44 protein-coding genes and 6 pseudogenes are annotated in these 46,268 nt (G+C 60.4%); 26 read left to right on the top strand and 24 right to left on the bottom strand.

Annotated elements, in window-relative coordinates; translation table 11 throughout:
• Positions 1-290: 290 nt before the first annotated feature.
• The 4 genes and pseudogenes from VSR34_RS32900 to VSR34_RS32915 form a co-directional block, all read right to left on the bottom strand.
• Positions 291-444: pseudogene (locus VSR34_RS32900) on the bottom strand (IS6 family transposase); the annotation flags it as partial.
• A 71-nt stretch (positions 445-515) separates the two neighbouring features.
• Entirely contained in the window at positions 516-1,244 is a 729-nt protein-coding gene (locus VSR34_RS32905) for an OmpW family outer membrane protein (RefSeq protein ID WP_342964581.1), read from the bottom strand.
• An 891-nt stretch (positions 1,245-2,135) separates the two neighbouring features.
• On the bottom strand, positions 2,136-2,390 hold the full coding sequence (locus tag VSR34_RS32910; RefSeq protein ID WP_342964582.1) for a hypothetical protein: 255 nt from the start codon (positions 2,388-2,390) through the stop codon (positions 2,136-2,138).
• Between the two features lie 127 nt (positions 2,391-2,517).
• Positions 2,518-3,192 (bottom strand): winged helix-turn-helix transcriptional regulator, encoded by a 675-nt coding sequence (locus VSR34_RS32915; RefSeq protein WP_342964583.1) that lies wholly within the window; start codon positions 3,190-3,192, stop codon positions 2,518-2,520.
• Between the two features lie 839 nt (positions 3,193-4,031).
• Between VSR34_RS32915 and VSR34_RS32920 the strand changes: the two genes are divergently transcribed.
• The 3 genes from VSR34_RS32920 to VSR34_RS32930 are packed head-to-tail and all read left to right on the top strand — an operon-like array spanning position 4,032 to position 7,957.
• Entirely contained in the window at positions 4,032-5,687 is a 1,656-nt protein-coding gene (locus VSR34_RS32920) for a GMC family oxidoreductase (RefSeq protein WP_342964584.1), read from the top strand.
• The gene (locus tag VSR34_RS32925) at positions 5,662-6,927 is read left to right on the top strand and encodes an NADH:flavin oxidoreductase/NADH oxidase family protein (RefSeq protein WP_342964585.1); all 1,266 of its coding nucleotides are present in this window, start codon (positions 5,662-5,664) and stop codon (positions 6,925-6,927) included. The genes VSR34_RS32920 and VSR34_RS32925 overlap by 26 nt, the downstream gene beginning before the upstream one ends.
• Before the next feature lie 40 nt (positions 6,928-6,967).
• Positions 6,968-7,957: an alpha/beta hydrolase gene (locus VSR34_RS32930; protein WP_342964586.1), complete on the top strand. Its 990-nt coding sequence runs from the start codon at positions 6,968-6,970 to the stop codon at positions 7,955-7,957.
• Positions 7,958-8,538: 581 nt separating this feature from the next.
• Here the strand turns inward: VSR34_RS32930 and VSR34_RS32935 are convergent.
• On the bottom strand, positions 8,539-9,156 hold the full coding sequence (locus VSR34_RS32935; protein ID WP_342964587.1) for a TetR family transcriptional regulator: 618 nt from the start codon (positions 9,154-9,156) through the stop codon (positions 8,539-8,541).
• Between the two features lie 129 nt (positions 9,157-9,285).
• Here VSR34_RS32935 and VSR34_RS32940 point away from each other — a divergent pair, with 129 nt between their 5' ends.
• The 9 genes and pseudogenes from VSR34_RS32940 (at position 9,286) to VSR34_RS32980 (ending at position 17,169) form a co-directional block, all read left to right on the top strand.
• Positions 9,286-10,368: an alkene reductase gene (locus VSR34_RS32940; protein ID WP_342964588.1), complete on the top strand. Its 1,083-nt coding sequence runs from the start codon at positions 9,286-9,288 to the stop codon at positions 10,366-10,368.
• 53 nt (positions 10,369-10,421) lie between these two features.
• The gene (locus tag VSR34_RS32945) at positions 10,422-11,210 is read left to right on the top strand and encodes an SDR family oxidoreductase (RefSeq protein ID WP_342964589.1); all 789 of its coding nucleotides are present in this window, start codon (positions 10,422-10,424) and stop codon (positions 11,208-11,210) included.
• Positions 11,211-11,442: 232 nt separating this feature from the next.
• Positions 11,443-12,288: an alpha/beta hydrolase gene (locus VSR34_RS32950; protein ID WP_342964590.1), complete on the top strand. Its 846-nt coding sequence runs from the start codon at positions 11,443-11,445 to the stop codon at positions 12,286-12,288.
• Positions 12,289-12,346: 58 nt separating this feature from the next.
• On the top strand, positions 12,347-12,745 hold the full coding sequence (locus VSR34_RS32955; RefSeq protein WP_342964591.1) for a helicase: 399 nt from the start codon (positions 12,347-12,349) through the stop codon (positions 12,743-12,745).
• Positions 12,746-12,878: 133 nt separating this feature from the next.
• Positions 12,879-13,049 (top strand): annotated as a pseudogene (locus VSR34_RS32960) (TetR/AcrR family transcriptional regulator); the annotation flags it as partial.
• Positions 13,050-13,138: 89 nt separating this feature from the next.
• On the top strand, positions 13,139-14,125 hold the full coding sequence (locus tag VSR34_RS32965) for an MDR family oxidoreductase (RefSeq protein ID WP_342964592.1): 987 nt from the start codon (positions 13,139-13,141) through the stop codon (positions 14,123-14,125).
• Between the two features lie 23 nt (positions 14,126-14,148).
• A complete protein-coding gene (locus tag VSR34_RS32970) occupies positions 14,149-15,012 on the top strand; it encodes an alpha/beta hydrolase (RefSeq protein WP_342964622.1) in 864 nt (287 codons plus the stop codon).
• A 49-nt stretch (positions 15,013-15,061) separates the two neighbouring features.
• Positions 15,062-16,111, top strand: a complete 1,050-nt coding sequence (locus VSR34_RS32975) for an NADPH:quinone oxidoreductase family protein (protein WP_342964593.1) — start codon at positions 15,062-15,064, stop codon at positions 16,109-16,111.
• A gap of 56 nt (positions 16,112-16,167) precedes the next feature.
• On the top strand, positions 16,168-17,169 hold the full coding sequence (locus VSR34_RS32980) for an NADP-dependent oxidoreductase (RefSeq protein ID WP_342964594.1): 1,002 nt from the start codon (positions 16,168-16,170) through the stop codon (positions 17,167-17,169).
• A 58-nt stretch (positions 17,170-17,227) separates the two neighbouring features.
• Here VSR34_RS32980 and VSR34_RS32985 read toward each other — a convergent pair.
• Positions 17,228-17,718: pseudogene (locus VSR34_RS32985) on the bottom strand (acetyl-CoA C-acyltransferase); the annotation flags it as partial.
• 149 nt (positions 17,719-17,867) lie between these two features.
• Between VSR34_RS32985 and VSR34_RS32990 the strand changes: the two are divergent.
• Positions 17,868-18,116, top strand: coding sequence for a hypothetical protein (locus VSR34_RS32990; protein ID WP_342964595.1), 249 nt, complete (start codon positions 17,868-17,870; stop codon positions 18,114-18,116).
• A 62-nt stretch (positions 18,117-18,178) separates the two neighbouring features.
• On the opposite strand, the gene VSR34_RS32995 is transcribed toward VSR34_RS32990, so the two are convergent.
• Complete coding sequence (locus VSR34_RS32995; protein WP_342964596.1) at positions 18,179-18,478, bottom strand: hypothetical protein; 300 nt, start codon at positions 18,476-18,478, stop codon at positions 18,179-18,181.
• 2 nt (positions 18,479-18,480) lie between these two features.
• Here VSR34_RS32995 and VSR34_RS33000 point away from each other — a divergent pair, with 2 nt between their 5' ends.
• The 6 genes and pseudogenes from VSR34_RS33000 (at position 18,481) to VSR34_RS33025 (ending at position 23,990) form a co-directional block, all read left to right on the top strand.
• Positions 18,481-18,993 carry a response regulator gene (locus tag VSR34_RS33000; RefSeq protein WP_342964597.1) on the top strand — a complete coding sequence of 171 codons (513 nt, stop codon included), beginning with the start codon at positions 18,481-18,483 and terminating at the stop codon, positions 18,991-18,993.
• A gap of 87 nt (positions 18,994-19,080) precedes the next feature.
• A pseudogene (locus tag VSR34_RS33005) lies at positions 19,081-19,308 on the top strand (PAS domain-containing protein); the annotation flags it as partial.
• Between the two features lie 875 nt (positions 19,309-20,183).
• The gene (locus VSR34_RS33010) at positions 20,184-20,480 is read left to right on the top strand and encodes a type II toxin-antitoxin system RelE/ParE family toxin (protein ID WP_342964598.1); all 297 of its coding nucleotides are present in this window, start codon (positions 20,184-20,186) and stop codon (positions 20,478-20,480) included.
• A 1-nt stretch (position 20,481) separates the two neighbouring features.
• Positions 20,482-20,757, top strand: a pseudogene (locus VSR34_RS33015) (addiction module antidote protein); the annotation flags it as partial.
• A gap of 370 nt (positions 20,758-21,127) precedes the next feature.
• Positions 21,128-23,194, top strand: coding sequence for an elongation factor G (fusA, locus tag VSR34_RS33020; protein ID WP_342964623.1), 2,067 nt, complete (start codon positions 21,128-21,130; stop codon positions 23,192-23,194).
• 496 nt (positions 23,195-23,690) lie between these two features.
• On the top strand, positions 23,691-23,990 hold the full coding sequence (locus tag VSR34_RS33025) for a hypothetical protein (protein ID WP_342964599.1): 300 nt from the start codon (positions 23,691-23,693) through the stop codon (positions 23,988-23,990).
• Between the two features lie 404 nt (positions 23,991-24,394).
• Here VSR34_RS33025 and VSR34_RS33030 read toward each other — a convergent pair whose 3' ends face one another.
• Positions 24,395-24,553 (bottom strand): hypothetical protein, encoded by a 159-nt coding sequence (locus VSR34_RS33030; RefSeq protein WP_342964600.1) that lies wholly within the window; start codon positions 24,551-24,553, stop codon positions 24,395-24,397.
• Between the two features lie 882 nt (positions 24,554-25,435).
• Between VSR34_RS33030 and VSR34_RS33035 the strand changes: the two genes are divergently transcribed.
• The 3 genes and pseudogenes from VSR34_RS33035 to VSR34_RS33045 all read left to right on the top strand — a co-directional run.
• The gene (locus tag VSR34_RS33035; protein WP_342964601.1) at positions 25,436-26,383 is read left to right on the top strand and encodes a hypothetical protein; all 948 of its coding nucleotides are present in this window, start codon (positions 25,436-25,438) and stop codon (positions 26,381-26,383) included.
• The gene (locus VSR34_RS33040; protein WP_342964602.1) at positions 26,377-26,784 is read left to right on the top strand and encodes a hypothetical protein; all 408 of its coding nucleotides are present in this window, start codon (positions 26,377-26,379) and stop codon (positions 26,782-26,784) included. Before VSR34_RS33035 ends, VSR34_RS33040 begins: the two co-directional genes overlap by 7 nt.
• A 491-nt stretch (positions 26,785-27,275) precedes the next feature.
• Positions 27,276-27,683: pseudogene (locus VSR34_RS33045) on the top strand (DDE-type integrase/transposase/recombinase); the annotation flags it as partial.
• Positions 27,684-27,885: 202 nt separating this feature from the next.
• Here the strand turns inward: VSR34_RS33045 and VSR34_RS33050 are convergent.
• The 13 genes from VSR34_RS33050 to VSR34_RS33110 form a co-directional block, all read right to left on the bottom strand.
• The gene (locus VSR34_RS33050; RefSeq protein ID WP_342964603.1) at positions 27,886-28,107 is read right to left on the bottom strand and encodes a hypothetical protein; all 222 of its coding nucleotides are present in this window, start codon (positions 28,105-28,107) and stop codon (positions 27,886-27,888) included.
• A gap of 270 nt (positions 28,108-28,377) precedes the next feature.
• Complete coding sequence (locus tag VSR34_RS33055; RefSeq protein WP_342964604.1) at positions 28,378-28,848, bottom strand: YbhB/YbcL family Raf kinase inhibitor-like protein; 471 nt, start codon at positions 28,846-28,848, stop codon at positions 28,378-28,380.
• Positions 28,849-29,008: 160 nt separating this feature from the next.
• Positions 29,009-29,215 carry a hypothetical protein gene (locus VSR34_RS33060; protein ID WP_342964605.1) on the bottom strand — a complete coding sequence of 69 codons (207 nt, stop codon included), beginning with the start codon at positions 29,213-29,215 and terminating at the stop codon, positions 29,009-29,011.
• Positions 29,216-30,942: 1,727 nt separating this feature from the next.
• A complete protein-coding gene (locus VSR34_RS33065) occupies positions 30,943-31,146 on the bottom strand; it encodes a hypothetical protein (RefSeq protein ID WP_342964606.1) in 204 nt (67 codons plus the stop codon).
• Between the two features lie 232 nt (positions 31,147-31,378).
• A complete protein-coding gene (locus tag VSR34_RS33070; protein WP_342964607.1) occupies positions 31,379-32,623 on the bottom strand; it encodes a condensation domain-containing protein in 1,245 nt (414 codons plus the stop codon).
• A gap of 335 nt (positions 32,624-32,958) precedes the next feature.
• A complete protein-coding gene (locus VSR34_RS33075) occupies positions 32,959-33,165 on the bottom strand; it encodes a hypothetical protein (RefSeq protein WP_342964608.1) in 207 nt (68 codons plus the stop codon).
• Positions 33,162-34,028: an MBL fold metallo-hydrolase gene (locus VSR34_RS33080; RefSeq protein WP_342964609.1), complete on the bottom strand. Its 867-nt coding sequence runs from the start codon at positions 34,026-34,028 to the stop codon at positions 33,162-33,164. Before VSR34_RS33080 ends, VSR34_RS33075 begins: the two co-directional genes overlap by 4 nt.
• A 19-nt stretch (positions 34,029-34,047) precedes the next feature.
• Complete coding sequence (locus VSR34_RS33085; protein WP_342964610.1) at positions 34,048-34,740, bottom strand: class I SAM-dependent methyltransferase; 693 nt, start codon at positions 34,738-34,740, stop codon at positions 34,048-34,050.
• Complete coding sequence (locus tag VSR34_RS33090) at positions 34,721-36,247, bottom strand: sodium:solute symporter (RefSeq protein WP_342964611.1); 1,527 nt, start codon at positions 36,245-36,247, stop codon at positions 34,721-34,723. The genes VSR34_RS33085 and VSR34_RS33090 overlap by 20 nt, the downstream gene beginning before the upstream one ends.
• Positions 36,244-36,468, bottom strand: a complete 225-nt coding sequence (locus tag VSR34_RS33095; protein WP_342964612.1) for a DUF3311 domain-containing protein — start codon at positions 36,466-36,468, stop codon at positions 36,244-36,246. Before VSR34_RS33095 ends, VSR34_RS33090 begins: the two co-directional genes overlap by 4 nt.
• Complete coding sequence (locus VSR34_RS33100; RefSeq protein ID WP_342964613.1) at positions 36,465-37,700, bottom strand: PLP-dependent aminotransferase family protein; 1,236 nt, start codon at positions 37,698-37,700, stop codon at positions 36,465-36,467. Before VSR34_RS33100 ends, VSR34_RS33095 begins: the two co-directional genes overlap by 4 nt.
• 161 nt (positions 37,701-37,861) lie before the next feature.
• Positions 37,862-38,764, bottom strand: a complete 903-nt coding sequence (locus tag VSR34_RS33105; RefSeq protein ID WP_342964614.1) for a LysR substrate-binding domain-containing protein — start codon at positions 38,762-38,764, stop codon at positions 37,862-37,864.
• A gap of 118 nt (positions 38,765-38,882) precedes the next feature.
• A complete protein-coding gene (locus VSR34_RS33110; protein WP_342964615.1) occupies positions 38,883-39,677 on the bottom strand; it encodes an SDR family oxidoreductase in 795 nt (264 codons plus the stop codon).
• Positions 39,678-39,731: 54 nt separating this feature from the next.
• On the opposite strand from VSR34_RS33110, the gene VSR34_RS33115 reads away from it, so the two are divergent.
• A complete protein-coding gene (locus VSR34_RS33115) occupies positions 39,732-40,682 on the top strand; it encodes a LysR family transcriptional regulator (RefSeq protein WP_342964616.1) in 951 nt (316 codons plus the stop codon).
• Between the two features lie 137 nt (positions 40,683-40,819).
• Here the strand turns inward: VSR34_RS33115 and VSR34_RS33120 are convergent, their stop codons facing one another.
• Positions 40,820-41,752: a LysR substrate-binding domain-containing protein gene (locus tag VSR34_RS33120; protein ID WP_342964617.1), complete on the bottom strand. Its 933-nt coding sequence runs from the start codon at positions 41,750-41,752 to the stop codon at positions 40,820-40,822.
• A 288-nt stretch (positions 41,753-42,040) separates the two neighbouring features.
• Here VSR34_RS33120 and VSR34_RS33125 point away from each other — a divergent pair, with 288 nt between their 5' ends.
• Positions 42,041-43,141: a putative sulfate exporter family transporter gene (locus VSR34_RS33125; RefSeq protein WP_342964618.1), complete on the top strand. Its 1,101-nt coding sequence runs from the start codon at positions 42,041-42,043 to the stop codon at positions 43,139-43,141.
• A 305-nt stretch (positions 43,142-43,446) separates the two neighbouring features.
• Positions 43,447-44,037, top strand: coding sequence for an MBL fold metallo-hydrolase (locus tag VSR34_RS33130; RefSeq protein WP_342964619.1), 591 nt, complete (start codon positions 43,447-43,449; stop codon positions 44,035-44,037).
• Between the two features lie 82 nt (positions 44,038-44,119).
• Here VSR34_RS33130 and VSR34_RS33135 read toward each other — a convergent pair whose 3' ends face one another.
• On the bottom strand, positions 44,120-45,169 hold the full coding sequence (locus VSR34_RS33135; protein ID WP_342964620.1) for a medium chain dehydrogenase/reductase family protein: 1,050 nt from the start codon (positions 45,167-45,169) through the stop codon (positions 44,120-44,122).
• A 202-nt stretch (positions 45,170-45,371) separates the two neighbouring features.
• Between VSR34_RS33135 and VSR34_RS33140 the strand changes: the two genes are divergently transcribed.
• On the top strand, positions 45,372-45,824 hold the full coding sequence (locus VSR34_RS33140; protein ID WP_176125026.1) for a VOC family protein: 453 nt from the start codon (positions 45,372-45,374) through the stop codon (positions 45,822-45,824).
• 258 nt (positions 45,825-46,082) lie between these two features.
• On the opposite strand, the gene VSR34_RS33145 is transcribed toward VSR34_RS33140, so the two are convergent.
• A partial coding sequence (locus VSR34_RS33145; RefSeq protein WP_342964621.1) for a hypothetical protein occupies positions 46,083-46,268 on the bottom strand: 186 nt, incomplete at its 5' end.

Raw genomic sequence — 46,268 nt, forward strand, 5'->3', positions numbered from 1 at the left:
TTTGAACACTACAATGAGCGCCACCCGCACAAAGCCCTGAAATACCGCTCGCCTCGCGAGTTCAGGCGTCATGCGGTGTCATCAACCTAACGGTGTCCAAGTGTCCTGAGTTACAGGGGCAACTCCAATTGGCCTCATCAGCGAGCACGCACGCGATGAGACAGCCGCGGGGCCGTTCGTGATCGTAGAAGAGGTGAACAATTGCCTCGGTGAAGAACGATGGATCGAGTCGTTTCCCGTCCGTCTCGTTGGGAAGTCGCAGAGGTGAATACAGTGCGGTTGCGCTCACGCTCTGGAAAGCCCCGCATGCGTCGCTCACGTCCACATGTAGGCTGATGACTGTTTTCGGCCCGATTGTTTAGGCGGCCCGCCGCCTTTACGAACACAGGCCCTGACGTTAGCCAGTCCGGGGATATCCTCTTTTGCGGCTGGGCAGAAATTTCTTGCTAGTCGGCGCCGACGCACAGGTATGAGGCGTGGGATCGATCTCACGCCCCATACGCATTGGACGAGTGCTAAAACTTGTATCCGATGGATACAAACGAAATGATGGGATTAACCTTGAGCTTCGCACTGCTGGTCACGGTACCCAGCTTCGACTGCGTTGTCAGCGTTGCCCGGACGGACAGCCACATGTACGAAAGCGAGGCATCAACCGACCAATGTTGGCTGATGTTGTAGGTCAAGCCTGCGTTGATCACAGGTGCAAACGAGTGGCTCAGCTTGACGGTAGTCGGCCCCTCGAGAGCGGTCCCAAGGGTTGGCGAATATAAAAGCGCACCGCTGGCCGCAGCCGGCTCAAGTTTCGCGCCACTAAACCAGACGTAAGCCGCTCCCGCAGCAAGATATGGTCGAAGGTTGCTCGTAGCATCGTTGAAGTAGTACTTCAGCAATATTGTCGGACTCCACTCATATGCCGAGCCCGCCCGCCCAAGAGAGCTGAGCGCGCCGGTGCCTGTTAGCCGAAACTTGGGCGGAATGCCACCTACCGCCGCGGTGGCGATGTGATCGGTAATAAAGTATGTGGCGGCGAACCCGACCGTATCGGCATTGTCGACCGACGTGCCGGTGCCCGCCGCAGTGACGCTGCTGCCGAGTGCGTTTATTGTGAGTGGTTCGCTCGAGTCCTGTGGCGCGAAATGGAACCAACCTAAGTTCGCGACGATATCTCCTGCTCTTTGCGCCTGGGCTGCCGTGCACGTGAGCAGTGCGGTGGCAACGGCAAAAACTCCCTTTTGCAACATCCTGTCTCCTCCGGTTTTACCTTTATGGTGATGAGGTGAAACGGCAAAGCAACTGCGAGGCGGGACGCGAGGGCGCTACCGGAGGCGCTCTGTCACGTCGCAAACGTCCTCGATAAAGCGGCCCCGAGTCGAGCCCGCGGCAATTCGACTACCTTCTGTGATGAAGCCTTCTCCCAAGGTGCCAAATTGCCCGCGATAACACTCGATAGCCTCATCCAGTGATTCGCACCCAGGCGGATCGTAGTGACGCACAATGCGGCGTGATTCGGTCGTGCGGTACACGGTGATCTGGTGATAGCTGCCCGCTGCGATCGCTTGCGCGATAGAGCGTCCTTCCTGGACCATCATTGCCTCCCGTTTGGCGTTCAACGCCGATGATTGTCGAAGGTGCCCAGCGTCTGTTTCACGCCTTTGCGAGCGCGGTTCGGAGTACGCCGTCGTTCGGCAGGCGCAGAGGCTGAATCAACGAAACCATGTCCTGCGAGTAGGATTTGCTCATGGCGCATACTCGGAAGCGTCGAGGAAGGGTGGGGGCACCTACCTGCCGGTGGTGTCGGAAACACCGGGCGGGCGCGTTTGCACGTGCATATTTATAAATCCGATACCGAGGATAGTTCGGTATCGCTATACAAAGCGTATAGTACGCAAACTATATTAAATGTATAGTAAGTGAAAACCACAGCCGACTGCCGCAGGGCGAGCCTGTCTGAGCGCGGCATGCCGATCCGGCTCAGTAGATTACGGCCGGGCGTTGTGATCCGGTGAGCCAGGAAGAATGCCAGAATGCTCGGCGAGCCTTCGCTCGATCCCTGGCGTTATTGAATTTCTGAACGAGACGGGCACGACGTCGCGGGGGCGGATCCCTTGCGACTCTCCGGTCAGATTGTGGGCTTAGGTGAAGTTACGCGCAGGACTGTGGGGCAGCAGCTTTTGCCGGAACGGGTCGACATGCGCGATGCCGGCATTGCTTGCCGGCAGATGGAGCCTTTTGGCATTGCGCCTGCCAATCAACCTGAAAGCGCCTTCGAGCGATGCACCATCGCTAATGTCCAGCGTCGACGAAGTCGTCGGCCTAGGCCAGCGTTCCGCTTCGAGTGCGTTCAGTGTGGCCGGCTGAATATACGGCTGATCGTAATTCGGCAACATGCAGCGGCAACACCGTCTGTTGTCGCCTGCTTGATGCATTCTCTCGCACTGTCGACAGGACAAGACTCGCTCACGCGCACCACGTCCGATCCGCAGTGCGCGGATGCACGCAGGGCGGCCCGACGCATCAGGGCTTGTATTCGAGAACCTTGAATACCTGCGTGAACGCTTGTCGGCTTCCTTGTAAGAGGGTTGCGCGCCCTTCGCGGAGCGCATGTGCAGGTGTGACCTGGCGCAGCGCCAGCGCCATGAACGTTTCCATGTCGCACTGTACCGTAAGGTCGGTGGGCTCTGCGCTCGGACCGGAGCGGACCAGCACCTTCCCGTCGTTCACCGGGACATGGAAAACTTCCGCCCCCACATGGAACTCGTACACGGCTCGCAAACCGGCGCTTGACGCCGGATCGCTTGAGCCCGTCAAGCACAGTGCGATGAGTTCCGCACGCGCACTTGACGGATCGATGCGCTCGTCGACCGGCAGGCGCAGACCCCAGAGTCCAAGCGCGATCACCGGCTTGCGCAATTGTTCGCCCAACTCCGTCAGTTCGTAAGCTGGCGCTGCGGCGGGCGCTGGCAACGTGGTCGGTTGGAGGACATCGCTCTCCACCAGCATTGCCAGGCGCTCGGACAGCCGGTTTGCGCCCATGGCAGGCATGATCGCCAGCAGATCCTTGAACCGCTTCGGACCCAGCAGGAGTTCGCGGATCACGAGTAGCGTCCAACGATCGCCGAGGACGTCTAATGCCCGGGCCATTGGGCAAAGTTGGCCGTAGGTTTTGTTTGGCATGTCAATATTGTACAAGCCCCTGCTCAAGCGAAGACGGGTGGAACTCGACAGTCGAGGACCAAACGGGAAATCCGCGTCGCAAACCCGATCGTAATCAGATGTTGCGGCGCCGCCTTCGTGGTTGCCTGCATCAGTAGCACACGTCAAGTTCCGTGAAGAGTCGCGCCCAGCCATCGCGGATCAGCGGCCGGGCGTCTGCTCGCCTAGCCATGATCGAAGACTTCGCAGCGGGCCCCCTGCACGGTGCATGCGCCGGTCCGTCCCGGAATAGGTTGACGAGCCGCGCTATCGCCGCCGCGACGAGATAAACATTCATCGCCGCGGCTACCCAGGAAGAGACGCCATACCCAGCGCCAGCCCACCCGAACGGCAGACGTGCCTCGGATTCCTGCGATGTCAATGTCGTAACCGGGCCCACGTTTTTGGCCCCGATTTGATGCTCGTAGTGCATCTCACCCATGTCACTATATCATTTGTATAGTCACAGCGCTATACAAATGATATAGTGACATGGGTGGGCGTAGCTTGGCTTTGTGCATCTTTAGCCTTTGACTCGGACGGTTCCGTCTGACGTTGCTACCCGGCAAGCACGGTGTGGTAGCGGGCCCGACTGTATGAGGCCTTCGCATTAAGTCTATGGAGACCCGATTATCCAACTTGTGGACGTACATCCGAAATCGACTGTGGGAAAGATCCTTCGGCGGGAGCTTCGCAACATCGCATGAGCGCCAGGTGGCGCGATAGTTGGACTATGAATTACGTGACCACTAAAACCAACGGAGACAAACCATGAACATCTTGCACGCTGAAGCCGACGTCGAAGACGCCACCGGTGCCGCATCGGGGTGCCTGCAATGAGCGCTTCCTACGATTTCGATTACATCGTCATCGGATCCGGTTTCGGCGGTAGCGTGTCCGCCTGCCGGTTGACTGAAAAGGGCTATTCGGTAGGCGTGATGGAGATGGGTCGCCGTTGGACGGCTGAGGACTTTCCGAAGACCAATTGGGACGCGCGGCGCTGGATGTGGCGGCCAGGGCTCAAAATGTTCGGCTTCTACAACATGCGCATCTTCCGCCACGTGATGGTTCTGACGGGCAACGCGGTCGGTGGCGGTTCTATCACCTACGCGAATGCGTTACTGGTGCCCTCTGACAAGGTGTGGGACGAGGGCTCGTGGGCCGGCCTGAACGACTGGAAGGGCATCATGCCGCAGTACTACGCCATGGCGGAAAGAATGCTGGGTGTAACAGAGAACAAGATGCTGGGCGAGGCGGATCTGCGGCTCAGGAAGATGGCGGACTTGCAAGGCGTAGGCAACACGTTCCACAACGGCCGCGTAGCAACCTTCTTTGCGCCAAAAGGCGAGGCCGGCGGCAAAAGCTATCCGGATCCTTACTTTGGCGGCGAAGGTCCAGAGCGCGGGACTTGCGTAGGTTGCGGCGGCTGCATGGTGGGTTGCAAGCACAACGCCAAGAACACGCTCGACAAGAATTATCTCTACTTCGCGGAAAAACGTGGCGCGCAGGTCTTTGCCGAAACCAGGGTGGTCGACGTGCGCCCGCTCAACGGCAAGGAAGACGGCAGCGACGGCTACGAGGTGTTCACCGAACGCTCAACTGCGTGGTTCGACAAGCAGCGGCGCAGCTTCCGCTGCCGCGGCGTCGTATTTTCCGCTTCTTCATTGGGCACGATGGAACTGTTGTTCCGCCTTAAGGAGAGCGGCTCCCTGCCGCGCATCAGCGACGACCTTGGCAAACGTGTGCGCACCAATGCTGAGTCCCTCGTCGGTGTGCGCTTTCCAGCGAAAGACAAGAGCATGTCGCCCGGCGTGGCGGGCGGCGCTGGCGTCTACATTGACGAGCATACACATATAGGCGCGGTGCGTTACCCGGAAGGTTCGGACGCGACCGGTCTGATGATGACGTTGCTGTCTGGTGGTCGTGCCGGGTGGTCGCGGATTTTTACCTGGCTATGGACGCTGCTAACTCATCCGCTGAAAGCGATGCGCGTGCACAACCCTTTCGGGTTTGCGCGCCAGACAGTCCTGTTCGTTGTGATGCAGACTGTGGACGCAATCATCAACATGCAGTTCAAGCGCCGCTGGTATTGGCCGTTTGCAAAACAGCTGTGCAGTCAGGGCGGTCCGATTCCCACCTTCATCCCTGAGGCCAATACCTTTGTGGAAAAGGGCGCAAAGGCTTTAGGCGGCATCCCTATGACCTTGCTCACTGAGATCCTGTTCAACATCCCCACGACGGCGCATTGCATGGGCGGGTGCGCGATGGCGGACTCTCCCGAGCGCGGCGTGATGGATGTGCAGAACCGCGTCTTCGGTTATCAGAATCTGCTGGTCTGCGACGGCTCGATGCTCAGCTCCAACCTTGGCGTGAACCCCAGCCTGACCATTACTGCGCTGACCGAGCACGCGATGTCCCACATTCCGGCGAAATTGCCCCCTGCAACTATTCTTCCGAGTACTCCCCATGGCCACCAATCCGTCACCATCTAGCTCGAGCCTGCTGAACCAGCCGTTGCGCCTGCCTAATGGCAGCGTGCTCCGCAACCGTCTCGCCAAGTCGTCCATGAGCGAGACGCTGGGCACTTACGACAACCATGCGACACCCAGACTCGTCGAGTTGTACCGGCGCTGGGCCGCTTCCGGCCTTGGCCTGCTCCTGACCGGTAACGTGATGATTGACCGCCGCGCGTTGGGCGAGCCGGGCAACGTCGTGATCGAGGACGAATCAGACATGCTCGTCCTGAAACAATGGGCCCGCGCGGCAACCGAGCAGGGTGCGGCCCTGTGGGTCCAACTCAACCATCCCGGCAAACAGTCGCCCAAGGGCCTGAACGCCAGCAATCTCTCGCCATCGGCAATTCCGTTTCGCGAAGACATGGCCGCATTCTTTGAGACCCCACGGGAGGCCACCGTTGCCGAGATTCGCGACATCATCCAGCGCTTTGGGCGCAGCGCTGCCATCTGCAAGAGAGCCGGCTTCAGCGGCGTGCAGATCCACGGCGCCCACGGCTATCTGATCAGTCAGTTCCTGTCACCTCACCACAACCATCGCTCTGATGAATGGGGCGGTAGCCCCGAGAACCGGCGTCGCTTCCTGATGGCTGTCTACGCCGAGATTCGCCGCCAGGTGGGCACCGATTTCCCGGTGGGCATCAAGCTAAATTCAGCCGACTTTCAGCGGGGCGGTTTCACCGAAGAGGAGTCGATGGCGACCATCCAGGCGCTTGTCGAGGCCGGCATCGATCTCATTGAGGTCTCCGGCGGAACCTACGAAGCGCCGGCCATGAGCGGAGCCTACCAGAAGCCAGGAAAGGCCTCCACAGCAGCTCGCGAAGCGTACTTTCTGGAGTTCGCGGAAAAAGTGCGCAAAAGGATCCAGGTACCGCTAATGGTCACCGGGGGCTTCCGCACTGCCGACGGCATGAACGCTGCACTGCGTTCCGGGGCACTGGACGTTGTTGGCCTGGCACGACTGCTCGCGATCGACCCCGATGCGCCTGCAGCTTTGCTGCAAGGTCGAGACAGCCCGCAGCGCGTACGGCCGATCACCACGGGGATTAAACCTGTGGACCGCATGGGGATCATGGAAGTCCTGTGGTACACGCGACAACTCAAACGCATTGCCGGGGGAGGCAATCCCCGCCCCAGCGAAAGCGGCCTGATGGCCTTCCTCAAAAGCATGGCGGATAGCAGTTGGGGCAAATATCGCACCAAACGCATGCGGGCTTGATTGCTGACACGACCTTTCCACTATCACCTTCATCAAAATAATGATCATGGAGATCAATGCAATGCGTCATTCACTGAAGGCGAGCATCCTGGGGCTCGCCCTGGCAGCAACTATCATCTCATCGACAGTGCGCGCGGCCGAGGTTTCACCAGATAGCGCGATGATGAGTTCGTCGCCACTCCAGCAGGAACTCGGGGTCAGCTGGAAAGACGTGCCAACGCAGACCATCAGGGCAGGGGAAGTGGACTTCGCGTATCGGGAACTTGGGAAAAACCATGGCGGCACGCCGGTAATCCTCCTTATCCACCTGGCTGCCGTGCTGGATAATTTGGACCCGCGGGTGGTGGACGGCATTGCGGCGGAGCATCATGTGGTCACGTTCGACAATCGAGGCGTCGGCGCTACCAGTGGCTCACCGTCGAATTCGATTGAGCAGATGGCTGACGACGCCATCGCCTTCATCAAGACTATGGGGTTCAAGCAGGTAGATCTTTTTGGTTTTTCGATGGGCGGCATGGTCGCCCAGGAAATCGTGCTCAAGGAGCCGCAACTTGTCCGCAAGATTATTCTCGCGGGGACTGGTCCCGCTGGTGGCGAAGGCATCAGTGCCGTGACCGGCGTAACCTTCTACGATATGCTCCGAGGCTTCTTCACCGGCCAGGATCCGAAGCAGTATCTGTTCTTCGCCCATACGCCCACCGGTATCGATGCTGGCAAAGCGTTCCTGGCTCGTTTGAACGAGCGCTCGGAGAACCGTGACAAGAAAATCTCCGTGGCCGCGTTTCTGGCGCAATTGGAGGCGATTCGCGCCTGGGGCCGGAAAGAGCCAGAGAACCTGTCGTTGGTGCAGAACCCGGTGTTCGTTGTCAACGGCGATAGCGATCGGATGGTCCCAAGCAAGAACTCGGAAGACTTGGTGCGGCGCCTGCCGAACAGCAAGCTCCTCATCTACCCTGATTCCGGCCACGGCGCGGTGTTTCAGTTCTACGCGGACTTTGTGCCCAAGGCGTTAGAGTTCCTTGCTCAATAAGCTTTGAAGAAAGCGCCCACCCGGGCGCGCGATCGCCGCATGCAGCGTGCCGGACGGGCGAAGAGCACGTTTGAAGTTTTGATGCAATAGCCTTCTTGTTCGGCTGCTCGCGCCGAACAATAGGAATTTCATACTCATACTTGGCAATCTAATACGGAGCCTAACAGAGTTCCTGAGGCCGGAAACGGAGAAACGACTTTCGTAAGAGAATACTGAAGTGTGCCAATCTGGGTAGTCCTAATATTCTGGATATTTGTTGTGGAAATGCCGCCTAACGTTCCTAATGAGGTGATTGATGGAGGAAATTCTGCTGAATAAAACGGAAAGTCGTTGCCTCGTATATTCCGGGGGGCAGGCCAATATTTTTGAAAAGTGGGTTCACTATTTCGGGGCGACCGACCCGAATGAACTCGATCTTGGAATGCTAATGGCTATCCACGATTGGGTCATGGACCGTTTGGAGCCGAGAGCCAGAGGTCAACGGCAAGAACGATAATCGGTTCCGCAGGGGGCTCGTTGGCTTTCTGATGGTTTGTGCTCCATGAGTCCCAGCGACTTCCAGTCGGCCGTTTGTGTCCGTATCACTTCGGCTGGGCGGAGTTGTCGTTACTGTGATTGGGCGCTGTCGCGGGCGAACTCAGTGACGCGAGAATTTTGTCGCGGCAAACCGCGAGGATTTCGTCGGCCAGCGGCGAGTCGTCCGGACAGGCCCGTGACATGACGATGGCGCCCACCGCGTGCGCCAGTATGTCAAGGGACTGGGCTCGCGCCCGTCCCGCATCCACGCCGTCCGACGCAGTGCCCTCGGGGGACAGCGCCGCCAGCAGGCTTTCAATGCCCGCCGCAAACGTGGCGCGAACCGCTTCCGGCTGACGCGCGGCATCCCCGCCGAGTGCGGCCATCGTGCAGCCGGTCGCGCGGGTGTCGCGGTGCTCGCGGGAAAGGTAATACCGCACGAACTCCGGCGCGTTGACACCCGCGCTCAGCGCCACGGTCTGCGCGATGCCGCAGGCCGCCGATTCCCCCATCAGGTCGGCCTTGGAGCGGAACTGCTTGTAAAAGCCGCCGTGGGTGAAGCCGGCGGCGGCCATCAGATCGGCAACGCCAATCCCGTCGTAGCCGCGCTCCCGAAACAGCCTGGACGCCGTCTCGACAACGTGCTCCCGGTTGGCCTGCGCCTGTGCCTTGGTGATCTTCATGGTCTGGCCACGATGGGTTCATGTGTGAAGGCTTCATTATACATTGATGACGATCATAATCAAAACATTGACAGTTTTGATTATGATCGTCATTATTGATCCTGTTTCCAACCTCGAACCTGACGCAACATGACCGATAAGACGCTTTTCGAGCCCTACGCCTTGGGCCGCCTGACCCTCGCCAATCGCTTTGTCATGGCGCCGCTGACCCGCAACCGCGCGGGCGCGGGGCTGGTGCCCAGTGAACTGGCTGCGACCTATTACGCGCAGCGTGCCTCGGCCGGCCTGATCATCACGGAGGCCACTCAGGTGTCGGCACAAGCCCAGGGCTATCAGGACACCCCCGGCTTGTACACACTCGAGCAGATCGCTGGCTGGCGCACGGTCACCGAGGCTGTGCATGCCAAGGGTGGGCGCATCTTCGCGCAACTCTGGCACGTCGGCCGTGTTGCGCACGTCGATCTGCAGCCGGGCGGCGCTGCGCCGGTCGCACCGTCGGCCATCCGTGCAGCGACCAAGACCTTCGTGAACAACGGATTTGCCGACGTCTCCGAACCGCGGGCTCTGGAACTCGCCGAACTGCCGGGCATCGTGAACGACTTCCGCCAGGCTGCGGCGAACGCCATTGCAGCCGGCTTCGACGGCGTAGAGATCCACGGCGCCAACGGCTATCTGCTGGAGCAGTTCATCAAAGACGGGGCCAACCAGCGCACTGACGCCTACGGCGGCTCGATCGAGAATCGCGCGCGCCTGTTGCTGGAAGTCGTCGCCGCCGTGGTGGAAGAAATCGGCGCTGAGCGCACCGGGGTGCGCATCTCGCCCGTGTCGCCCGCAAACGGCATGTCGAGCAGCGATCCTCAGCCGCAGTACGACTACATCGCCGGGCAGCTTAGCGCGCTGGGCATCGTCTACCTGCATGTGGTCGAGGGTGCTACCGGCGGCCCGCGCGACGTCGCACCATTCGACTACGGCGCGCTGCGCGGCCGGTTCAAGCAAACCTACCTGGCCAACAACGGCTACGACCTGGAACTTGCTACGGCCAGCCTCAACGAGGGCAAGGCAGACCTGTTCGCCTTCGGCCGTCCTTTTATCAGCAACCCCGATCTGGTCGAGCGCCTGAAGACCGGCGCACCGCTGGCGCAGCCCGACTTCGCCACGCTCTATGGTGGCGGCGCTGCTGGCTACACCGACTACCCGACCATCGCCGCCTGAGGCGCGCGCTGCTTGCACCCCCGCCAGAGCGACCCTGGCAAAGCAAATAACCCATGACCACACTTCCGACTGTTCTTATCACCGGCGCCTCTTCTGGCATCGGCGCGATCTACGCCGAGCGCTTCGCCGGTCGCGGCCACGACCTCGTGCTGGTTGCACGCGACAAGGCGCGCCTCGATGCGCTGGCCGCGCGCCTGCGTGAACAAAGCGGTGTGGCCGTCCAGGTGCTGCAGGCCGACCTCACCCAGCCCGCCGACCTGGCTGCGGTCGAGACTCGCCTGCGCGACGACACTCGCATAGGCATCCTGATTAACAACGCCGGCATGGCCCAGTCAGGCGGCTTCGTCCAGCAGACGGCCGAGGGCATCGAGCGCCTGATCGCGCTCAACACCACGGCGCTCACGCGGCTCGCAGCCGCGGTCGCTCCGCGCTTTGTGCAGTCTGGTACTGGCGCGATCGTCAACATTGGCTCGGTGGTGGGTTTCGCGCCCGAATTCGGCATGTCGATCTACGGCGCCACCAAGGCCTTCGTGCTGTTCCTGTCGCAGGGACTGAACCTGGAGTTGTTGCCCAAGGGCGTCTACGTACAGGCGGTGTTGCCGGCGGCGACCCGCACGGAGATCTGGGAGCGTGCCGGCATCGACGTCAATGCGCTTACCGAGGTGATGGAAGTCGGCGAACTGGTCGATGCGGCACTGGTCGGCTACGATCGCCGCGAACCGGTCACCATCCCCCCGCTGCATGTGGCCGGCCGCTGGGAGGCGCTGGACGGCGCGCGTCAAGGACTCGTGTCGGACATTCGACAAGCGCATGCGGCTGAGCGCTATCGGCCAGAAGCCTGACCACGGCGGATTCTGTCTGACTCGAAAGCCAGGCCATGCCTCGTCGACCGATAACCATTGTTTTCCTCCTTGAACTGTCCGCGGCGCTTGTTTCACCGTTCGCTGCGGCCAGCGGGGCGAAGCCCCGTTAGGGCTTCGTGCGCAGAGCGCTGGCATCTCTGGCGCAGTAAACCTGGGAAGGTCCCGCAACCAGACCAGCACCGTGGCTCTCAGCCTCTCAAATGGTAACCACATGACTGATACTCACATCACCACGCCCACCCGCTTCGTAGAGGTCGACGGTACTCGATTCGCCTACCGCCGCTGGGGTAACACCGCCTCCTCACAGCCGCCTGTGCTGTTTCTGCAGCACTTCCGCGGCGGCATGGACCACTGGGACCCATTGATAACGGACGGTCTCGCAGAAGGTCGCGAAGTCATCCTCTACAACGGCCGCGGCATCGCTTCGTCCGGCGGTCAACCACGCACACGCATTGAGGACATGGCCGATGACGCAGCCGCCTTCGTTCGCGTGCTGGGCTTGCAGCAGGTCGACGTTCTAGGCTTTTCGCTGGGTGGCTTCCAGGCGCTGGATCTGACCCGGCGCCATCCTGAACTGGTGCGCAAACTGATGCTTCTGGGCACCGGCCCTCGAGGCGGCGACCCCGACATGGAACCGCGCGTGCTGAGCACGGCCGTCAACCCTGTCCCAGTCTTCGAAGACTTTCTCTACCTGTTCTTCGGCCGATCGGCGCAAGCTGAGCAGGCAGCGCGCGAGTTCTGGGAACGGCGTCATCAGCGCGCCGACCAGGACCCCCCGTCTTCCGCGGAGGTCGCGAAAGCGCAGATCGAGGCCAACATGCTGTATCTGCCAAGACTCTCGGAAGACGATCCATTCGCCTACCTGCGCGGCATTCAGCAGCCCACGTTCATCCTCAACGGCGTAAACGACGTGATGATCCCGACGGTCAACTCGTTCTATATGGTCCGCAACCTGCCGAACGCCCAGTTGTTCATCTACGCGGACTCGGGGCACGCTGCACAGTTTCAGCACCCGCAGCGCTTCCTATATCACGTTGAGCAGTTTCTTGCCGAGTGACGGCGACGGCAGTGTTCGCCCGAACTCGCATTTACATCATGTTTCCAGGTTGGCCGCCATGTTCAAGTTCAAATTTCTGCTGTGGGCGTTTGCCCAGATCCTGAAGCGACAGATCAAAAACAATCCCAACTGTGCGCGTTACGTCGCGGGCAAGACCTTGGTGTTTCAGATTCGCACGGTTTCCGGCGTCGGTCGTCATTACGTCATCCGCGATGGCGTTATCCGATCTTTTGCGGGACTGACGGCGAACCCCCAGTTCACTCTCAGCTTCAAGAGTGCCGCGAAAGGCTTCGAGATCCTGTCGGCCAAGGACAGCCAGGCGGCCTTCATCCGGAGCCTCGGCAGCAAGGACTTGACCATCAGCGGCGACTTCCACGAAGTGATGTGGTTTCAGGGCCTGACGGCATTCCTGCAGCCCCCGAAAGTCGTCTCGCCATACGACCGCACCGTTTTCTGAGTCGTCCGTGACCCCGGCTCTGCTGAACCTTCCGTTGTCAGCGTTCCTGAGGTCTTCTGTCAACAGCGACAGGAAAGCCTTTCGGGCTCCCGCGGGCGCGCAATTGAGCGCGAGGGCTCGTGATCAGAATCTCATCGCTGACGAACGTCATAAGAAACGATCCACAATCCGATCGAAGGAAGCCACACACGAGCGCATCGTGGAAGCTGGCGCGCACGCGATCCGCCGATGCGGTTATGACGGCATCGGCATTGCGAAAATCATGAGAGAGGCCGGCCTCACTCACGGTGGGTTCTACGCGCACCCAGCAGCGGATTGAGTTTCACCTGCTTTTTTTACCCTTCAGCATGATGCTTGACATATGAAACGCGTGCCCCAAACGGAGAATTGACCATGACATTCAAGGCGCTGCTGGCCACCAAAACTGGCGATGTGATTTCCACTGCCCTGGTCGACTTCGATGAAGCCGATCTGATGCCAGGCGACGTCACTGTCGCGATCGACTATTCGACGGTGAACTACAAGGACGCGATGGCGGTCAGCGGCCGCGCGCCAGTGATCCGTCAGTTCCCACTGATTCCGGGCATCGACTTTTCAGGCATCGTGGAGGCGTCATCGCACGCAGGGTTCGCGGTGGGCGACCGCGTTGTCGCCAATGGTTGGGGCCTGAGTCAAACCCACCATGGCGGTTTCGCGCAGAAGGCGCGCGTCAGCGGCAAGTGGCTAGTCAAGCTGCCGGACGTCTTTTCGACGCGCGAGGCCATGTCGATCGGCACGGCGGGGTACACCGCGATGCTGTCCGTGCTCGCGCTGGAGCATGCAGGAGTGACGCCGGACAAAGGCGATGTGCTTGTGACCGGGGCCGGCGGCGGGGCCGGGTCCATCGCCATCGCTTTGCTATCCCGGCTGGGGTATCGGGTGGTCGCTTCGACCGGACGGCTGGAGGAAACGGTCTACCTGCGCGAACTGGGTGCGGTTGAGGTCATCGATCGCAGCACGCTTTCCGGGCCGGGCGCATCGATCGCCAGGGAACGCTGGGCAGGAGCGATCGACTCGGTGGGTAGCCACACACTGGCCAACGTGCTGGCGCAGACCTGCTACCGCGGCGCGGTGGCAGCCTTCGGGCTCGCGCAGGGCGCGGACCTGCCCGGCTCGGTGTTGCCCTTCATCCTGCGCAACGTGACCCTGGCCGGCATCGACTCGGTCAACGCGCCGCAGGACGTGCGGCTGGAAGCGTGGGCACGTCTGGCCACCGACCTGGACCCCGGAAAGCTCGCACGCGCTACCCAGGTGGTTGGCCTGGCCGAAGTGCCTGGCGTTGCAGATGCGGTACTTCAGGGCCAGGTGCGTGGCCGCACCGTCGTTGACGTCAACGCGTGAAGGTCGAACCCAAGGAATCGAAGATGACTGGTTTCAACCAGGATACTCAAGTGGCAACGTCCTTTGCCCAGGCACAGAATAGGCTGGTGAAGGCAGCTGGAACAACCTTCGCTTACCGCGAACTGGGCCAGCACGGCGGTACGCCTCTTGTCCTGCTGAACCACTGGGGTGCCGTGCTGGACAACTTCGACCCGCGCATCGTCGATGGCTTGGTTCGCAAGCATCGCATCATCGCAATCGACTACCGCGGAATCGGTTTATCTGGCGGCCTCGCGCCGGTAACCGTGGACGAGATGGCGCGCGACACAATCGCGCTGATTCGCGCGATGGGTTTCGATCAGGTCGATCTGCTCGGCTTTTCGCTCGGCGGCTTCGTGGCGCAGGACGTGGCGCTAAAGGCGCCGGACCTGGTGCACAGGCTCATCCTCACGGGTACGGGGCCCGCAGGCGGCCAAGGGATCGATCGCGTGGGGGCCATGTCCTGGCCGCTGATGCTCAAGGGCCTGGTGACGATGCGCGATCCCAAGACCTATCTGTTCTTCACCCCCTCCGCCAACGGCCGGCTGGCAGCAAGCGCATTCCTGAAGAGGCTCAAGGAACGCAAGGCGGGGCGCGACAAGGGGCCGACACTCCGCGCCTTGCTTCGCCAGCTCAAGGCGATCAAGGCCTGGGGCCGGCAGGCGCCGCAGGACCTCACCCGCCTGCACATGCCTGTCCTGATCGCCAATGGGGACAACGACATCATGGTGCCCACCGCATTGAGCCATGACATGGCCCGTCGCATTCCCAACGCGCAGCTCGTCATTTACCAGGACGCCGGGCACGGAGGCATCTTTCAGTATCACACCGACTTCGTGATCAAAGCACTGGAGTTCCTGGCGCAATGAATCCTTCGCGGTCAGCGACAGATGAAGTCCCCATGAAGCTCGGCAGAACATGAATTTTGAACAGGTTTCGTCGAAGACAGGCCTTGCCGTACTTCACCGAGATCTGGAGAAACAGATGAAAGCAGTCCGGTTTCATAAGACAGGCGGACCCGAAACGCTGGTTTATGAGGAGGTGCCCGATCCGACACTCGCCGACGATGAAGTTCTCATCCGCGTGGAAGCAGGTGGGGTAAACTTTGCCGACGTCATGCGTCGGCGCGGCGACGACTATCCTGAGCCGTCCCCTACGCCCTTCACGCTGGGTGCTGAAGTGGCCGGCACGGTCGCCGCCGTCGGGAAGGCCGTGACTTCGCTCCCAGTCGGCACGCCGGTGCTGGCGGCGCCAGGAGCAGGCGGTTATGCACAGTACGTCCGCGTGCCCGCCGCCATCGTGATGCCGCTGCCGCCCGGGCTCGACTCGGAACGCGCTTCGGCGCTGGTTGCCCATGGCCTTACCGCCGCTCTGGTCCTGCGCAAGGCCGCTCGACTGGCGCCGGGCGAAACGGTGCTGGTGGAGGCTGCGGCAGGTGGAGTGGGCTCGTTCGCAGTGCAACTTGCCAAGCTGTACGGCGCCGGCAAGGTAATTGCTGCCGCCAGCAGCCCTGCAAAGCGGGCCCTGGCCGAGCGCCTGGGGGCGGATTCGTCGGTGGACTACACCGCCCCCGATTGGGCCGAGCAAGTGCGCGCGCTGACCGACGGCAAGGGTGTAGACGTGATCCTGGAGACGGCCGGTGGCGACAACGTCGCCGAAGCGTTCAAGGCATTGGCTCCGTTCGGACGCCTTATTTTCATCGGCCAGTCCAGCGGCAAGAGCAGCCTGATTGACCCGTGGAAGCTGACCGTCCCCAATCACAGCGTCACCAGCTTTTACGTCGGCGCCTACCTGGCCTTCCCCGATCTGATCCAGGCGACGCTAACCGAACTCTTCGGACTGGTTTTGTCCGGCAAGGTGACTCTGCAAACGGAAACGGTGTTGCCGCTCTCGCAGACCGTCGAAGCACATCGCCTCCTCGAAGGGCGCAGCACGACCGGTAAGGTCGTGCTGCAGCCTTGGGCATGAGTTGGATTCCGTGCGAACTCGGCCCATAACTTAATCAACATTGAATTTAATGCATCATGAAAGCGCTCACCTTCAAACGCTATGGCAAGTCACCCGAGATCGGGTTCGCCGAAGTGCCTCGCCCCACGCTAAAGCCTGATGAACTGTTAGTCCAGGTCCACGCGGCGGGATTGAACCCGATCGATAACATGATTCCGGCGGGAACGTTCAAGCTCGTCCTGAAGTTAGAGTTGCCGGCGGCGCTCGGCAGCGATATTGCTGGTGTGGTGACTGAGGTCGGCAGCCGCGTGACGCGTTTCAAGGCGGGCGATGCAGTCTTTGCCAGCCTCTTCGATCTTGGTAGAGGCTCGATCGCCGAATTCGCGGCGGTGCCGGAGAGCGTCGCCGCTTCGAAGCCTGTCAATCTGGACTTTGTGCAGGCCGCGGCCGTTCCGATGGTCGGGCTCACCTCCTGGCAGGCGTTGAAGGAGCGCGCCAATCTTCGAGCTGGCCAGAAAGTCTTCATCCCTGCCGGGTCCGGCGGTATTGGCACGTTTGCGATCCAACTGGCAAAGTACTTCGGCGCGAGGGTGGGAACGACCACCAGTACGGGCAATGTCCAACTGGTAACCAGTCTGGGTGCAGACGAGGTTGTCGACTATAAGAAGCAGGAGTTCGAAAGAGTGCTGCACGGCTACGACGTTGTGCTTGGGACTATCCGAGGAGATGCGATTGAAAAGTCCATGGGCATCCTCAAACCGGGGAGCAAGATTGTGTCTCTGATCGGGCCGCTGGACGCAGCGTTCGCCCGTGCTCGCAGGCTGAACTTTATTCTGAGGTTGGTACTCGGGCTGATGAGCCGCAAGATCATGCGGCTTGCGAAGAAGCGGGGTGTAACCTATTCATTTCTCTTCGTGCGCCCCGATGGAGCCCAACTCGCCGAAATTGGCGAACTGCTTAAGTCAGAACGCATCCGTCCGGTGATTGACAAGGTGTTTCCGTTTGAACAAGCAAAGGAAGCGCTTGAATACCTGGCCCAGGGACGCGCCAAGGGCAAAGTCGTCGTCAAGATCAAGTGACGTGCTAAGCGCTTGGCTTTGGATGAACTTGTCATAGCGAAGCACGCCGGTTCTCCGGGGTGACGACGCCATCCTTCTTGAATGCCGGCTTCATCGTTGAGAGAGCTTCCGAAGTTGTCGTGGCCTTGACGTGTTCGTCGATGAAAAACCTCTTCCTATGGCGGCCGTGCGCGGACTCGACGGGCACGATCTGAGTATCGAAAACGCCATTTTCTATGGCTGCTGCTGCCCGGCGGTGGCTTTCAGCCGCCAGTCTGTCCATGTCGTCCCGTGAAACGTGGAACTCGGCGGCGACGTTTTCGGCAGTGATTCCCATGTGGAATTTCTCGAATGGGTCTTGCAGCACGCCCACCATGTAATCGAGTAGTCGCGTGTCACCCATCCGAGACCCCACCGCGCATTCAGTGTCAGGTACGGACTGCGCGACATCGACTCGGCGCCGGCGGCGATTATCACTTCTGCACTGCCCAAGGTGATCAATTGGTGAGCCGAGATGATTGCCTAAAGGCAGGAACCGCATAACAGGTTGACGTTGAACGCGGGTGTCTCTTTCGGGCGTATCTGCCAGTTCTGCCGCCATTCCCCGTCCGGCGCCTTGGGTTGAGGCATGCGTACACCGCGTCGCAGGCCCTCGTGTGCCCGGTTCCCGGCACACCGATTGCGGAATTGCACACACTACTACCCGCGAGGAGCAAGCCATGGCAACGCAACCTGTCGAGCAACGTGCACCGGACGACCGTACCGAGCAAGACATTGACAAGTCTATTGAAGATAGCTTCCCGGCGAGCGACGCGCCCGCGACCGGCGGGTCGACACGAATCGAAAAGCCGGCTGGCAGCGACGTGCCTGGCTCGGAGCCGGACGAGGATGTTCCGGATGAAGACACGCCGGGAGAGCCGTCGCCCCGCGACGTGCCGCCCGATGAAGCGGCACCGCAAGGGCACTGAGGAATTTCATGCGCACTAACGCGTGAAGCGCGCGTGCCTGTGCACGCAAATTTTTGGGAGCATCAAGGAGGCGATAAGACTACGAGCAAGATCGGCGTCATTGCATTGACCGCGTGCATTGCTTTCGCTGGAAGCGAGCGCAATGCGCCGATGGCGGCGGTGGACGAGCCGGGGGCGGCAGCGCCGGGCAGGGCGGCACCGGGGGCGCCCAACGCTAGCGGAGTGACGGGCAGCACGTCCAGTTCCAAAGGTACAAACACCATGAAGCCGAAGTCTTCAAAGTCGGGCAAGAAGATGTCGCAGGGCGAAGGTGCTTCCGATACCGCCGCTTCGTCGGCGCAATGAATGCCGAAGGAGTGCACCGGTGCTGCCGACCGGGACGGCGCCGGGCATAGATTGCAAACTGGGATTGTTAGCCGGATTCGTGGCAAATATTCTGCTGGTCGACGACGACGTGGAGAACCTGTGGTCGCTGCAGGTGGCACTGGAGGGGGACAGTCATCGTGTAAGCGTTGCCGGTGACGTCCGTCGGGCGCTCGACATCCTGCGTCGTAACCCGATCCAATGTATCGTCATCGACTACGGGATGCCGGAAATCGATGGCGTCGAGTTCTGCCGGATCGTGCGAAGCCTGCCGGATCAATGCGCATTGGCCATCGTCATACTGTCAGCCTCGCCCGAGCCGACCCATACACCGCCATTCTGGAACCGCTTCTTCCGCAAGCCCGCCAGTTTTGACGATCTGATCTCCGTAATCGAAGAACATACGGGGCGCCTTTGCCCGGCCGGGCGAGTTGACAGCGTCGAAATGCAGCTGCTTCAATGCGGGCGTTGCTCCAATGCGAACATCCACCTGCGTCGCGCTGGGCACCCGTAAGCGCCAGATGCTGGCCTTGACCGCGCCTTGGCCGCCCGGTCGGGACGGGTAGAATCGCATTTGGGAAAGCCGATACGGGAATTCAGGATGGGCGACATCGAAAAGCGGCCGCACGGGGTGTCCGAAACGGAGGAACAGTTTCGTCTTCTGGTTCAGGGTGTCACCGATTACGCCATCTTCATGCTCTCACCCACAGGCATCGTGACGAGGCGGAACCCGGGTGCCGAGCGGATCAAGGGGTACAGCAACGCCGAAATCCTCGGCCAGCACTTCTCACGTTTCTACACGGGCGAAGACCGGGCGGCGGGGGCGCCGGATTCGCGTTCGTGCACAAGCCATACCGCCTGGCCGGTCTTGCCACGGCGCTGAGAGGGTAAGATCGACGTACCGAATATCGTCCCGCCGGTGTCGCATGCGCAGGTGAAGCCGCACGGCAATATCTGAGATCGCGGCAACGAGGCTGGCTGCCCAGTTAGGGCACGTACTGGCTATCAGGAGTACGTACCGCAATAACTGTCAACTAACACAGCGACGGCGCAGAAGAAGGTCAAAGATGACCTCAAGAAGCTCAAGCAGTTTTGGGAATCGATCAGGCCGATCCGGAACTTCTACGGAGGGCTTCACGCTAGCCGCCGAGTATCGACATCAGTCCTCGTTCTCCGATAAGGCGAAGGAATCGACGCTTGCAATGGAAAGAGAACGTGGCCTCGTGAATGTCGTCGTCGGGATTCGATATCCTAATTAGACTTGACATAAATTTAATTGTCGAAATTAATTCGTAATCCTATATTATCAAAAAGAAGCAGTGTCGGGGTTTAGAGTTCCGGCCATATGAAGCCTGTAGCGCGTCAGCCAGCGCGAATATCAATGAGCATGCTGGCCACGAAGCAAGTTATGTATTCCATGCTGCGCCAGCGTCAGCGGCGCGCACGGACTGCGTGGGGGCTCCGGCTCGATACGTACGGAAAAGTCGACGTCGATGCCATGAGATGAACATCCGTCATCCCCGCAGCTGCGTGTGCGGGGTGACCTTGTAGCCGTGGGACACGACGAAATCACCTCGTAAGGTACGTTCGGCGAAGGATCCATTCACGACCGCGCATAGTTGCCTGCCGCAAAGCCCGGCTGCTCTGCCGGCCGAGACGGGCCGTACGTTGATGCATTGTGACTCATAGGTTACAATGACGCGCATGACAAAGCTGATCATTACCCCCGAATTCGACGCCTGGCTTTCCCGCGTACGGGATCGTCAGGCTGCGACGGCGATCACCGGTCGGCTCAAGCGTGCAGCGTTAGGCAACCTCGGATACTGGCGTGCGGTCGGCGACGGCATCTCGGAGATGAAGATCGACGTCGGTAAGGGGTATCGGGTCTATTTCACGCAGCGTGGCGACGTCCTGGTGATCATTTTGTGCGGTGGGGACAAGTCCACGCAGTCCGCAGACATCAAGCGGGCGAAGGCCATCGCGAAAGAGCTGGAGGATTGAAATGAAAGTAAGCGAGCTGATGGAGTTCGACGCTTCGAAGTACCTGAAGGACGAAACGGACTACCGGCTGTACCTTGCGCAAGCGTTCGAGGGCGGCGACCCGGTCGAGATTCAGGCGGCGCTCGGGGACGTTGCCAAGGCGCGAGGCATGACGGCGCTCGCGCGCGAGTCGGGCATTGCGCGTGAGGCGCTGTACCGGGCGCTCTCCAACAAGGGGAATGCGGAGTTCGCGACGATCATGAAGGTGATCGGGGCGATGGGCCTGCACCTTACGCTGACGAAGCCCGAGGAAGACCTGAAAGCGAAACTCAAGGCAAAGGCTGCAGGGAAGCCTGTCGCGGCGAAGAAGAAGGCTGCGACGGTCGCGAAACGTGGCGTCAGCACGGCGACGAAGGCTCGTGCCGATGCTACGGCCCGCAAGACCGCCAAAGGGCGCACCAAGGCCAGCAGCGCCCACGCGCACGCCTGAAGCACCATCCCACTCGCAGCCACGATCCGCCGACACCGGCCTCGCAGGCTTCGTCGCCTATGCGACATCGAATAATGGATAAGAACAATCGGGCTCCGTCTCGCAAAGAGATGCTGAAGCGCGGCATTCTGCCGGGTGCCTTGATTGGCATCGCAGGCGAGATCGGGTATGTCTCGGGCTGAGTTCGGACGCGCCGATCGCCGGCATCCGCAACATCGGCGTCATTGCTCACATCGATGCTGGCAAGACCACCATTACCGACCGGATTCTCTTTCACACGGGACGCATCCATCGCCTGGGCTCGGTTGACAGCGGCACGACGGTAACCGACTGGATGGCCCAGGAGCGCGAACGGGGCATCACGATCGTGGCGGCGGCGATCAGCGCGCGGTGGCGCGACTGCATGATCAACCTGATCGATACTCCGGGCCATATCGATTTCACCGCCGAAGTGCAGCGCTCGCTACGGGTGCTGGACGGCGCCGTGGTGGTATTCGATGCCGTGCACGGCGTACAGCCGCAAAGCGAGACGGTATGGCGGCAGGCCGATCGCTACCGGGTGCCGCGGCTGTGCTTCATCAATAAAATGGATCGCATCGGGGCCGACTTCGAGCGCGCGCTGGCCAGCGTGCGTGAGCGCCTCGGTGCGCCGGTGGCATGCCTGCAAATGCCTGTCGGCCACGAAGCGGCGTTCGAAGGCGAGGTCGATCTGTTGTCGATGCAGGCGCTGCGCTGGGGGGCTGCGCAGGAGGGCAAGCCGGATTGTGGTCCCATACCGGCTGAATATCGTGCGGCGGCCGAGGCCGCGCGGCAGCGCCTGATCGAGTCCGTCGCCGAGGCTGACGATGAACTGCTCTCGCTTTACGTGACCGGCGGCGACGTCGGGACGGAGCCGTTACGCGCGGCGCTGCGTCGTGCCACGCTCGCCAATCGCGTCTTTCCGGTTTGCTGTGGCGCCGCGTTACGGGATATCGGCGTGCAACCGCTGCTGGACTGCGTGGTCGATTTTCTGCCGTCACCGCTCGATATCGGCGAGGTACACGGGACCCACAGCGGGCTCACGATCTGCCTCGCGCCGCGCGACGAAGAACCCCTCGCGGCGCTGGTCTTCAAGATCGTTAACGATCCCTACGTCGGCCACCTGGCCTATGCGCGCATCTATTCGGGCATGGTCAGCGCCGGCATGACGCTGCACAATGCCACCCGTAACCGCAAGGAGCGGGCCGGGCGCCTGTTGCGCATGTATGCCAATCACCGCGAAAACGTCGAGGCGCTGCACGCCGGGGAAATCGGTGCGTTTCTCGGCCTGAATCAGACCTATACGGGCGATACGCTCTGCCACGCGGAACACCCGGTAACGCTGGAAACCATCACTTTCCCCGAGCCTGTCCTGCGGGCCACGGTAGAACCGAAAACGCTCGCCGAGCACGGCCGCATGGCCGACGCGTTACGCCAGTTGACCGACGAGGATCCGACCCTGCAACTGAGTCTCGATGAAGATAGCGGCCAATTGGTGATTGCCGCCATGGGCGAACTCCATCTCGAAATCTTGCTGGACAGGTTGGAGCGCGAATACGGTGTAGCGGCGAAAATGGGGCGGCCGCGCGTGGCCTACAAGGAAACCATCACGCGCGAAGTGGCGGCTCAGGAGGGGCGTTTCGTCCACCAGACGGGCGGGCATGGCCAATACGGCCATGTGATTCTTTCGCTGCACCCCGGCGCGCGCGGCTCGGGCATGCGCTTCGAAAACGCAATCACCGGCGGGGCGGTGCCGCGCCAGTTCATCCCGGCGGTGGAGCAGGGTGTGCGCGATGCCGCCGAAGTCGGAGCGCTAGCAGGCTATCCCGTCACCGACATCGAGGTGCGTCTCGAAGGCGGTTCCAGCCATCCCGTCGATTCGAATGAATTCGCTTACCGCGCCGCGGCCATCCAGGCATGCCGCGCGGCGTTCGGCAAGGGGCGGATGGTGCTGCTTGAACCGATGTTCCGCATCGAGGTGCTGGTGCCGACTGAGTACACCGGGGCCGCGCTGGCGCTGCTCGGCGCCCGCCGCGCCGAGATTGAAGCGGTGGCGCCGCGCCCGGGCGCTGTGGAAGCGATTGCCGGTCAGGTGCCTCTCGCCGAAATGTTCGGCTATGTTACTGAATTGCGCTCGGTCACCCAGGGCCGCGGACTGTATTCCATGGAGTTCGACCACTATGCCGAGGTCGAGCTTGAGGTGGCAGGCGTGTCGTCCCGGAATTAAACGGCGGAACGACCTTCATCAGTCGAATTCAGCCGCTGCCGGCGCGGTTCGAAAGCCGCCGTTTTTGGGGCACACGCAGGCGAGCGGAATCCGTCTGGGCAGCGTCATCCCGTGCTTCGTGTGTAACCCTCGTTTGAACCGACAAAGCCGTGAGTCGTCAACTGGACACGAAGGGCTACGAAGTTACCACTGGTATTGGTCCGGATCTGATGGACGGCGCCCAGGCCGCCGTCCCTGGACGATCAACGGGATTGTCGAGCGGCCTAACTGGGTCGTTTCCCTTTACTTTCCCCAAATCGTATTCAAGTGAGATCTTTCAAAACGGTTTTTCGCGGCTCGTCCGCCTTATTCGATAGCGACGGTGGTTGTACAAGCGCTGTCCGGCCGACTCGTCAGGCTGGACTCGACCCGTATCGGTCGATGGGTCTTAAGGAGCGAATGGCAGATCCCTATTCGTTGGTGCTAGGATCCAAAGACGACCACGCTGGAGACGAACATGGCCCGCGCTGAGAACACGCACAACGGCTTTGAATATTCAGTTCAAACGCTCCCGAAACAAGGCGTCGGCGGTGCGGATTTGCAGATATTCGGGTTCCACGGCTTCGTGCTTATCCCGAACGACACCGATGCTCAGCCCGCCACGCAAATTCCGGTTCAATGCCTTGAGGAAGAGGGCTACCGTCGCGAAAACTGGGCGTTGGATGCTGCCATTGATGAAGCAAAAGCCATCATCGACGGCAAGCGTCCACTGAAAGGCCCAACGGCGCTCCGTGGCGGCAGACTTATGCGGGCCTAAGAGGGGTGCTGGACGACACAGCCGCTGGACTGCTGCGGCGGTGGCTAACATGGCTTGGCCCGAAGACCTCGAATTCATGTGTATGAACCACGCCACCATTGTCAATGATGCGCCGGAACCCCGTGATGCGCTGGGATCTGCATCAGTGGGCCGCAACAGTCGCCGCTGCGGACCACCACGGCTTCGCAAACGAACAGGCAATGACACTGACGAAAGCCCTTCCCGCGCCCGTAGCCGCCGCGACCCTCGGCGCTATTGCACTGGCATAAGCAGACGATCACGATGATCGTGATCGGGTATGCCACAAGCTGAAGGCGCATCTCCATTGGGAAAACCGCAGCCACGGATGCAGTCTGGCCAGGTCAGCCCCGCCTTGAGCGGGGCTTTTAATTCTGGCTGCGCCATCAATGCCTATGGTGCAACCAGTCTCGCACGGGATGCGTGTCCAGCCAGCGGGATTGCGGATTCCTGTGATGTGCGCGTTTGTAGTGCTCTGCTACCAATATTGCAGCTATGGTCAGCGCCATCACCCCAAACAGCACACCCGTCATCGACTCGGCCATGGCAGCCTCCTTCCCAGGTCGCGGGCATGCTTGCATTTTAGGCGATGCGTTCGTGCAAACCGGCGTTTTGCGTCGTCCCTTTCATTCCGGAAAGACGTGGCGTTACCCGTCGATTGATACGTCGAACTGTGTCCGACAACCTGGACATTTGAACGGCTCGACCCTTGCGTCGACAATGCGGCGAGCGGTTGCTCCTCGCCGGCGAGGTAGCAGACCGGGCACGAAAACGCGTCGTACGATCGAAGTCGGTGCCACCGGTCGACGAAGTGCTGAATGTCGACAGGCTGGGTGCCGTTCGCCTCGAGGCGGTCGAGAAGCACGTGGAACAGAGCGGGGCTTTGCATTGAGACCTCCGCAGCGATTTTCGGCCATCGTAGCATCTGCGCACCAATGCGCGGCTGGTAGACCAGGAGTTCCACGCGCACGCCCCGCAGGATGTTCAGTGCTAGTGTAGTAGTGGGATTTCCCCAGTCATCCGGAGAACACGATGTCGTCAGAACCCGCCACAAAATCCGTCGAGCCACCTGCGACGCGAGACAAGCCGCCCCCGGGCGCGGCGCCTCAGACCGAGTCATCTGTACCGGACGCAGATAAAGAGGAGCCGGTACCGCACGAGCGCCCGCCTGTCCGGTCAGACGACAACTGACTATTTGCCGCTCCCTCGGCTTGACATCGGCCGAATGCGCTCTGCGTAACGGATCCACGCGTCGCGACGTGAAGCTGAAGGCGCATATTCGTATTTGCTCTCAACCACGAGTGGAGGAAAGCACATCAGAATGCGTTCGAGTTTCTTGGGCCGTTTTTGACGGACTGGTCGCCAAGGCACAGTTGTCTAGTTGATCTTGCAGAAATCCAGCACAATCAGGCCAGGTGAGTCATCGCATGCCGATTCCCAAAGGACATCTAATGGCTTTGAGTTTGCACATGGCTTTTGCCAGGAACGCCGCGGGTCAGGTAGTCGCCGCGAGCGACCTGCCGTCTATCGGTCAGGCAGGCTTCCTTTGCGTCGGCTGCGGTGGCGAGTTAACCCTGTACAGGCCGAACAACTCTCAGGCCAGCTTCAAGCATGCGCGCCCAGTCGCTTGCGAACTTGGCGCGCTGCGGGCGCTGCACGCGGCAGCCCTGCAACTGCTCGTCGAAAGCCGTTTTGTCGAAACTCCCCCGCTGACCCCGAGCGGTAATAGAGATGGCGGGCGCCGCATGATTGAAGAGTGGGGCGGCGAGGTGTCGGTGTGCACGAGGGTCGATGGCGTCCCGGTCGACCTGTACGCCGAGACACTGGCGGGTCCGCTTATCATCCAGGTCGCTATCAAACCGTTGTACGACGCAACGACCCGGCCCATTGTCCGTGCGCTCGGCTACGCAGCGCTGGAAATCTCGATACCGCAGCCGGACGAAGTCCTGAGCGTTGGCGATCTGCGGGAGGTGGTGCTGCACGGGCTTAAGAACAAGATATGGTTGTGGCACCCGGCGACCGGCAATCGGCTGGCGCAACCAGAGCGACGGCCGGTGGAAGTGGTGCTGCTCTTTGGCGAGGTGGAAAGACCGGCTGCGAGGCTGTCGATGCCCGTGGCAGTGCCGCCATGGGGGGTGCAGGCGGGCTCGCGATTGATGCGGCGTACCGTCAACTGCCCGTTGCCGAAAAGATCCGCTCGCTCGAGCAGCAGCTTGGCGTGCCCTGTGCGTGCTGGCCCGATGCCATCGGCATTGATGTGGTTGGCAAGGACTCTTTTGGACTGGGTGATCCGCGCATCTGGCAGGCGGACGTGTTTGGCAAGTTCGTGCACCCCCATGCCCAAGCCGCCAACGGCCGGAACTTCTCCATGCTGAAGGTGCTCGGCTGGCTATACATGCGCTGCGAAATCAACCCGGCGTTCGAGGATGCGGAGAAGATCGCGGTATATCAGTACCTGTGCGAGCTGACGGCACAGGGTTATCTGATGGATCTGCCTGACCAGCAATACAGGGTGCTGCCGGGACCGCATCCTGATGCGCGACCGTCGCTGAAGTGGAATCCGGATGCAAGGCTGACCGTCAGCGGCCTGCGAGTTTGCGCGGAGCGGGTGCGACTGGAGATCCCGGCCAACCGGGTCCATCGGCTCCTCGAATATTTTGAAGATGGTCATCCGGCAGTGCCGGTAGCGGCGTTCGTGCAGGACCTGATGCGCAGACTTCACGCTCCCGAGCGCAACATCGTAGCCCTATTGCACGAAGCCGCACTGATCCTCTGATAGCGCGCATATACAGTTTGCGCTCAGTGCGCAAACCTCAGTCCTCAAATGATTTCGGACTACTGATCTGATCAAAGATCAAAATTCGATAATGTTACTTATGCTAAATTAAATTAGGAATGCAAACGTTATCCATTGTCCTTGTTCATCTGCGCGGCACCATCCTTCGCCTGTGCGCGGACTGCTTCGTTCCTCGTAATGGACTCCGGGCTATCGTACTCCGCCTACGAGTGCCGGCGATGTTGGCATCAACGGCAAGATCATCCATATGGCGCACGACGAACTCCGGTTCGGCGGTGTCGAGCCACGCTGAATAGGCGTCTATCGCGTCATCAGACTGATGTTACTTACAAAGAGCTTTAACGCGTTGTAGCGCGCGGGTAGACAGCAACCAACTGATTTTGCACATTTTTATTTGGGGGATCAAGGCAAACCCACGCCTGGTCTGGGTGCGTCTAACCGGAAAATTGTTCGGAAATCAAAGTCACCCCCTATACCGCGCCGTCGACAAGGCCGGCAACACAGTTGACTTCCTGCCGCGAGCCAAACGGGACAGGGAATCGGCCCGACGGTACTTCGAGAAGGCCATCGAACAGAATGGCGTGCCCGACACCGGAACCATCGACAAAAGTGGTGCCAATCTGGCCGGGTTGCACGCCGTGAACGCCGCGCGGAAAACTTGCGTCAAGATTCGCCAGGTCAAGTACCTCAACAATATCGTGGAACAAGACCATCGGGCGATCAAGCGCCGCACCCGACCTTGTTGGGATTCAAGACATTTCGATGCACCCGGATCCTGCTGAGTGGAATCGAAGTCATGGACATCGAAAGGCCAGACGATCGATGGCGCTGTACCGAAGCGCTCAGTTGCCGAACGTTTGTATTTCCTAGCGATATGAGTTTCCCTATCTATATCGCCTCGTTATGTCCAGATTTCGTTACTGAGACAGATCCAAAAAAAATCCACTTTCGTCGCTTTAGGCTTCGACTTCATCGACGGCAATTCGCGTATTGCAGTTTCGACAAGTCCACATGGCTATCTCCGCCGCCGCTTTCGTCGCTGTTGGCGGTTGCCGGAGTTCTGAGGGTCGGCGTGGCAATTCAGGGCTCGTGTTCTTTAAGCAGCTTGTTAGCGAGGGCGCGCGCTGCCTCTCGCGCCCGCTCCTCACTTGGAAATTCGATTTCGGTTTCGTGCGGATCGTCCGAGTCAGGTTCGGCTCCCACTTCTCGCAGATGAACGATTCCGCGATAAGAGCCGGCAACCGTCTTCATCACACGAACTCGTGCGATGTGCGTGTGAGTTGCGTAGATCTCGTCTTCCACCACGATCTCCCATTCCCTTTTTCAAGGAATCGTAGCATGAGCCAATGGATTGACCGCTGCCACTTCGGTGACTGCAGCGATACGAGGCGCACCAAATGGAGCTTGCCTGAACTCGCCGCGCAATCGGCGTTCTGGACCGTCTCCAGCCATTGCACAAATAGCACCCGGGCTGTCTCTGGCAAGGCAGACCACCACACCACGCCCGAACACCGGCATGGCAGGCATCGAAGCGGAATCGACAGTCCCGGGTTCGCGCCCAGGGGCTGCGTGTTACTTCTGGAAGGTGCCGAGCAGTTCGGTGTGTGCCACCACATGGCCTGTCATCGCCGCCTCCAGTGCCGCCTTGATAGGCTGGTGAAGATCGGGCAGCACGGTGTCGAGCGCGTAGAGCTTGTGAAAATACCGATGACGGCCAACGGGCGGGCATGGGCCGCCATACGTAGTGCGATGGAAGTCGTTGGTGCCTTCAAGTGTGCCTGCCGGAAGTGCGACCGCTGTGACGCCTTCCTGAAAACCCGGCGCCGTCACCGGGATGTTGTAAAGCACCCAGTGGACCCATGTCATCCGTGGTGCGGCCGGGTCGGGCGCGTCGGGGTCGTCGACGATCAGCACGAGGCTTTTCGCATTGGCGGGTACCCCGGACCACGCGAGCGGCGGCGAGACGTCCGCGCCCTTGCAGGTGTAGCGCCGAGGAATTTCGGCCCCTTCATGGAAAGCTTGCGAGGTAAGGGTGAACGCCATGATGCGCTCCTCGGCGTCAGTCCGCGCCGCCATCTCAGTCTCAACGCGCCCTTCCAGGGTACCCCTCCACTGGGACGTAGACGGCACGACAGGGCTCTCTGATGCGGCGTGGACGGAATGACACGCTCCATCCATGTCGTTTCAGATCAACGAGACTCCCTTACTCTTTCCCACCACCGTTGATCCCGCTTCCGCTTCGCCATACCTGCTTTCCTCGTTCGGAGAGTTCGCCGCAGCTGTGCTCCGCGTCGCCCTCCGTCCCGTCTATCGCCATCTCACCGCCCGCCTGCTCCTGTGCCTTCTGCTTCTGCTTGTGCCTCGCTGCCACGGCTTCATCGTGCGACCTGCCTGCATAATTCAGGGTCATCTCGCCAACTCCTTCAAAAACCGGTCTCTGCGCCCCACCCAAGCTGCCCAGCGCGTGTCATTTCGCTAACGGCAATCCAGAATACCTGCGCCGTTAGTCCAATACATGATTTCCGTCCAGCCAGAGGGTCTTCTGTTTCCGCCGGAGGCCGCGCCTGTACTGTCGCAATGAAGCGCCGAACATGGCAGCCCCCTTTCCGGGCAGAATCGTTCTTATATTCTAGGTGACCATAAGAATATCGGGCATCTCCATCCGCTGTTGGACGGCTTGGGCATGTCGGCCAACGCAAGCTGCGGTGAAATTTTCGCCAGTTTCTCTTCAGACAATTCTCGGAGAAGATGATTTTCGACAGGAGAAGCGTGCCCGGACATACGTCATTACTGCAGCGGCTGAGTTTGCCGAAGACGACCCAACGACACGACGCGTCGCCCGCCTGGAATCCGAACTCGCAAAGCAGAGGTTGTGCGGGGATTCTGGAGTCTTCGAGCGAGAGACTGTATTGCTCCCGATCCGTACCAGTCTGGTATGTTGGATCGTCGCTCGGTCCCTCAGCGATGCGGCACAAATACACAGCGGCGCAGATACACATAGCCCGCGTACCCACGCGCGGATTCCACCACACGAACGCGTAAGAAGTGCGTTTTGGTACAAAATGCGAAATCGTTCATGATGATTTTCCGCGTGCGTTCAGTCGCGCCTGGCACTCCGGGTGAAATCGAACGAATGCGATCGAATCCGAATGTAACAACGAGAATCCGCAAGAACGACCCGGTGACTTCAGTCCGATAGGCTCAACGCTCCCTCAGTACGAACTCATGCCCGCGAATCTGATGAAACGGACGGGGGAGCGCCCGATTTCTCTCGCGCTTATCCGGCGACCCTCTGCGGCCGATACACATCGGCTGTAGCCATGGACAGCCCCGCCTACGGGATTGGTGAAAACATCTCGAATCCTGAATAGTCCGCCGGAGAGCGTTAGTGAAAATGTGGCGCCACCAATATCGACGTGTTTGCCGATGAGCGTCACCGCAAGACTCTCGGCGAGCTGGGCGATCTGCTGGCGTGGATGAAGTCGCACATTGACTTCGTAGCGCTCACGGCGGCTGTCGACACGATTGCCGCGCAACCGGTTAGGCCTCGGGACAGTCGTCCGTCGTACCCGACTGAAACCGCAATGGCCCCTGCCATGCTTTCGTGCTCGCACCAGCATCCCTTTCGAGAAGATGCAGGCGCAAAAAGGCATTGTCCCCTGCCAGCAGTGACGCGACTAACGCATCGCCAGGTCTCGTGCCTGGATTGAGCTTTTGTTCGCGACGATCGAGCAAAGCTCGCAAGGTTGATCGCACCGCGTCGGCGATTCCGTCCGTGCGACGTTTAGTTAAAAGTCATCGACTCGAGGCAGTCTGGCATGCGCCTGTTCCCTGGCAGGCCCGTAGCGTACACCCGAAGGCCTCGAGGATCCGCTCGATATACGGATTCTTGTTCGCGAACGGACCGAGACGTGCTTCGCGATGCGTAAGCATGGTTGCGTTGGCTTCAAACATGAGCACGCCAACCGGGTTGCTATAGAGCGCCCGTTACGCACGGCCGTCGCTTCTCTTCCATGACCGAAATGTTGGAGCGACGCGAAACCAGCCGTTAATCTGGTGGTCGACTTCAAATTTACATAAATAGTATTATAGAAGTTAAGTTCGCATTACTGATTGTACGCACGCCACGAGTCTTTTTCAGACGTGGAGATAGAAGATGATCTTGTTCAGGTTCATCGACGCGGCGAGTGTGGTCATTATATAGGGGATGACGACGTCGAACCCGGAGCGCGAGTGGGTGACGCTCCGCAGCTCGTGATACTGATCGACGGGGTGATTACCGACCGCGAGGTTATCGACGCGCTCCGAGTCTTCAGCGAAGCGCGGCGGGAAGAACGCCACGCGGTTGACGATGCCGCTGCCTCAACGATCGATTACGGCGCCTCCGCATGTTGATCCTGGAAATAAAAGGCGTCACGTGCGAATAAAAGCTGTGAGCGGCATCCGCGATGTTCTCGCGGCCTTTCGAGGAACCTCGCAACACACCGTTGCGTTTGCCATCAGCCGGCTGTTTGGAGATCTTCGCGCGTCGCTCTCCCGGCGCTAAGCGGCGACATCGAGCTGCGCTCTCACTTTAGCGAAGAAAGCTCGTCGCCCTGGACAGCAGTTGCTCGAATCGCCGAAACCACGGCATGTGTTTATCGCCGTCCGCCATACTCATAGTGACCGATAAACGCCCACCCACCGTTGCGATCCCCACAACAGGTATCGGTTCCACGTTCAGCAACAGGTAGGCTGCTCTGACACGGACACTCGACTTCGAATTGCTGAAGGGAAGCATTCCGAGGTTCGAAAGTACGGTCTGGTACCCGAGCTCGCAACGTATCGCCCCCCACAATGCCTGCATGTCCTCCTCGCTTCGGATGTTCGCTAGCATCGACCGCATTGCCTTGATGCTGTCGAGTAAGGGCGGCAATGTGCGCGCCTGATCCAGCTGAGTCCGCACGGTTCGCGCCGCCTCCCAGAAACAGTCGGTCTTACCTTCGGTGATCGAGGTGATACCGGATGTAATGTACAACCCGACATCGTCTTCAATTGAAGGCAAGTGGTGACGTGCATTGATGGGTGACAGACTGCGCCGCGATGGCCCTTCCTGGGCAAGGAGCGCGGCGGCTGTCAGGGCGCCGTGAAGGGTCGTATGTTCGTAACGGCAGCGCAAACCCAGTTCGTCGACGACATCGGGCGAGAGTGAAAACGTTGCGATGACAGGCTGTCGCGAGGGTATGTGACCAACTGTCGTCGAGACAGCGTCATACCGTGAAGCGGTCGAGCCGGGGGTGATCAGTTGCTCGCGGCTCATGCGCGCTGGCAGTGGGGCGCGAAGTTCACCCTGCACCGATTCCAGAATATCCCTTGTGAGATAAACGGCGGAGATACCGTCGCCAATGGCGTGATGAACGGCCAGTATCAAATGCGAAGTCGATTCGCCCTGAACAAGGCGTACGCGTATCAAGGGGCCTTTCTCCGCGTCAAAACGCGTATGGAGTTCGCGGGTCGCGGCACCCATCCATGCAGCCTCGCCTGTACCATGATCCAGTCGAAACGGGATGGGCTCGCCAGTCGCGACGAATCTCGGCCGTGTCCCAGGGTCGCAGACAATGCGGACGCGCAATGAAGGATGTCTTTGCTGAACCGCGGCCAACGCGGTCGGCCAAAAATCTCGGCCTGACGGAAGATTGTCGATCTCTGTCACCAGAAGAAAATGACGCGGCTCGACTCGATCGGTCGCCCAAAGGATCTGTTCGAAGGCGTCCAGTTCACGCGTCAGGACATGAGCCGACCCGTCCTGCATCGTGGTTTTTTGCTCGGTGTTTGACATATCGATTGAATGACGCTGGTGAATTCTTCAATTACTTCGACCTCGGCTGCTGAGGCAGTTATGCTGGAAAAAGGGCACAGCTATCCCACGATGCCAAGAACGAACGCATTCACGGCCAAAAGCAATAGAAGCAGGATCGCAGGCAGATAGCGTATGGCGACTGATCCGGCATCGCGCTTGTGCGAACCGGGCGTCGCATTGAACCTTGCTCGTTTTCTCATTTCGAAGGATTCTCGAAGCGGCGCGCGCAACGATAATGCACACCCCGCAGCGAGGCGCGCGTGGTCTCACGGCACAGCGTTGAAGGTTCCCGGCAACGAACAGCGTTGCCGTGTTCAGTAGGCAGCAGCCATCGACAGCAGCAGATAGCGCATGAGTTCGATTTCTTCATCGAGCGGCGCGTTCGGCGCGGCATTGTCGTCCGTCGACGGCGGCGCCGTATCTCCGTCGAGACATGCAGCAGTCGGCGCTTCCGGGGTGCAAGACGCATTGCCACCGCCCGGACCGCCGCGCCGAAGCAATCGGCTCAGCGCGCCGATCACGAGGGATCCTCGACGAGATGCGTTTCGTCGATCGGTATCCGCATATAGCGGCGGCCATTGTGGTCGGAAGCGGGCAGACGTCCGCCGCGCAGATTCACCTGCATCGCGGGGAACAGCAGTGCGGGCACCTTCAGCGTGAGATCGCGCGCAGTTCGCAACGCAACGAATTCGCTCTCGCTGATGCCGTCGCGCACATGAATATTGTGTTGCCGCTGCTCGCGGATCGTCGTCGAGAAGCGTACGTCACGCCCCGCAGGCGGGTAGTCGTGACAGACGAATACGCGAGTCGATTCGGGTAGTGCCAAAAGCCGCCGGATCGACGCGTAGAGCGTTTGCGCATCGCCACCCGGGAAATCGCAGCGTGCCGTGCCGAGGTCGGGCATGAACAGCGTATCGCCGACGAACAGCGCATCGCCAACCAGATAGGCCGTGTCGGCGGGCGTGTGTCCAGGAGTTGGAATCGCACGCGCCGTCATTGTGCCGATCGTGAATGCTTCCTCGGGGCCGAATAGATAATCAAAGCCGTGCTCATCGGCGAGATCGAATGTCATCGAGAACAGCGAGCGCACGTTGACGATGCGCTCGCTCGTTGCGATGGTGCCGCCCATGCGGCGCTTCAGTTCGACTGCGCCCGACAGATGATCCGCATGCGCATGCGTTTCGAGAATCCATCCGACGACGAGTTGCTTCTCGCCGATAAACGCGAGGATGCGATCGAGCGACGCAGTCGATGCGCGCCCCGACGCCGCGTCATAGTCCAGTACGGGGTCGATCACCGCGCAAGTCGAACCGGCGCCTGCATGAACGATGTGACTGACGGTGCCCGTTGCTGCATCATGAAAAGATTGAACGTGAGGGAACATAGCACTCCTGAAACGTGATTCACCGCATGCACGAAGCGCGCACGAGAAAGAACGTGCGTAGCGCGGCGGGCGCGGGCGCCGCTGCCGCGTGATCGACATAGCGTTCGATCTGCACGTGATCGAAACCCGCTTCGAAGCAGGCTTCGCGAAAAGTAGTCGATCCGTAGACGCGAAAACCGTGGCGGCTGAACGGCATCGACAGCGCCGCTTCGGGTGTCATCGCCGCGATCACCAGTTGCCCTTTGTCGCGCAGCACCCGGCGGATTTCCCGTAGGGCTGCCAGCAGGTCCGGCCAGAAGTAGACGCTGTTGATCGCGATGGCCTTGTCGAATGAGGCGTTCTCGTACGGAATGCTGGCGGCATCCGCCGTCGTCAGCGCGACGCGTCCGTGCGCGAGCAACATGGCGTTGCGTTCGCGAGCGGCGGTTGTCATCGTCGGCGATATGTCAAGGCCGACGAGCGTGAGCCGTGGCGCACGTGTCAGCACGGATTCGATATGGCCGCCGTTGCCCGGCCCGATCTCGACGATGCGTTCGTCCGCTTGCGGATCGAGCCTGGTGAAGGCCGCGTCGATCAACGCGGCGTTGACGCGCTCCATCATGCCGCCAACCGCGAGGCCGGTCTCGCCCGCAGGACACGCGAGGTGCGACATCAGGGTATCGATGTCGATGCCCGCGAGCGCGTCGCTGCTGCTATCGGTTCTGGAGGTCACCTTCGACTCCTTCTTCGTGCGGTTTCACGAAAAGCAACGACGACGCGAGGACGACGACAAAGTTGACAAGCAACGCGATCACAGCGGCATAGACAGGCATCGCGACTGCGCCGACGTGAATCGTGTAAGTAGCGGTCTTGAAGCCGTTCCCGGCAATCATCCACGTGCCGGTGCCCAGCCCGGCTATCCAGCCTGCCATCAGACTGCGTGCGCGCATGGCCGGCACGAACAGACCGAGCACGACAGCAGGCAAAGTCTGCGCAATCCACACCCCCCCGAGTAACTGCAACTGAATCGCGAACTGCACGGGCACGAACAGGACGAAACCCAGCGCCCCGAATTTGACGAACAGCGAGACCCGCTTCGCCACCCGGGTCTCGCGCGCCGCGCTGCAATGCGGCGCGAAATACGGCCGCCACACGTTGCGCGTGAACAGGTTAGCCGCAGCAATCGACATGATCGCGGCGGGCACCAGCGCGCCGATGCCGATCGCCGCGAACGCGACGCCGACGAACCACGAAGGGAAGTAGTGCAGGAAAAGTGCGAACACCGCGAAGTTCGGACCGTACTGCCGGAACTGATCGGCGTACTCGGGCATAGCGCCGACACCCGCTGCGAGCGCCATCACACCAAGCAGTGCTACGAAGGCGAGCAGCAGCGAATACGCGGGAAGCAAGGCCATGTTGCGCCGGATCACGCGATCCGATGAGGCGGAGAATGTTGCCGTCATCGAATGCGGATAAAGCAGCAATGCAAGCGCCGAGCCGAGCGCGAGTGTTGCATATGACGAGTAGCCGTTGAGGCTCGTGGCGTCCGGCGCTTTCAGCAGCAGCTTCGCTGCCGGCAACGCCGCGAACATGTGGCCGAAGCCGCCAAGCTGCGTCGGGATCACGATCAGTGTCCCGATGATCGTCGCGTAGATCAGCAAGTCCTTGACGACAGCGATCATTGCGGGCGCGCGCAATCCGCTCGACCACGTATAGACCGCGAGCACGCCGAACGCGACGAAAAGCGGCAGTTCGCCAAGCCACCCATGCGTCGGAAAACCGAGCGCGCCGAGCGTGACCTGAATGCCCACCAATTGCAGCGCGATGTACGGCATGGTCGCGAGCAAGCCCGTCAACGCAATCGCGAGCGCGAGGGGGCGACTGCCAAAGCGGTGTTCGATGTAGTCGGCGACGGTCACGTGGCCATGCTGGCGCGCAACGCGCCACAGGCGCGGCAAGACGAGAAAGCCGAGCGGAAACGTGATGATGGTGTAAGGCACCGCAAAGAAGCCCGTCGCTCCCGCCGCGAATACAAGCGCCGGCACGGCGACGAAGGTATAGGCGGTGTAAAGGTCGCCGCCGATCAGGAACCAGCTCATGACAGTGCCGAAGCGCCTGCCGGCGAGTCCCCATTCGTGAATGGCGCTGAGATCGCCGCGCCGCCATCGCGATGCCACCATGCCGAGCGCGCTCACGAGCGCAAAGAGTGCGACGAAGATACCTATGGACGTCACGTTCATGCGGCACCTTCTTGCGATCGCGCTGAGGCCTTGCGCACGGCGCGCGCATCGAGCAGGTAGGCCGCGCCCGTCAGCAGCGCGCCCGCGAGGACGCAGCCCGTTTGCCACCAGTAGAAGAATGGCCAGCCATCGAGCGTTGGTGTCACGCGGTTGTAGGAGGGCACGCAGAGCACGGCAACGATAGGTGTGGCAAGCAACAGTAGGGTCAGCCGGGTTGTCATCGGTCGAGATCCAGGTCGAAAACGGGGGTGAACGCACGTGAGTACGCATTGATGAGCGCAGCCAGTCTTTCGATGCCGCAATCGATCTGCTGCGGCAATACGGTCGCGAAGGACAAGCGCAGGAAGTGGTGGAGCGGATCGCGCGCAAAAAATGGCGCCCCGGGGACGAATGCAACGTTGAGGGCGAGCGCGTCTTCGAGCAGCGCCGCGCTGTCGATGTCGGGCGGCAACGCGAGCCAGATGAACATGCCGCCTTCGGGCACGTTCCAGTGCACACCTTCGGGCATATGCGCATCGAGTGCGGATAGCATCGCTGCGCATTGCTCACGATAGAAGCTGGCAAGTCGCGGCACATGGGTTGCGAGAAGGCCGCCGCGCATGGACTCGTAGACGATGCGTTGCGAAAGCGTCGAGCTGTGCAGATCCGCCGCCTGTTTGACCTGCACGAACTTTTTCTGGAGCGCACCCGGCACGATCATGTAGCCGACCCGCAGTCCAGGCGAGAGAACCTTTGAAAACGAGCCCAGGTAGATAACGTTGTCGGGCGCCAGCGAATGGATGGACGGCAACGACTGTCCGCCATCGAACGCGAGCGCGGCATAGGGATCGTCCTCGACGACGATGAGCCTCGTGCGCCGCGCAATCTCCGCAATCTTCCTGCGACGCTGGATCGGCAGGCGTGCACCCGTGGGGTTCTGGAAGTTCGGCTGCAGATACAACAGCGCCGCGCGCTCGGGTTCGACGTATTCGAGCGCCTTCGACACCATGCCGTGTTCGTCCGTCTGCACGCTCACGAATTCGGGTTCGTACAGCGAGAGCGACTGCAGCGCGCCGGGATACGTCGGACGCTCCACGAGCACCGCGCTTTGCGGATCGACGAGCACCTTGCCGATGAGGTCGAATGCCTGCTGCGAGCCGCTCGTGATCAGCACGTTCAATGGCGCGACGGGATGCTGGCTGCTCGAGTGCTCGCGCGCGATCCATTCGCGCAACGGTGCATAGCCTTCGGTCGCGCTGTACTGGAAGGCGTCGGCGCTGGAGGCATGTGTCGCCCGAGCGGATGCATCACGTAGCGCTGCGAGCGGAAAGGAGGCGGGTGACGGAACGCCGCCCGCAAACGAGATCATCTCGGGTCGTTCGGTAAGCTTGAGAATTTCACGAATCGCCGAACTGTTCAGCGACCGCGCACGTTGAGCGATACGCCTCTCGGCATGGGACAACGTATTTGCCATCTGATTGCTCCTTGAAGAGCATCATCGTAGACAGCAGGGAAACGATTAAAAAGATGGATCGCGGAGTAAAACTGTTTCCGTAGGGAAACGACAGGGATAACGACACAATCGGGCCCGCGCGACTTTCATGCGCTCGATTGAAGGATTGCTTGCGAAGGGACTCAGTCGTTCATCAAGGCGGGCAATGCTTCCGCGAGATAGTCGACGGTCACGCGCATTGCTTGCGTCATGCCGCGTTGCGACGAAAAGACGATACTGAGCGTGCCGCGTGGAATGTGCCAGTCTGGCAGGACACGCACGAGCCGGCCGTCCGCGAGTTCGGCCTTGCACATCGGCGCGGGCAGGGCGACGACGCCTAGCCCCGCCTGGGCGGCGAACTTCGCGAACGGCGCGTCGTTGCAGCGAATCCTCGGGTGATATGAAACGGTCGCGGTGCGGCCGTTCGACCCATGCAGCAACCACGTGCTGCCGGTATCGCGACGCGCCAGCTGCATGCCGGACACGCCATTCAGCTCATGCGGTTCGGTGGGCGGTCCGTTCGCGAAGAGCGTGGCGCTCGCGACGAGCACAACGCGCGTTTGCGCGACGGGGCGTGCAATCAGCGAGGAACTTTGCAACGGCTCCGTATGGCTGCGTAGCGCGATGTCATACCCTTCTTCAACGATGTCGACATAGCGGCTGGAGGTCAGCAGATCGATGTCGATTTTCGGATGCATGACGAGAAACGGCGGCAACACTTGATCGAGCGCCATGCGGACGATGCCAGCCGCGCACGTGATGCGCACGCGTCCGACCGGCTCCGTCAGGCGCGCTTGCGCGGCCTGCTCGGCATTGCGTACTTCGTTCATCACGCGCAGGCAGTGCGCGTGGAAGTCCACGCCTGCCTCGGTGAGCGAGAACTTGCGCGTCGTGCGGTTCGCGAGGCGCAGTCCCAGCGCCCGCTCCAACGCCTGCAAGCGTTTGCTAAGGGTGCCCTTGGGAATCCCGATCGCGTCGGCCGCGGCGGAAAAACCGCGTTTCTCGACCACGACCGAAAAATAATACAGATCATTGAGGTCGATCATGGCGATCGTTTCCGTGGTGAGACAATGAATCCATTCTAGACCGCTTTGAGGGCAGTTTTCGTCTTACGGAACGCTGAACGAAGTGGCACAGCGCGCCGTAGCGCGCCGACCGCGCGGATCACAGGATGCCGTTGCCGAGGCCACCGTCGACCTGGATCGTCGCGCCGTTGATATAACTTGCGCGGGGAGACGCCAGAAACGCGACCAGCGCGCCGAGTTCCTCAGGGCGGCCGAGGCGCCGCAAGGGTACGTCTTCAGCCAATTCCGCCAGCCCCTGCTGTTCGCTCTTGCCATCAGCGAGTTTCTGCTTGAGCGACGACTCGCGGATACGGTCGGTTAGTATCAGTCCCGGCGCCACGTTATTGACGGTGATGCCATTTCCGTTCGCCTCGCGTGACAGCAGCTTGGCGAGACCGACTACACCCATGCGCATGCTCGTAGACAGTATCGATCCTTGCACCGCGTGCCGCACCGAAAAGCTGACGATATTGATCACGCGGCCCTCGCCGGAACGGCGCAGATGTGGCAGCGCCAGGCGTGTGAAGCGCGCAATGCTCATGAAGCTGAGATCGAACGCCTGCTGCCACGCGGCATCGTCGAACGTGTCGAACGAGCCGAAGGGCGGACCTCCGGCGTTGTTGACGAGAACATCGAGCGAGCCAAAGCGGGCGATGGTATCGGCGATCGCATGCGACGCGTCGTCGGGACGCCGTACATCCACGGTGATCGCGTCCGCGTTCGTCACGCCCGCATCGCGTAGTTGCGCAAGCGCGTGCGCATGACGGCCGCCGTTCGACGACGCGATCATCACGTTCGCCCCTTCGCGTCCCAGTTCGATTGCGCTCGCCAGCCCGATTCCGCGCGATGCGCCTAGCACGAGCGCCGTTTTTCCAGACAGTTTCAGATCCATCATTACCTCTTATTTACAAGAACACGGGCAGTCTAGTTTCCGGCGATACTTGCATAAATGGTCGGTTTGGTAATGCTTGATTCCATTATTGAAACGACTGGTCGACGCGTTCGTCTGGGGATTGAACTTATGGACTGGAACAGATTGCGGTTTTTTGTTGCCGTCTATCGGCATCGCACGCTTGCGGGGGCTTCCCGCGAACTGAACAGCAATCCGCCCACGGTCAGCCGTCAACTCGCGGCGCTGGAGCATGAACTGAAGTCGAGGCTATTTCTGCGCACGCCCCGCGGCTATTTGCCGACAGACGTAGCCGATGCACTGATCGACGTCGCGATGCAGATGGAGAGCAGTGCGCTGGAACTCGAACGGCGCGTGGGCGGTGCAGACAGGTCGTTGAGCGGTGTGGTCCGTGTTGGCACGTCGGATGTGCTGGGCACCGGGTATGTGATACCGGCCATTGCATCAGTGCGTCGCGCATACCCGGAGATCCGCATCGAAGTGGATATCGCCTCGGCGTTTTCCCGGCTCGCGCAACGCGAGAACGACATCGTCGTACGTAACGTACGGCCGGAGCAGGCGTCCGCAATCGTGCGTCGTTTGCCCGGACTGACGAGTGCCCTGTATGCGAATCCAGCGTACCTGGCGAACTTCGAGACGCCGCGTGACATCGGCTTTCTCATTGCGCACGAGTTCGTAGCGCTCGTCGCGGGCGACGGGATACGCTGGTTTCCGCCGCTGCACGCGCTGCGCACCAGACTGCGGGTGCCGGGCGTGCAGGTGAACTCGATTCTCGCGCTCGTCGCCTCCTTACAAGGCGCGGTGGGCATCGGGGAATTGCCGGCCTATATAGGTGATGCCATCGCTGATCTCGTACGCGCGCTCCCCGATGTAGAGAGTGCCTACGATGTCTGGCTCGGCATGCATGCCGATTTTCATCGAACGGCGCGCGTACGTGCCGTCGTCGATATGATCGTTCAACAGTTTCAGGGCGGGAAGCTGGTTCGTTAGCGGGGTGGATGACCGCCAATCCGAAGGCAGCGCTGCAAAATACGGCGTGCGTCCCACGTGAGGATCGATACTTCACTTGCCACATGAACAGGAGGAAGCCTTGCAATGACAAGGGAGCGACTGTATGCACATCCGCGTCAGGAATGCAGATGCGCGACGTTCAGCGTGACGGGGAATCGGCCTTTGGCATTCGCCGTATGCTCGCGGGCGAGTTCGAAGAAAGCCTGACTGCACGGCGAGAGCGAGCGCCCCTTGAGCCAGACGAGATTCAGCGCACGCTCTATTCGCATGTCGGCCACTTCCAGTGTGCGCAGTTCGCCACGAGCAATTTCCTCACGGATACTGAGTGAGGATACGTAGGCCATGGTCTGTTGCGCGACAAGCATGCGCTTGATGGCCTCGGTGTCGCTCACCGACATCGAAGGTATCATCTCGAGCCCGGCGCGCTGATACGCGCATTCGACTACCGCTCGCGTACCCGACCCCGGTTCGCGCAGGATTACCGTCTGCGCTGCAAGATTGCGTGCAAGCAGTGGCCCGTTGCCTTGCCGATATGCCGGCGCGGCTGCGAGTACGATTTCGTCGGAGCCAATATATTGCGCATGCAGGCGTGCTTCGTCATATGGACCCTCGATGAAACCAAGCGTGAACTCGCTGTTACCGAGGCCGCTTATGACCTCCTGTGTATTGGTCACAGTCAGTTCGATGCCTACCTTCGGATAAAGCGTCGTGAATTCGGCGATCATCTGCGGCACGAGATACACACCGAGCGTTGCGCTCGCACCTATTTTCAGGTGTTCAGGGCTCAGGCCAGCGACTTCCTTCAATTCGGATCGCGCCGCTTCGGCGAGGGTGAAGATCCGGTCCGCGTAACCGAACAACAGTTTTCCTGCATAGGTAAGGGACACGCCCCGGGGCAGCCTGTCGAACAGCAGAACACCGAGACGCCCCTCCAGTTCCTTGACTTCGCGGCTAACGGCGGGCTGGCTCACCCGCAGGCGCCGAGCGCCGCCGCTCAAGCTGCCGGCACGGGCAACTTCGTAGAACGCAAACAGATGAGTGAAATTCATTGCCAACAGCCCGCGAATATCGCCGTGGCCGATTCTCGGTCCGAGATCCGATGATCAATGGCTTCCGACGCGATGGCCACAATGGTAGCGGCGATTCGTTTGCCATTGAAGGATTTTGTGCGAGCAATACTGTTTCCTCTGGGAAACGATCGACTTAAAAGAGGCTGCCAGACTCTGAAAACGAGTCGGGTATAACTCCAGGTCAGAGTAGGGGGTGCCTATTTTGTATTTTTCAGAATGCCTAACGATGAATAGCCTAGTCGCTCCGTTTAACACACCGGTGTCGACATGTCGTCCCTTTTCCCGAACCGCCCAGCATTGCGCAGCAAGAATCCGACTGGGCCTCGTTACCTTATTGGAGTGCTTCCCGGCATCGCGCTATGTATCGGCGTGTGCTTGATCGCATGGCTGCTGCAAGCGCTGCAAGCGCATCTATTCGGTCACGTGTGGCTTGAATCGCTCGTGCTCGCAATTCTCGTTGGCGCGCAGGTCCGCGTCATATGGACGCCAGGTGAGCGTTGGACGCGCGGAATTACGTTCAGCGCTAAAACCTTGCTGGAAACCTCTGTCGTGCTGCTCGGTGCATCGTTTAGTGCCGCCGCGTTGCAAGCGACCGGCATCAAGTTGCTGTCGGGCATTGTCGTGATTGTCGTCGCGGCCATCCTTGTCAGCTACGGAATCGGACGCGCACTCAAGTTGCCGCGGCGCATGGCGCTGCTGATCGCGTGCGGGAATTCAATCTGCGGAAATTCGGCCATCGCGGCTGTTGCGCCCGTGATCGGCGCAAGCCGTGACGATGTTGCTGCGTCGATCGCCTTCACGGCGGTGCTTGGTGTTGCGGTAGTGCTTGGATTGCCGCTGCTGTCCCCGGTTCTTCGTCTTAACGCGGTGCAATATGGGACATTGGCAGGTATGACCGTCTATGCGGTGCCACAGGTGTTTGCCGCGACCGTGCCGGTCTCAACCGTCAGTGTCCATATTGGCACGCTGGTCAAACTGGTGCGTGTGCTTATGCTCGGACCGGTGATGCTGCTCCTGTCGGCGCTTGCCCGTAGGCGTGATGCGAACACAGGAACGCCAGAGCAGGGCAACGACGGGACGACCCGGCCCGGTATGGTTCGTCTGACGAAGTTGGTGCCATGGTTTATCGTCGGCTTCGTTGTCATGGGCGCGGCACGCGCGACGGGGCTGATTCCGATGACGCTGTTGCAGCCGGCAAACCAGTCAGGCAGCGCGCTCACTGTCGTTTCAATGGCTGCGTTGGGTTTAGGTACCGATCTGCGAACCATCTCAAAGGCGGGGCCGCGCGTCACATTTGCGGTGATTCTTTCGATACTCGCGTTGGCGGCGATGAGTCTGGTGTTGATCAACATATTGCGGATTGCATGACGTTGCCGTTCGGCCGATATATCGACGAGCCGAATCCTGCAAGGGCGCAAGACTGGCTGGGGTTCGCGCACGGACGCGCGACAGGCGTTCGCACGCCTCGTGCTCCATTGTTTCCATGCGGAAACGGTTTTTTCCCGCAGCCTGCTTTTTCATGCGCTCGATCTTGCCTACGCTGTCGTTTGCCTGGAAGCGCGTCGACGGATGCCGGATGCCGTGCGAGTGTGGACAGGTCACGCTGGCGATCGCGAGGGGCGCCGCGAAGTCTTCCTTGTTCGAACGTCGCGCATGTCAGAGGAGTGTCGTTGATGTTTCCGTATGTCGAGACGTTTTACGATCCTTCGGCGGGCACGGTCAGCCACATTGTCTACGCCGGTTACGGCTCGCCGTGCGCCGTCATCGACCCGGTTCTCGATTTTGACGCCGCCATGTCGACACATTCGACCGAGCGCCTCGTCGCTTTCGTCGAGAAAAAGCGTCTGGAGGTTGAGTGGATACTTCAGACGCACGCGCATGCCGGTCATCTTTCGGGGGCGTCGGTGCTCAATGGCAGCGTCGGCGGAAAGACCGGCATTGGCCGCAGCATCGTCGACGTACGATCGATGCTTTCTGCGACGCTCGATCTGTCGAGCGAGCACGGTTTCGATCATCTGTTCGCCCCAGACGAGGTCTTCTTTATCGGCACGCTGCAGGCCCAAGTGCTTGCCATGCCCGAACCTACCCCGTTCGATGCCGCGTTCATGATCGAGGACGCGCTGTTCGTCGTCGATACGCTGTTCATGCCGGAAGTGGGAGCGTGGCGCCGGGTTTGCGTTCGTGGACCTGCAAGTCTGGCCTGGCATGCATGCCGATTTCCATCGAACGGCGCGCGTACGTGTCTTGGTCGCCAGGATCGTTAGCATGAAAATGCATGCCGGAGGCGGCGCTCCAGAGAATGGCCCTGGCGTCACGAAGCCTGAAGCGAAGCCCACATTGCTCCTGCTACGCGCGCCTGCTCGTCGGCGGAATTTGCTTTTCGACGCTCAACACGACCTTTCCAATATTCTTGCGATCTTCTATCCAGGCATGCGCGTCGCCAGCGCGTTCGAATGGGAACGTGCGGTCGACATGAGGCCGAATCCAACCGGCTTCGACTCCGCCAAGCAGTGACCTCATCCACGCTTGCAGTTTTGGGACCTCGTGCCACAGATGCCCCAGGTTGACGCCAAAGACTCCGCGATTGCGACTCATCAAACTGAGCGGATGAAACCACGGAGTGGCGGCGGCGAGTGCGAGCAAGCGTAGAGGGCCGGGCAACTGCGTGGTGGTGGCGCTGGAAATGCCAAAAATGCCGAGACGGCCTGTCGAGCGCAGGGCCGAGTAACTCTTCTTCCAATGGGAGCCACCGAGAGGGTCAATGATCAATTCAGCCCCAGCGCCCGAGGTAAGCCTCATGAATTCTTCCCTCCAGTCGCCACGAGTGTAGTCAATAGCGTGGTTCAGGCCGCGTTCGCGCAAGAATGCATGTTTAGTGGGACTTGCTGTCCCGTAGATCGTCGCGCCCAGGTGGCGTGCGATGTCGATCGCAGCCAAGCCGACGCCACCACCTGCGTTGTGGACCAGTACTGAGTCGCCGGCTGTCACCGCGCCCATCACCACCAGCAACTGCCATGCGGTGAGGTACTGGACGGGCAGCGCGACGGAATGCTCATAATCCAACGCGGCCGGCATGGCGAACACTTGCGATGCTGGAACCGTTACGGTGTCGGCATAGCCGCCGAAGTGGACGAGCGCGAACACATCCCGGCCAAGCCATTGCTTGTCGACCTCGCTGCCGAGTTGGTCGACGATTCCTGAAATTTCATAACCCACGACCATCGGTGGGCGCGGTGCATCTGGATACAGGCCGCGCCGGGCAAGGATATCGGCGAAGTTGATGCCGCAAGCCTTGACGCGAACGCGGACTTCGTCTGGTCGCGGATTCGGGTCTGGCGCTTCACGAACCTGGAGCTTCTCCGGTCCGCCATGACCCGTGATCACGATTTGTTTCATGGGCTGTTAATTCAAACGTACCTCGTTTAACTGATCCCCACGCTCAATTCGGTCATTCCTGCGTCGGTATAAAAGATCGCCGGACGCAGGTCGGATTATGATCGGATTTACTCCACTACGTTCTGGAATCGTTCCAGATCGATCAGGATTCGAAACCGGGTTGCTTCGAGCACTGTCCACTTTATCGCAAGAGGAGGGTCAAATGGTTGACTTCAAAAAGCCTCGCGCCATCGGCTTCAACCACGTGGCGCTGGAAGTCGACGATATCGAGGAAGCGCTGGCGTTCTATGGCCGCATCTTCGACTTTCAGCTGCGTGGCAAGAGCAAGACAATGGCCTTTATCGATCTTGGCGACCAATTCATCGCGTTGCAGGCAGGACGCAAACAGCCCGCCGATGACGGCCGGCATGTCGGCCTCGTGGTGGATGACAAGCAGGCGGCGCTCGCGGCTCTCAAGGCGGCGGGGGTCGAGCCGATCGACGGTCCGTTTCTGGATTTCCGCGACCCATGGGGCAATCGCATCGAGATCGTGGGCTATAACAATATCCAGTTCACCAAGGCTCCGAACGTTCTGCGGGGTATGGGCCTGACGCATCTGACGAAGAACGAAAGCGCGAAAAAGGAGCTGGCGGAAAAAGGCATGGCGGAGAGTTAGAGCGAGCGTGACGACCGACGTTCAGATACGTCCGAATTCGAGTTGCGCGTTAATGCCGCCGTAGCCTCCTTTCGGCTTGTTCACGGACTGCGCCATACCCGTCGCGCGCCTTCCGGCGGCGCAGTGTTCGAGAAGAAATATGAGGCGCGTTTTCACCAGCCCATCCTGATGTACGCACCGTTTTCGTCCGACGCCACACTCGCTTCTAGGAAGCACGTATCGCATTTAACATAATACTAATTATCGCAGTTTTTATTGTTACGGCTTTTTAGAAATGTCCGGTTCTGGCTCATTAGAAATGTCCGATTCCTGTCCCAGTTGACGCGCACGCTCGCGTGAGGCGTCGACCAGGGGCGAACCATGAACGGACGTGAGCTGATCACGGCAAGCATGCGCGAACTCGAGCGGGTCAAGGTCATCGAGGCGGTCGTTGAAGGCCGCCTG

The organism is Paraburkholderia sp. JHI2823 (assembly GCF_038900695.1).
Classification (GTDB): domain Bacteria; phylum Pseudomonadota; class Gammaproteobacteria; order Burkholderiales; family Burkholderiaceae; genus Paraburkholderia; species Paraburkholderia mimosarum.

Excerpts from the sequence above, each read along its gene's own strand:
- VSR34_RS32905 (WP_342964581.1), bottom strand. The coding sequence starts at position 1,244 with ATGTTGCAAAAGGGAGTTTTTGCCGTTGCCACCGCACTGCTCACGTGC.
- VSR34_RS32930 (WP_342964586.1), top strand. The coding sequence starts at position 6,968 with ATGATCATGGAGATCAATGCAATGCGTCATTCACTGAAGGCGAGCATC.
- VSR34_RS33105 (WP_342964614.1), bottom strand. The coding sequence starts at position 38,764 with ATGATCGACCTCAATGATCTGTATTATTTTTCGGTCGTGGTCGAGAAA.
- VSR34_RS33010 (WP_342964598.1), top strand. The coding sequence starts at position 20,184 with ATGACAAAGCTGATCATTACCCCCGAATTCGACGCCTGGCTTTCCCGC.
- VSR34_RS32940 (WP_342964588.1), top strand. The coding sequence starts at position 9,286 with ATGACCGATAAGACGCTTTTCGAGCCCTACGCCTTGGGCCGCCTGACC.
- VSR34_RS33100 (WP_342964613.1), bottom strand. The coding sequence starts at position 37,700 with ATGGCAAATACGTTGTCCCATGCCGAGAGGCGTATCGCTCAACGTGCG.
- VSR34_RS33090 (WP_342964611.1), bottom strand. The coding sequence starts at position 36,247 with ATGAACGTGACGTCCATAGGTATCTTCGTCGCACTCTTTGCGCTCGTG.
- VSR34_RS32950 (WP_342964590.1), top strand. The coding sequence starts at position 11,443 with ATGACTGATACTCACATCACCACGCCCACCCGCTTCGTAGAGGTCGAC.
- VSR34_RS33115 (WP_342964616.1), top strand. The coding sequence starts at position 39,732 with ATGGTCGGTTTGGTAATGCTTGATTCCATTATTGAAACGACTGGTCGA.
- VSR34_RS33135 (WP_342964620.1), bottom strand. The coding sequence starts at position 45,169 with ATGAAACAAATCGTGATCACGGGTCATGGCGGACCGGAGAAGCTCCAG.
- VSR34_RS33110 (WP_342964615.1), bottom strand. The coding sequence starts at position 39,677 with ATGATGGATCTGAAACTGTCTGGAAAAACGGCGCTCGTGCTAGGCGCA.
- VSR34_RS32920 (WP_342964584.1), top strand. The coding sequence starts at position 4,032 with ATGAGCGCTTCCTACGATTTCGATTACATCGTCATCGGATCCGGTTTC.
- VSR34_RS33055 (WP_342964604.1), bottom strand. The coding sequence starts at position 28,848 with ATGGCGTTCACCCTTACCTCGCAAGCTTTCCATGAAGGGGCCGAAATT.
- VSR34_RS32945 (WP_342964589.1), top strand. The coding sequence starts at position 10,422 with ATGACCACACTTCCGACTGTTCTTATCACCGGCGCCTCTTCTGGCATC.
- VSR34_RS33080 (WP_342964609.1), bottom strand. The coding sequence starts at position 34,028 with ATGTTCCCTCACGTTCAATCTTTTCATGATGCAGCAACGGGCACCGTC.
- VSR34_RS32925 (WP_342964585.1), top strand. The coding sequence starts at position 5,662 with ATGGCCACCAATCCGTCACCATCTAGCTCGAGCCTGCTGAACCAGCCG.
- VSR34_RS33130 (WP_342964619.1), top strand. The coding sequence starts at position 43,447 with ATGTTTCCGTATGTCGAGACGTTTTACGATCCTTCGGCGGGCACGGTC.
- VSR34_RS33120 (WP_342964617.1), bottom strand. The coding sequence starts at position 41,752 with ATGAATTTCACTCATCTGTTTGCGTTCTACGAAGTTGCCCGTGCCGGC.
- VSR34_RS32990 (WP_342964595.1), top strand. The coding sequence starts at position 17,868 with ATGGCAACGCAACCTGTCGAGCAACGTGCACCGGACGACCGTACCGAG.
- VSR34_RS33095 (WP_342964612.1), bottom strand. The coding sequence starts at position 36,468 with ATGACAACCCGGCTGACCCTACTGTTGCTTGCCACACCTATCGTTGCC.
- VSR34_RS33125 (WP_342964618.1), top strand. The coding sequence starts at position 42,041 with ATGTCGTCCCTTTTCCCGAACCGCCCAGCATTGCGCAGCAAGAATCCG.
- VSR34_RS33060 (WP_342964605.1), bottom strand. The coding sequence starts at position 29,215 with ATGACCCTGAATTATGCAGGCAGGTCGCACGATGAAGCCGTGGCAGCG.
- VSR34_RS32955 (WP_342964591.1), top strand. The coding sequence starts at position 12,347 with ATGTTCAAGTTCAAATTTCTGCTGTGGGCGTTTGCCCAGATCCTGAAG.
- VSR34_RS33140 (WP_176125026.1), top strand. The coding sequence starts at position 45,372 with ATGGTTGACTTCAAAAAGCCTCGCGCCATCGGCTTCAACCACGTGGCG.
- VSR34_RS32980 (WP_342964594.1), top strand. The coding sequence starts at position 16,168 with ATGAAAGCGCTCACCTTCAAACGCTATGGCAAGTCACCCGAGATCGGG.
- VSR34_RS32910 (WP_342964582.1), bottom strand. The coding sequence starts at position 2,390 with ATGTTGCCGAATTACGATCAGCCGTATATTCAGCCGGCCACACTGAAC.
- VSR34_RS32935 (WP_342964587.1), bottom strand. The coding sequence starts at position 9,156 with ATGAAGATCACCAAGGCACAGGCGCAGGCCAACCGGGAGCACGTTGTC.
- VSR34_RS33035 (WP_342964601.1), top strand. The coding sequence starts at position 25,436 with ATGCCGATTCCCAAAGGACATCTAATGGCTTTGAGTTTGCACATGGCT.
- VSR34_RS33025 (WP_342964599.1), top strand. The coding sequence starts at position 23,691 with ATGGCCCGCGCTGAGAACACGCACAACGGCTTTGAATATTCAGTTCAA.
- VSR34_RS32970 (WP_342964622.1), top strand. The coding sequence starts at position 14,149 with ATGACTGGTTTCAACCAGGATACTCAAGTGGCAACGTCCTTTGCCCAG.
- VSR34_RS33040 (WP_342964602.1), top strand. The coding sequence starts at position 26,377 with ATGCTGAAGGTGCTCGGCTGGCTATACATGCGCTGCGAAATCAACCCG.
- VSR34_RS33070 (WP_342964607.1), bottom strand. The coding sequence starts at position 32,623 with ATGTCAAACACCGAGCAAAAAACCACGATGCAGGACGGGTCGGCTCAT.
- VSR34_RS32975 (WP_342964593.1), top strand. The coding sequence starts at position 15,062 with ATGAATTTTGAACAGGTTTCGTCGAAGACAGGCCTTGCCGTACTTCAC.
- VSR34_RS32965 (WP_342964592.1), top strand. The coding sequence starts at position 13,139 with ATGACATTCAAGGCGCTGCTGGCCACCAAAACTGGCGATGTGATTTCC.
- VSR34_RS33030 (WP_342964600.1), bottom strand. The coding sequence starts at position 24,553 with ATGGCCGAGTCGATGACGGGTGTGCTGTTTGGGGTGATGGCGCTGACC.